Annotated in this window: 58 protein-coding genes, 3 tRNA genes and 1 pseudogene (1 of these 62 only partly in view); 39 read left to right on the top strand and 23 right to left on the bottom strand. The window is 44.0% G+C overall.

From position 1 onward, the window contains the following. The 13 genes and pseudogenes from HMPREF1536_RS17055 to HMPREF1536_RS16995 all read left to right on the top strand — a co-directional run. A pseudogene (locus HMPREF1536_RS17055) lies at nt 1-219 on the top strand (hypothetical protein); the annotation flags it as partial. A 170-nt stretch (nt 220-389) separates the two neighbouring features. Beyond that, a complete protein-coding gene (locus tag HMPREF1536_RS17050; protein ID WP_004308755.1) occupies nt 390-686 on the top strand; it encodes a DUF4134 domain-containing protein in 297 nt (98 codons plus the stop codon). Nucleotides 687-696: 10 nt separating this feature from the next. Beyond that, a complete protein-coding gene (locus HMPREF1536_RS17045) occupies nt 697-1,059 on the top strand; it encodes a DUF4133 domain-containing protein (protein ID WP_007566699.1) in 363 nt (120 codons plus the stop codon). Then, the gene (locus HMPREF1536_RS17040) at nt 1,056-3,569 is read left to right on the top strand and encodes a TraG family conjugative transposon ATPase (RefSeq protein WP_007566701.1); all 2,514 of its coding nucleotides are present in this window, start codon (nt 1,056-1,058) and stop codon (nt 3,567-3,569) included. The genes HMPREF1536_RS17045 and HMPREF1536_RS17040 overlap by 4 nt, the downstream gene beginning before the upstream one ends. A gap of 11 nt (nt 3,570-3,580) precedes the next feature. Further along, complete coding sequence (locus HMPREF1536_RS17035) at nt 3,581-4,207, top strand: DUF4141 domain-containing protein (protein ID WP_007566703.1); 627 nt, start codon at nt 3,581-3,583, stop codon at nt 4,205-4,207. A gap of 19 nt (nt 4,208-4,226) precedes the next feature. Then, on the top strand, nt 4,227-5,222 hold the full coding sequence (gene traJ / locus HMPREF1536_RS17030) for a conjugative transposon protein TraJ (protein ID WP_028728967.1): 996 nt from the start codon (nt 4,227-4,229) through the stop codon (nt 5,220-5,222). Nucleotides 5,223-5,242: 20 nt separating this feature from the next. After that, nucleotides 5,243-5,866 carry a conjugative transposon protein TraK gene (gene traK / locus HMPREF1536_RS17025; RefSeq protein WP_004325451.1) on the top strand — a complete coding sequence of 208 codons (624 nt, stop codon included), beginning with the start codon at nt 5,243-5,245 and terminating at the stop codon, nt 5,864-5,866. 4 nt (nt 5,867-5,870) lie between these two features. Then, on the top strand, nt 5,871-6,167 hold the full coding sequence (locus HMPREF1536_RS17020; protein ID WP_007754134.1) for a TraL conjugative transposon family protein: 297 nt from the start codon (nt 5,871-5,873) through the stop codon (nt 6,165-6,167). Further along, the gene (gene traM / locus HMPREF1536_RS17015; protein WP_007754131.1) at nt 6,145-7,458 is read left to right on the top strand and encodes a conjugative transposon protein TraM; all 1,314 of its coding nucleotides are present in this window, start codon (nt 6,145-6,147) and stop codon (nt 7,456-7,458) included. The genes HMPREF1536_RS17020 and traM overlap by 23 nt, the downstream gene beginning before the upstream one ends. A 33-nt stretch (nt 7,459-7,491) precedes the next feature. Continuing rightward, nucleotides 7,492-8,427 carry a conjugative transposon protein TraN gene (gene traN, locus HMPREF1536_RS17010; RefSeq protein ID WP_007754128.1) on the top strand — a complete coding sequence of 312 codons (936 nt, stop codon included), beginning with the start codon at nt 7,492-7,494 and terminating at the stop codon, nt 8,425-8,427. 3 nt (nt 8,428-8,430) lie between these two features. Then, the gene (locus HMPREF1536_RS17005; RefSeq protein ID WP_007754126.1) at nt 8,431-9,012 is read left to right on the top strand and encodes a conjugal transfer protein TraO; all 582 of its coding nucleotides are present in this window, start codon (nt 8,431-8,433) and stop codon (nt 9,010-9,012) included. Between the two features lie 13 nt (nt 9,013-9,025). Next, the gene (locus HMPREF1536_RS17000) at nt 9,026-9,484 is read left to right on the top strand and encodes a DUF3872 domain-containing protein (protein ID WP_007754124.1); all 459 of its coding nucleotides are present in this window, start codon (nt 9,026-9,028) and stop codon (nt 9,482-9,484) included. A gap of 12 nt (nt 9,485-9,496) precedes the next feature. Then, nucleotides 9,497-9,817, top strand: a complete 321-nt coding sequence (locus HMPREF1536_RS16995) for a hypothetical protein (RefSeq protein ID WP_007754121.1) — start codon at nt 9,497-9,499, stop codon at nt 9,815-9,817. 203 nt (nt 9,818-10,020) lie between these two features. On the opposite strand, the gene HMPREF1536_RS16990 is transcribed toward HMPREF1536_RS16995, so the two are convergent. The 8 genes from HMPREF1536_RS16990 to HMPREF1536_RS16955 form a co-directional block, all read right to left on the bottom strand. Next, nucleotides 10,021-10,503 carry a DUF7258 domain-containing protein gene (locus tag HMPREF1536_RS16990; RefSeq protein WP_028728958.1) on the bottom strand — a complete coding sequence of 161 codons (483 nt, stop codon included), beginning with the start codon at nt 10,501-10,503 and terminating at the stop codon, nt 10,021-10,023. Between the two features lie 11 nt (nt 10,504-10,514). Beyond that, nucleotides 10,515-10,736, bottom strand: a complete 222-nt coding sequence (locus HMPREF1536_RS16985; protein WP_007754116.1) for a DUF3873 domain-containing protein — start codon at nt 10,734-10,736, stop codon at nt 10,515-10,517. 22 nt (nt 10,737-10,758) lie between these two features. Further along, the gene (locus tag HMPREF1536_RS16980) at nt 10,759-10,971 is read right to left on the bottom strand and encodes a hypothetical protein (protein ID WP_007754115.1); all 213 of its coding nucleotides are present in this window, start codon (nt 10,969-10,971) and stop codon (nt 10,759-10,761) included. Nucleotides 10,972-11,023: 52 nt separating this feature from the next. Further along, entirely contained in the window at nt 11,024-11,557 is a 534-nt protein-coding gene (locus HMPREF1536_RS16975; RefSeq protein WP_007754113.1) for an antirestriction protein ArdA, read from the bottom strand. A 634-nt stretch (nt 11,558-12,191) separates the two neighbouring features. Beyond that, nucleotides 12,192-12,722 carry an ORF6N domain-containing protein gene (locus tag HMPREF1536_RS16970; protein WP_007754106.1) on the bottom strand — a complete coding sequence of 177 codons (531 nt, stop codon included), beginning with the start codon at nt 12,720-12,722 and terminating at the stop codon, nt 12,192-12,194. Between the two features lie 84 nt (nt 12,723-12,806). Continuing rightward, nucleotides 12,807-14,036 carry a site-specific integrase gene (locus HMPREF1536_RS16965; RefSeq protein WP_007478215.1) on the bottom strand — a complete coding sequence of 410 codons (1,230 nt, stop codon included), beginning with the start codon at nt 14,034-14,036 and terminating at the stop codon, nt 12,807-12,809. Nucleotides 14,037-14,309: 273 nt separating this feature from the next. Then, nucleotides 14,310-14,396: transfer RNA gene (locus tag HMPREF1536_RS16960), tRNA-Ser, on the bottom strand. A gap of 130 nt (nt 14,397-14,526) precedes the next feature. After that, the gene (locus HMPREF1536_RS16955; RefSeq protein WP_007652517.1) at nt 14,527-15,078 is read right to left on the bottom strand and encodes an NADH peroxidase; all 552 of its coding nucleotides are present in this window, start codon (nt 15,076-15,078) and stop codon (nt 14,527-14,529) included. Between the two features lie 187 nt (nt 15,079-15,265). Here HMPREF1536_RS16955 and HMPREF1536_RS16950 point away from each other — a divergent pair, with 187 nt between their 5' ends. Both HMPREF1536_RS16950 and HMPREF1536_RS16945 read left to right on the top strand, forming a co-directional pair. Then, on the top strand, nt 15,266-16,324 hold the full coding sequence (locus HMPREF1536_RS16950; RefSeq protein ID WP_028727545.1) for a class I fructose-bisphosphate aldolase: 1,059 nt from the start codon (nt 15,266-15,268) through the stop codon (nt 16,322-16,324). Nucleotides 16,325-16,423: 99 nt separating this feature from the next. Further along, a complete protein-coding gene (locus HMPREF1536_RS16945; protein WP_028727546.1) occupies nt 16,424-17,365 on the top strand; it encodes a DMT family transporter in 942 nt (313 codons plus the stop codon). A gap of 19 nt (nt 17,366-17,384) precedes the next feature. Here the strand turns inward: HMPREF1536_RS16945 and HMPREF1536_RS16940 are convergent, their stop codons facing one another. From HMPREF1536_RS16940 to HMPREF1536_RS16920, 5 genes are all read right to left on the bottom strand, one after another. Continuing rightward, on the bottom strand, nt 17,385-18,923 hold the full coding sequence (locus HMPREF1536_RS16940) for a family 43 glycosylhydrolase (protein WP_028727547.1): 1,539 nt from the start codon (nt 18,921-18,923) through the stop codon (nt 17,385-17,387). Nucleotides 18,924-19,041: 118 nt separating this feature from the next. After that, complete coding sequence (locus HMPREF1536_RS16935; RefSeq protein WP_028727548.1) at nt 19,042-19,716, bottom strand: RluA family pseudouridine synthase; 675 nt, start codon at nt 19,714-19,716, stop codon at nt 19,042-19,044. 1 nt (nt 19,717) lies between these two features. Beyond that, nucleotides 19,718-20,464 (bottom strand): 3-oxoacyl-[acyl-carrier-protein] reductase, encoded by a 747-nt coding sequence (gene fabG / locus HMPREF1536_RS16930; protein ID WP_028727549.1) that lies wholly within the window; start codon nt 20,462-20,464, stop codon nt 19,718-19,720. A 23-nt stretch (nt 20,465-20,487) separates the two neighbouring features. Beyond that, on the bottom strand, nt 20,488-21,432 hold the full coding sequence (locus HMPREF1536_RS16925) for a 3-oxoacyl-ACP synthase III family protein (RefSeq protein ID WP_028727550.1): 945 nt from the start codon (nt 21,430-21,432) through the stop codon (nt 20,488-20,490). 7 nt (nt 21,433-21,439) lie between these two features. Continuing rightward, entirely contained in the window at nt 21,440-22,027 is a 588-nt protein-coding gene (locus tag HMPREF1536_RS16920) for a TetR/AcrR family transcriptional regulator (RefSeq protein ID WP_028727551.1), read from the bottom strand. A gap of 157 nt (nt 22,028-22,184) precedes the next feature. On the opposite strand from HMPREF1536_RS16920, the gene HMPREF1536_RS16915 reads away from it, so the two are divergent. The 17 genes from HMPREF1536_RS16915 (at nt 22,185) to HMPREF1536_RS16830 (ending at nt 41,310) form a co-directional block, all read left to right on the top strand. Next, nucleotides 22,185-22,259: transfer RNA gene (locus tag HMPREF1536_RS16915), tRNA-Met, on the top strand. A 157-nt stretch (nt 22,260-22,416) separates the two neighbouring features. Beyond that, nucleotides 22,417-23,328, top strand: coding sequence for a DnaJ C-terminal domain-containing protein (locus HMPREF1536_RS16910; RefSeq protein ID WP_028727552.1), 912 nt, complete (start codon nt 22,417-22,419; stop codon nt 23,326-23,328). 12 nt (nt 23,329-23,340) lie between these two features. Then, entirely contained in the window at nt 23,341-23,655 is a 315-nt protein-coding gene (locus tag HMPREF1536_RS16905) for a chaperone modulator CbpM (protein ID WP_028727553.1), read from the top strand. A gap of 142 nt (nt 23,656-23,797) precedes the next feature. Then, nucleotides 23,798-23,869: transfer RNA gene (locus HMPREF1536_RS16900), tRNA-Met, on the top strand. A 926-nt stretch (nt 23,870-24,795) separates the two neighbouring features. Further along, complete coding sequence (locus tag HMPREF1536_RS16895) at nt 24,796-25,923, top strand: MraY family glycosyltransferase (RefSeq protein WP_028727554.1); 1,128 nt, start codon at nt 24,796-24,798, stop codon at nt 25,921-25,923. A 16-nt stretch (nt 25,924-25,939) separates the two neighbouring features. Continuing rightward, nucleotides 25,940-27,145, top strand: coding sequence for a UDP-N-acetyl-D-mannosamine dehydrogenase (gene wecC / locus HMPREF1536_RS16890; RefSeq protein WP_028727555.1), 1,206 nt, complete (start codon nt 25,940-25,942; stop codon nt 27,143-27,145). Further along, nucleotides 27,146-28,405, top strand: a complete 1,260-nt coding sequence (locus HMPREF1536_RS27140; protein WP_081693310.1) for an oligosaccharide flippase family protein — start codon at nt 27,146-27,148, stop codon at nt 28,403-28,405. Beyond that, nucleotides 28,405-29,493 (top strand): glycosyltransferase family 4 protein, encoded by a 1,089-nt coding sequence (locus tag HMPREF1536_RS16875; RefSeq protein WP_028727558.1) that lies wholly within the window; start codon nt 28,405-28,407, stop codon nt 29,491-29,493. The genes HMPREF1536_RS27140 and HMPREF1536_RS16875 overlap by 1 nt, the downstream gene beginning before the upstream one ends. Nucleotides 29,494-29,499: 6 nt before the next feature. After that, nucleotides 29,500-30,543, top strand: a complete 1,044-nt coding sequence (locus HMPREF1536_RS28445; protein WP_028727559.1) for an EpsG family protein — start codon at nt 29,500-29,502, stop codon at nt 30,541-30,543. Between the two features lie 16 nt (nt 30,544-30,559). Beyond that, a complete protein-coding gene (locus tag HMPREF1536_RS16865; protein WP_028727560.1) occupies nt 30,560-31,426 on the top strand; it encodes a glycosyltransferase family 2 protein in 867 nt (288 codons plus the stop codon). A gap of 4 nt (nt 31,427-31,430) precedes the next feature. Then, nucleotides 31,431-32,480 carry a glycosyltransferase family 4 protein gene (locus HMPREF1536_RS16860; protein WP_044192076.1) on the top strand — a complete coding sequence of 350 codons (1,050 nt, stop codon included), beginning with the start codon at nt 31,431-31,433 and terminating at the stop codon, nt 32,478-32,480. 20 nt (nt 32,481-32,500) lie between these two features. Further along, the gene (locus HMPREF1536_RS16855) at nt 32,501-33,889 is read left to right on the top strand and encodes a phenylacetate--CoA ligase family protein (RefSeq protein ID WP_028727562.1); all 1,389 of its coding nucleotides are present in this window, start codon (nt 32,501-32,503) and stop codon (nt 33,887-33,889) included. Beyond that, nucleotides 33,886-35,478, top strand: a complete 1,593-nt coding sequence (locus HMPREF1536_RS16850) for an alginate lyase family protein (RefSeq protein ID WP_028727563.1) — start codon at nt 33,886-33,888, stop codon at nt 35,476-35,478. Before HMPREF1536_RS16855 ends, HMPREF1536_RS16850 begins: the two co-directional genes overlap by 4 nt. Next, nucleotides 35,475-36,686 carry a glycosyltransferase family 4 protein gene (locus tag HMPREF1536_RS16845; RefSeq protein ID WP_028727564.1) on the top strand — a complete coding sequence of 404 codons (1,212 nt, stop codon included), beginning with the start codon at nt 35,475-35,477 and terminating at the stop codon, nt 36,684-36,686. The genes HMPREF1536_RS16850 and HMPREF1536_RS16845 overlap by 4 nt, the downstream gene beginning before the upstream one ends. Beyond that, a complete protein-coding gene (gene wecB / locus HMPREF1536_RS16840; RefSeq protein WP_028727565.1) occupies nt 36,683-37,843 on the top strand; it encodes a non-hydrolyzing UDP-N-acetylglucosamine 2-epimerase in 1,161 nt (386 codons plus the stop codon). The genes HMPREF1536_RS16845 and wecB overlap by 4 nt, the downstream gene beginning before the upstream one ends. Further along, entirely contained in the window at nt 37,840-40,230 is a 2,391-nt protein-coding gene (locus tag HMPREF1536_RS16835; protein ID WP_028727566.1) for an SLBB domain-containing protein, read from the top strand. The genes wecB and HMPREF1536_RS16835 overlap by 4 nt, the downstream gene beginning before the upstream one ends. A gap of 6 nt (nt 40,231-40,236) precedes the next feature. After that, nucleotides 40,237-41,310, top strand: a complete 1,074-nt coding sequence (locus tag HMPREF1536_RS16830) for a Wzz/FepE/Etk N-terminal domain-containing protein (RefSeq protein WP_028727567.1) — start codon at nt 40,237-40,239, stop codon at nt 41,308-41,310. 12 nt (nt 41,311-41,322) lie between these two features. Here HMPREF1536_RS16830 and HMPREF1536_RS16825 read toward each other — a convergent pair whose 3' ends face one another. Further along, a complete protein-coding gene (locus HMPREF1536_RS16825) occupies nt 41,323-44,166 on the bottom strand; it encodes a bifunctional fucokinase/fucose-1-phosphate guanylyltransferase (RefSeq protein WP_259323133.1) in 2,844 nt (947 codons plus the stop codon). 313 nt (nt 44,167-44,479) lie between these two features. On the opposite strand from HMPREF1536_RS16825, the gene HMPREF1536_RS16820 reads away from it, so the two are divergent. The 7 genes from HMPREF1536_RS16820 to HMPREF1536_RS16785 all read left to right on the top strand — a co-directional run bounded on the left by HMPREF1536_RS16820 (nt 44,480) and on the right by HMPREF1536_RS16785 (nt 51,658). Beyond that, nucleotides 44,480-45,082, top strand: coding sequence for a master DNA invertase Mpi family serine-type recombinase (locus tag HMPREF1536_RS16820; protein WP_028727569.1), 603 nt, complete (start codon nt 44,480-44,482; stop codon nt 45,080-45,082). 618 nt (nt 45,083-45,700) lie between these two features. Beyond that, nucleotides 45,701-46,162 carry a nucleoside-diphosphate kinase gene (ndk, locus tag HMPREF1536_RS16810; RefSeq protein WP_028727571.1) on the top strand — a complete coding sequence of 154 codons (462 nt, stop codon included), beginning with the start codon at nt 45,701-45,703 and terminating at the stop codon, nt 46,160-46,162. A 289-nt stretch (nt 46,163-46,451) separates the two neighbouring features. Next, nucleotides 46,452-46,961: a DUF4494 domain-containing protein gene (locus HMPREF1536_RS16805; protein WP_028727572.1), complete on the top strand. Its 510-nt coding sequence runs from the start codon at nt 46,452-46,454 to the stop codon at nt 46,959-46,961. Beyond that, nucleotides 46,958-47,626 carry a YggS family pyridoxal phosphate-dependent enzyme gene (locus tag HMPREF1536_RS16800; protein WP_028727573.1) on the top strand — a complete coding sequence of 223 codons (669 nt, stop codon included), beginning with the start codon at nt 46,958-46,960 and terminating at the stop codon, nt 47,624-47,626. The genes HMPREF1536_RS16805 and HMPREF1536_RS16800 overlap by 4 nt, the downstream gene beginning before the upstream one ends. A gap of 21 nt (nt 47,627-47,647) precedes the next feature. Beyond that, nucleotides 47,648-48,625, top strand: coding sequence for a dihydroorotate dehydrogenase-like protein (locus HMPREF1536_RS16795; RefSeq protein ID WP_028727574.1), 978 nt, complete (start codon nt 47,648-47,650; stop codon nt 48,623-48,625). Between the two features lie 144 nt (nt 48,626-48,769). After that, nucleotides 48,770-49,135 carry a MarR family winged helix-turn-helix transcriptional regulator gene (locus tag HMPREF1536_RS16790; RefSeq protein WP_028727575.1) on the top strand — a complete coding sequence of 122 codons (366 nt, stop codon included), beginning with the start codon at nt 48,770-48,772 and terminating at the stop codon, nt 49,133-49,135. A 66-nt stretch (nt 49,136-49,201) separates the two neighbouring features. Next, a complete protein-coding gene (locus HMPREF1536_RS16785; protein WP_028727576.1) occupies nt 49,202-51,658 on the top strand; it encodes a CoA-disulfide reductase in 2,457 nt (818 codons plus the stop codon). Nucleotides 51,659-51,735: 77 nt separating this feature from the next. Here the strand turns inward: HMPREF1536_RS16785 and serS are convergent, their stop codons facing one another. The 9 genes from serS to HMPREF1536_RS16745 all read right to left on the bottom strand — a co-directional run. Next, the gene (serS, locus tag HMPREF1536_RS16780) at nt 51,736-53,010 is read right to left on the bottom strand and encodes a serine--tRNA ligase (protein ID WP_028727577.1); all 1,275 of its coding nucleotides are present in this window, start codon (nt 53,008-53,010) and stop codon (nt 51,736-51,738) included. A 78-nt stretch (nt 53,011-53,088) separates the two neighbouring features. Then, on the bottom strand, nt 53,089-53,619 hold the full coding sequence (locus tag HMPREF1536_RS16775) for a C40 family peptidase (RefSeq protein ID WP_028727578.1): 531 nt from the start codon (nt 53,617-53,619) through the stop codon (nt 53,089-53,091). A 213-nt stretch (nt 53,620-53,832) separates the two neighbouring features. Next, nucleotides 53,833-54,849, bottom strand: coding sequence for a DUF1848 domain-containing protein (locus HMPREF1536_RS16770; RefSeq protein WP_028727579.1), 1,017 nt, complete (start codon nt 54,847-54,849; stop codon nt 53,833-53,835). 116 nt (nt 54,850-54,965) lie between these two features. After that, on the bottom strand, nt 54,966-55,376 hold the full coding sequence (locus HMPREF1536_RS16765) for a D-Ala-D-Ala carboxypeptidase family metallohydrolase (RefSeq protein WP_028727580.1): 411 nt from the start codon (nt 55,374-55,376) through the stop codon (nt 54,966-54,968). Beyond that, on the bottom strand, nt 55,357-55,575 hold the full coding sequence (locus tag HMPREF1536_RS16760) for a hypothetical protein (protein ID WP_028727581.1): 219 nt from the start codon (nt 55,573-55,575) through the stop codon (nt 55,357-55,359). The genes HMPREF1536_RS16765 and HMPREF1536_RS16760 overlap by 20 nt, the downstream gene beginning before the upstream one ends. Before the next feature lie 46 nt (nt 55,576-55,621). Further along, nucleotides 55,622-55,966 (bottom strand): HU family DNA-binding protein, encoded by a 345-nt coding sequence (locus HMPREF1536_RS16755; protein ID WP_233426411.1) that lies wholly within the window; start codon nt 55,964-55,966, stop codon nt 55,622-55,624. Nucleotides 55,967-55,989: 23 nt separating this feature from the next. Further along, nucleotides 55,990-56,139 carry a hypothetical protein gene (locus HMPREF1536_RS28195; protein WP_225607913.1) on the bottom strand — a complete coding sequence of 50 codons (150 nt, stop codon included), beginning with the start codon at nt 56,137-56,139 and terminating at the stop codon, nt 55,990-55,992. A gap of 210 nt (nt 56,140-56,349) precedes the next feature. Continuing rightward, nucleotides 56,350-56,835, bottom strand: a complete 486-nt coding sequence (locus HMPREF1536_RS16750) for a hypothetical protein (protein WP_028727582.1) — start codon at nt 56,833-56,835, stop codon at nt 56,350-56,352. A gap of 118 nt (nt 56,836-56,953) precedes the next feature. Beyond that, nucleotides 56,954-57,011, bottom strand: the 3' end of a protein-coding gene (locus HMPREF1536_RS16745; RefSeq protein WP_028727583.1) for an HU family DNA-binding protein. 215 nt of this gene lie beyond the right edge of the window; the window shows 58 of its 273 coding nt (coding positions 216-273); its start codon lies off the right edge, out of view; its stop codon occupies nt 56,954-56,956.

Genomic DNA, 57,011 nt, shown 5'->3' with positions numbered 1-57,011 from the left:
CCCACCGAAACGGAACAGCGGCAAGCCGCCGGGACACTGGCAAGGATTGAGGGGACGAACCTCTACGATGCGGTGGTGGAGAACATCAACGGCGGGCTGGCAAAGGTGGCGGAACTGCTGGGACGCAACGAAGCGGAACTGGCTGCGGCTGCTGTCCCTGCCGAAGCTGGCAATAAAAGCAAGGAACACGAAGCGTTCGACATGAACGATTTCCTATAATATAATAATGTATAAGCCTGACAGCATGAAACAGCGTGATTACGGTTGATTGGCAACCTGAAAACCAAACAGACAAACGGGACTATCCCCGACCACTAAAATTTCAAATTATTCACCAGCCGGGAAAGGCGGACTATCCACCCGCCGCCCGGCATTAAAAACAAATCACAATGAGAAAGAAAATCTTCTTGTCGGCGGCTATACTTGCCGCCGTGGTAAGTGCCTACGCACAAGGAAACGGGCAGGCGGGCATCACCGAAGCCACGAACCTAATCACCGGGTATTTCGACCCCGGAACAAAACTGGTGTACGCAATCGGGGCGGTCTGCGGCTTGATTGGCGGGGTAAAAGTATATAACAAGTTTTCAAGCGGCGACCCCGACACCTCAAAGACCGCCGCCAGTTGGTTCGGGGCGTGCATCTTCCTGATTGTAGCCGCCACTATCCTGCGCTCGTTCTTCCTCTAAACCTGCGGCTATGTCTGACGAGTTGTTGAGGGCTAAGCCCGAAAAATATCAGGTAAACAGGGGTATCGGGAAGCCCGTGGAGTTCAAGGGGCTGAAAAGCCAGTACCTCTTTATCTTTTGCGGCGGCTTGCTCGCCGTCTTCGTGGTGTTCATCGTCCTGTTCATGGCGGGCGTGAACCAGTGGCTATGTATCGGTTTCATCGTGTCGGCTTCGCTGCTGCTCGTGTGGCAGACGTTCCGGCTCAACGCCAAGTACGGCACGCACGGGCTGATGAAAGCCGCCGCACGCAAACGGCATCCACGCTTCATTATCAGCCGAAAGGCGATACCCCGATTATTCACCTACAAAAAAAGAAAGGAAGAAAGACCATGAGAAATATGTTAAAGGCTACCACGCTGGAAAGGAAATTCCCCCTTTTGGCGGTGGAGAACGGCTGCATCATTTCAAAGGATGCGGACATAACGGTGGCTTTCAGGGTGGAACTGCCCGAACTGTTCACCGTCACCAGTGCCGAGTACGAAGCCATACATTCGGCATGGTACAAGGCAATCAAGGTGCTGCCCGACTACTCCATAGTACACAAGCAGGACTTCTTCATCAAGGAGAACTACCAGCCCGACACGGAAAGGGACGAGCTTAGTTTTTTAAGCCGCTCCTTTGAACGGCACTTCAATGAACGCCCGTTCCTGAACCATTACTGCTACCTGTTCCTGACAAAGACGACAAGGGAGAGAAGCCGCCGACAGAGCGACTTCTCCACCCTATGCCGGGGCAGGATTGTACCGCAGGAGATAGCCGACAAGGAAGCGGCGGCAAAGTTCATCGAAGCGGTCGGGCAGTTTGAAAGGATTATGAACGACAGCGGGTTTGTCACCCTTACCCGGCTGGCGGCATCGGAAATCACCGGGCAGGACGGAAAGGCGGGCATCATCGAGAAATACTTCTCGCTATCGCAGACAGATACCACCTGCCTGAAAGACATCGGGCTGTACCCGGAAGAAATGCGTGTCGGGGACGACATACTGTGCCTGCACACGCTTTCGGACGTGGAAGATTTGCCCGGAAAGGTCGGGACGGACACACGGTTTGAGAAGCTGTCCACTGACCGGAGCGACTGCCGACTGTCATTCGCCGCCCCGGTGGGCGTGCTGTTGTCGTGCAACCACGTCTATAACCAGTTCATCTTCATAGACGACCACGCCGAAAACCTGAAGAACTTCGAGCAGACCGCCCGGAACATGCAATCGCTCTCCCGTTATTCCCGTGCCAACCAAGTGAACAAGGAATGGATAGACGAGTACCTGAACGAAGCGCACAGCAAGGGGCTTGTATCGGTGCGCTGCCACTGCAACGTCATGGCATGGAGTGACGACCGGGAAGAACTCAAACGCATACGCAACGATGTGGGAAGCCAGCTTGCGCTAATGGAGTGCAAGCCACGCCACAACACGGTCGATACGCCCACGCTCTTTTGGGCGGGCATACCCGGAAACGAAGCGGACTTCCCCGCAGAGGAAAGTTTCTACACGTTCTTGGGGCAGGCTCTCTGCCTGTTCGTGGAAGAAACGAACTACAAGAGTTCGCTTTCGCCGTTCGGCATCAAAATGGTGGACAGGGTGAGCGGTCGCCCGCTGCATATCGACATATCGGATTTGCCCATGAAGAAAGGCATCACGACCAACCGCAACAAGTTCATACTTGGGCCGAGCGGGTCGGGTAAGTCTTTCTTTACCAACCACATGGTGCGTCAGTATTACGAGCAGGGGGCGCACGTGCTGCTGGTAGATACGGGTAACAGTTACTTGGGGCTGTCCCAGCTTATCCACAACCGCACGCACGGCGAGGACGGGATTTATTTCACCTACACCAACGAGAACCCGATAGCGTTCAACCCGTTCTATGTCGAGGACGGGGTATTCGACATAGAGAAGAAAGAGAGCATCAAGACCCTTATACTCACCCTGTGGAAGCGGGATGATGAAGCCCCGAAGCGGTCGGAAGAAGTGGCGTTGTCAAACGCCGTGAGTGCCTATATCGAACTGACAGGCAAAGACCGTTCGGTAACGCCCTGCTTCAACACGTTCTACGAGTTTGTCCGGGATGATTACCGCCGACAGCTTGAACAGAAGAACGTCAGGGAAAAGGATTTTGACATAAACAATTTCCTGAACGTGCTTGAACCGTACTATCGTGGCGGTGAGTACGACTACCTGCTGAACTCCGACAAGGAACTGGATTTGTTGCACAAACGCTTCATTGTCTTTGAGTTGGACAACATCAAAGACCACAAGATTTTATTCCCGGTAACGACTATCATCATCATGGAAGCCTTTATAAACAAGATGCGCAAGTTAAAGGGAATAAGGAAGTTAATACTAATCGAGGAAGCGTGGAAAGCGATTGCATCGGCGAACATGGCGGACTATATCCGCTACCTCTACAAAACCGTCCGAAAATATTTCGGGGAAGCGATTGTAGTCACGCAAGAGATTGAGGATATTATTTCTTCCCCTATCGTGAAAGAGAGTATCATCAATAACTCGGACTGCAAAATCCTGTTAGACCAAAGAAAATATCTCAACAAGTTTGACAGCATACAGAACCTCTTGGGACTGACCGACAAGGAGCGTTCGCAGATATTGTCTATCAACATGGCGAACCACCCCGGACGGAAGTACAAGGAAGTTTTCTTCTCGCTGGGCGGCACGCAGTCGGCGGTGTACGCCACAGAAGTTTCATTGGAAGAATATTACACCTTCACGACAGAGGAAAGCGAGAAAATGGAACTGTTCGCACTTGCCGACAAGCTGGGCGGCAACCTTGAACTGGCTATCAAGAGGCTTGCAGAAAGCAAACGTAATCCCCAATCATCAACAACTTAAAAATCAGGAACATGAAAAGAACAATTCTCCTTATGGCGGTATGCCTTTGCTTCATCGGCAACGCATCCGCACAGTGGGTGGTGTCAGACCCCGGCAATTTGGCACAGGGCATCATCAACACCACCAAGCAGATAGTGCAGACTTCCACCACAGCCAAAAACACGCTGGACGGCTTCATGGAAGCGCAGAAGATTTTCCAGCAGGGAAAAGTCTATTACGATGCGCTCAAAGCGGTACACGACGTTGTCAAGGGCGGCATCAAGGTGAAGAAGTCCATTGAACTGGTGGCGGAAATATCCGAAATCTACGTGCGAAACTACCAGAACATGCTGGCTGACCCGAACTACACGCCGGATGAACTCACCGCCATTTCAGCCGGGTATGCCAAGCTGCTCTCCGAAAGTGCGGACGTGTTGCAGGACTTGAAGAATGTAGTGAACGTGACGGGTATGTCGCTGACGGATGCCGAAAGGCTGGCGGTAATCAACAACGCCTACAAAAGCCTGCTCAACTACCGCAACCTCGTGAACTACTACACCCGAAAGAACATATCCGTGTCCTACCTGCGGGCAAAGAAGAAGAACGACACAGACCGGGTGCTGGCTCTTTACGGCTCGGCGGATGAACGCTACTGGTAACATATAAATCGGTATGCCTATGTTATTAGCAGCGGTGGATTTTGACAACCTGCACCAAGTGTTGCGGGTGCTGTACGATGAAATGATGCCCTTGTGCAGCAACATGACGGGGGTAGCCAAAGGAATAGCCGGGCTGGGTGCGCTGTTCTATGTAGCCGCCAAAGTGTGGCAGTCGCTCGCACGTGCCGAACCCATAGACGTGTACCCGCTCCTGCGTCCCTTTGCGCTGGGGCTGTGCATCATGTTCTTTCCCACGTTCGTGCTGGGGACTATCAACACGGTATTGTCGCCAGTGGTGAAAGGGTGCAACCAACTTATGGAAACGCAGACTTTCGACATGAACGAATACCGGGCACAGAAAGACCGACTGGAATATGAAGCCCTGATGCGTAGCCCCGAAACGGCTTACCTCGCTTCGGACGAGGAATTTGACAGGCAACTGGAAGAACTGGGCTGGTCGCCCTCCGATATGGTAACTATGACGGGTATGTATATGGACAGGGCGGCGTACAATATAAAGAAGTCCGTCCGGGACTGGTTCAGGGAACTGCTGGAAATGCTCTTTCAGGCGGCGGGGCTGATTATAGACACGCTGCGCACGTTCTTCCTAATCGTGTTAAGCATACTGGGTCCGCTGGCGTTTGCGATTTCCGTCTATGACGGTTTCCAAAGCACGCTGACCCAGTGGATTTCACGCTATATATCCATTTACCTGTGGCTACCCGTGTCGGACTTGTTCAGCAGCGTGCTGGCACGCATACAAACCCTGATGCTACAAAAAGACATCGAGCAGCTTTCAGACCCGAATTTCATTCCTGACGGGAGCAGCACCGTGTATGTAATCTTTATGATTATCGGCATCGTGGGCTACTTCACCATTCCAACGGTGGCAAGCTGGATAGTGTCGGCTGGCGGTACGTCTGCCTATAACCGCAACGTGGCACGGGCTGGGTCAATCGCCGGGGCGGCGGTCGGTGCGGCAAGCGGGAAAGTAACCGGGAAACTACTCAAATAACCAACATCAATATTTAGTATATGGAATTTAAGTCATTAACGAACATCGAAACGAGTTTCCGGCAAATCAGGCTCTTTGCGCTGGTATTCATCTGCCTGTGCGCACTGGTGACGGGCTTTGCCGTGTGGAACTCGTACAGCTTCGCCGAAAAGCAGCGGCAGAAGATATACGTCCTCGACAACGGCAAAAGCCTGATGCTGGCACTCTCGCAGGACATGGCGCAGAACAGACCCGTGGAAGCCAAGTCGCACGTGCGGCGTTTCCACGAACTTTTCTTCACGCTCTCACCCGACAAGGGGGCTATCGAAAGCAACATCAAACGCTCGCTGTTCCTCGCCGACAAGACCGCTTTCAACTATTACAAGGACTTGGCGGAAAAGGGCTACTACAACCGGGTGATTTCCGGAAACGTCACGCAGACGGTGGAGATTGACAGCGTGAAGTGCGACTTCGACCAGTACCCCTACAAGGTGAACACGTATGCCCGCCAGTTGATTGTCCGGGAAAGCAGCCTGACGGTGCGAAGCCTTGTGACCTCGTGCCGCCTGCTCAACGCCACACGGAGCGACAACAACCCGCACGGCTTCATCATCGAAGCGTTCACCATTACCGAGAACAAGGATTTGCAGACCATTAAGAGATAGCCTTATGGAAAGAAAACGAAACTACATCGGAAAGGTGCGGGACTGGGCGGACGACCGCCTGCGCCGAATGTGCGGACGGATTACGCCGGGCAAAAGGCTGGCGGTTATCCTCGTGATGTTCTTCTTCCTTGGCGGCTTGTCTATCTACATTACCGTTTCATCAATCTACAACATCGGGAAGCGGGACGGCAGGCGGCTGCAAATAGAACACATCAGGCAACTGCCGTTGCACGGCAACGACACAACCAAAAGTATCAACCCCTTAAACAGACCGCAATATGGAAGAAGTACAGAAGAATGAGAACGGCACGACCGTACCGCAGGCGGACGGGAAGCCGAAAAAGGAAGATAAACCCAAACGGGAACTTACCCCGCAGCAGGTGCAGCAGCGCAGGAAAATGATAGTCTTCCCGCTGATGTTCCTTGCCTTTGCCGGGTGCATGTACCTGATATTCGCACCCTCCGGCAAAGAGGACGTGAACGTGGAAAGCGTGGGCGGCTTCAACGCCGACATACCCCTGCCCGCAGAGGACGGGATTATAGCCGACAAGCAAAAGGCTTACGAACAGGCGATGATAAGCCGCAGGCAGCAGGAGAAGATACAGTCCTTGCAGGACTTCGGTTTCACCGGGAACGATGAAGCGGAAGAACCGCAAGCGGAAATCGACCTGATGCCGGAAGAGGATGCGAAGCCCCAAAGGGGCGGCGGTGCTTCTTCGGCATACGCTTACCGGGACATCAACCGCCAGTTAAGCACGTTCTATGAAACTCCGGCGGTGGACGAGGAAAAAGAGGACTTGAAGCGGCAGGTAGCGGAACTGACCGATAGGCTGCAACAACAGAACGCCACACCCACCGCTGACGACCAAATGGCACTCTTGGAAAAGTCCTACGAGCTGGCGGCAAAGTACATGAACGGCGGGCAGGGACAAGTCGCACAAGTCCCGGTAACGGGCGACATTGACCGCAAGCCGGATGCGGTGGCGGTGCAGGCTGTCAGGGAAACGACCGTTTCGGGATTGCGGCAGCCCATGAGCGATGCCGACTTCATCCGGGCTTACAGCCAGCCACGAAACTACGGCTTCAACACGGCAGTAGGCACGGGGTACGCTATGGGAAAGAACACGGTAGCCGCCTGCATCCACCAAGACCAAACCCTGACGGACGGGCAGGCGGTGAAACTACGGCTGCTCGAACCCATGCAGGCGGGGAACATAGTCGTGCCGAAGAATACCCTCGTGGCGGGGACGGCAAAGGTGCAGGGCGAGCGGCTTGACATACTGGTGTCCTCGATTGAGTACGCTGGCAACATCATCCCGGTGGAACTCGCCGTGTTCGACACGGACGGGCAAAAGGGGCTGTCCGTCCCGTCCTCTATGGAGCAGGAAGCGTTCAACGAAGCTATGGCGAATATCGGAAGCGGGCTGGGTACAAGCATTTCCTTTGCCCAAAGTGCCGGGCAGCAGGTGGCTATGGACGTGACAAGGGGATTGCTGCAAGGAACGTCCGGCTACCTCGCCAAGAAGTTCCGAACCGTGAAAGTGAAGCTGAAAGCCGGGTACAGGGTGATGCTTTACGCCAAACAACAATAACCATTTTATCAACCGTTAAAATTTCAATTAGCAATGAAACAGATTTTTGTAATGTTCGCCCTCTTGCTGGGCGTGTGTGCGGCAAACGCACAAACCACTGACACCGTGAAGTATGCGGCTGGCAACGACTTGTACCGGGGGATTACCCGGAAACTCCCGTACCGCCAAATGGTTACGCCCTACGGCGTGGAAGTGACCTTTGCCAAGACGGTGCATATCATCTTCCCCGCCGCCGTCCGCTATGTCGATTTGGGAAGCAACCATATCATAGCGGGTAAGGCGGACGGTGCGGAGAACGTAATCAGGGTGAAAGCCACGACAGAGGGCTTTCCGGGAGAAACGAACTTCTCCGTTATCTGCGAGGACGGCAGTTTCTTTTCGTTCAACGCCAAGTACGCCCGTGAACCGGAAATGCTCAACATCGAAATGAAAGACTTCTTGGAGAATGAAGATACGTCCGACTTCTCACATACCCGGATGAACATCTATTTCCGGGAACTGGGGAATGAAAGCCCGCTATTGGTGAAACTGATAATGCAGAGCATCTACAAGAACAATGACCGGAAAGTGCGCCACTTGGGTAGCAAGCGTTTCGGCATACAGTTCTTAATCAAGGGGATTTACACCTATAACGGGATGCTCTATGTACACACGCAGACAAAGAACAGTTCCAACGTGCCTTTCGATACCGACTTCATCAAGTTTAAGATAACCGATAAGAAAGTACCCAAGCGCACGGCTATTCAGGAAACGGTGCTGGATGCGGTACGTAGCTACAACGAGGTGATAGAGATTGCAGGAAAAAGTACCGTGCGCACGGTGTACGCCCTGCCGAAGTTCACCATTCCTGACGACAAGCTGCTGGTCGTGGAACTCTACGAGAAGAACGGCGGGCGGCATCAGACCATACGGGTGGAGAACGCCGACATCGTGAACGCAGAAGTGATTGACGAACTAAAAATCAAATAGGGAATGAAAAGACACATCTTTATAATGATGCTCTTTGCGCTGTGCCTGACCTCGTTTCAGGCACATGCGCAAAGATACCTGCCGGGCATGAAAGGCTTGCAAGTCACGGCGGGCATGGCGGACGGGGTGCATTGGAACTCCGACACGGATTTTGCCTACCACATCGGGGCGGCGTACAGCGTTTACACCAAGAACGCCAACCGCTGGGTGATTGGCGGCGAATACCTGCACAAGAAGTATGACTACAAGGATATGCAGATACCCGTAGAACAGTTCACCGCAGAGGGCGGCTATTACCTGAAATTCCTATCGGACAGGCGAAAGACTTTTTTCCTTTCATTGGGATTGTCGGCTCTCGCCGGGTACGAAACAAGCAACCGAAGCGAAAAGCTGCTGCCGGACGGCTCTACCTTGCTGGATAAGGATTGCTTCATCTACGGCGGTGCGCTGACGCTGGAACTGGAAGCCTACCTGACCGACCGGATAGCCTTGCTTGTCAGTGCAAGGGAACGGGCGTTGTTCGGCTCGGACATAGGCAAGTTCCACACGCAGGTATCTTTGGGACTGAAATTCATTATCAACTGACCGCTATATAATAATGTATATGAAGAATGTAATGTATAAAATCATCATGGGCTGCTACATCGTGGCCGCCCTCGTGCTTGTCACCGCCTGTAATGACAACTTGGATATTCAGCAGGCGTACCCGTTCAGCATCGAAACACTGCCAGTACCCAAAAGGCTGAAAGTCGGGGAAACCGCCGAAATACGCTGCCGACTGGTGCGTGGCGGCTATTACCAGCCGACTACCTATCAGATAAGGTATTTCCAGCCGGACGGCAAAGGGAAGCTGGAAATGGATAACGGCACGGTGTTCCTGCCCAATGACCTCTACCCGCTGGAGAAAGAAACGTTCTGGCTCTACTACACCTCGGCATCGACCGACCAGCAGACGATTGACATTTATATCATCGACAGCTTCGGGCAGATGCAGCAACTTACACTATCATTCAATAATGACAACAGCGAAGAAGAAACGGAAACAATAACCCCCTAATAATAAAACGACATGGTAAAAATAGAATTGGATATAGAAGGCATCTCGTGGTACATAGAAACCACGTTGGAAACAGATACAGTTCCGGCAGTAGGTGACATCATCATTATGGACAAGGACTGTATTTCCGAACGTGACAGTGCTGAATTATGGAAAACGCCGTCCAATCAGGTTTTCAAATGGGCGGACGAAGAAGATGATGCGCCTGTAATGGAATGGTTCGATTGCGACACGGAAATGCTTGTCAATAAACGGACATGGAAATATGACATCGAGGAAGAAGAAACCGTGTGCATACTTGGTGTAAAATTTATTCACTATGAGGATTTATAGTTGCGACATTCGTTTTTATCATCCTCTTGGGAAACCGGGTATGGAATGATACGCAAAGCGTAAATATCGGGCAGACATCCCGCCGGGAAGCATCGGCGGGATGTTTCCATGATAGGGAAAACGAAAGGCTTCTTTGTTACTTTCTTCACCCGCTGGCAGGCTCACGGAAGAAAGTAACGGCGGCAAGCAGCCGCCGTTTTCTATCAACTGGTTTTAAGGCTCTTTATGGACGTGTATTTCTCTAACCACACCTTTACCTGCTCCATGTTATATTCGCCCGTGATGATTGCCGTATGGTCGTCTATAGCTACAAACCGGACACTTTCATAGCTGTTTACCCAGCCTTGCAGGGAACAGACACCCCACGTTGCAACATCTTCAAAAACACTGCGGTCTATCCGGCTGATTGGTTCGCCGAAAACTACCGTCATTATCTGAAAGTCCGGTTTATCCTCCAACAGTTGCAAATGGTGCAGCGTGCCGAACTCGTCTATTTTGCGCCCCCACGCCCACACATCATTATACAAATCATCGCCCCACTGGTGCGGGTGGTCGAAACGGACTTTTACCTCTATGGTGTGTTCGTTTTCTTCTGTGTCCTCGATAACGCCCGTTACCATTAAGCCCGTAAAAATGCACTCGCAACGCCTGCCGATAAGCTCCTTGTTTACTTCTGTTGTTTTCATGTCCCTAAAATTTACTTGTTTATTACTCCGTTCTTCTTCGCTATCCATTCGTCACGCCTGCGGCGGCACTCGTCCAGCGTTTTGGCTACCGTGCTGAAAAGTTCGCCGTCCGTGTGGCGGTAGTCATATTGATAATAAATTTGTCCCCTGAAAGCCCCTAAACAGCATTTCACGAACTTTTCTTCTCCCGGTGTTTGGGTAATGCTTACCCCGTTTTTGTTAAGTGACTGCATGATGTTCTATTTTTTTTAATGGTTATAATATCAGTAAAGAAAGCAACAGCAGGAAAAGCAGAGCCACGCCCAGCGCATAAAGGGCTGAAAGGCAGACCCGGAGCAGGAAACGGGCGGCACAAAACACGATATACGCCGTTATCGCCGTGCCTGCTCCGGCTACGCTGGTAAACCGCCATGCAAGGCAGAGCAGCAACACCCGCCAAAGGATTTTATAAATGCTTTTCCGTTTCATCGCTTGGTCGTTTTTAACGGGCAGGGCTTTGACACCCCGCCCGGATTGGTTGTTATGCCGCACGGAACACAAAACCGTCATCAAACCAGTAATCGCACATAAAAAGGTCACGGGCGAACTTTTCATAATCGAAATAGGTCTTTGCGAACTCCGGCAGGTCGTAGCATTCCTCGATAATTTCATAGGCGAAATCTTCTTCATCGTCATATTGACCCAGATACTCGTCCCGGAAATCACGTACAAGGTCGTCCGCATCTTCCTCGCCCAAATCATGGCTTTTATAGTTGCACCACACGAAAAAGGCTTCCTGCTCGGTGTCGCTCAAATCCTCCACCGCATCACGCAGGGCGAAGAAGTTTTCAGAAATCCAGCTTTCGCCGATTAAGCCCTCCGGCACGTTCTCCCAGTCCTGAAACATGTATTCCGCATCTTCCTCGTCCTTGTGAAGTTCCCGGCAGGCTTCATAAAATTCTTCCTTGTCCGAATAGTCCGAAAGGTCGAGCCATGCGCCGGACAATGAACCGTTGTTGTACTTGGCATAAGTGCCTACATAAACTTTTGCTTCCGATAATACCTTTGCTTCCATATTGCTGTAATTTTTTAAGTTTTTAATTTTATGCGGATTTGAGAGGTGAGGGAGTTGAAGTTTCACTGAATTTTTTTCCTGTTTCCCGTAAATCCGACTTTTTTTTTATGCGTCTTCCGGTCGGGTCGGTCGTTTTCGTTTCACATAGGCGTAAAAGGGTAGTGTTTAGAGTTTGCAAGGTTTTGGGCAAAAAATACCTCGCAAGGCAGGGAAGATTTTTTCGCCAAACCGGAACGGCTCGACCTTGCAAAATCGTGAAGAACACGTAACTACCTTTGCCTATTGAAATGATTAAAACGACTGTCCCGGCTGGGGGACTGCGTAAGAGGAAGATTTACAAATAGGGAAACTGGGGAAAAGTGCCTGTTCTCTTTCATCTTTTAGGGAACACTCCATGCGGGCGGGAAAGGCAAGGGTGTTGTGAGCTTGCTTGCAATACGCTTGTGCGGGTTTCCAACGGCTCTTTTCACGAAATACAGTCAGCCATGCCACGCACGGCTGGCGTTTCGGGAAATGTGCCAGTTGGAAAAGGATATAAAAAATGCGGGTAGTCGGTAGACTGCCCGCAAGGTGGAAGAATGTACAATGCTGGGATATAGGTTATTAAGTGGAATTTCGTTACCGAAATCGTTACCTATTCGTTCTTGCCACGGTTATAGGTAACGAAACCTACCGGACGGCGTTCTTTCTGTTGTTTCGACTGGCTCAAAAGCTGGGTAAGGACTTGGTACAGTTCGTTGAACTGCGCATCGGTGCTTACCTCCAGTTCCTCGATGCGCCTTGACAGTTCCTCGTAACCGATTGCCATTTGGCGCATGAGGACAAAAGCCCGCATGATTGAAATGTTTACTTCTATGGCTACTTTGGAGCGGAGAACCGAAGAAAGCATGGCTACGCCCTGCTCGGTGAAAGCCATAGGCATAGCAACGCCGAAGTTGTAAGCAGGGGGTATCACATTTTGTGATACCCCTATGGATAACAGCAAGTTAGCTTCCTCTTGGGTGAGTACAAACATAAAATCACCCGGAAAACGCTCGATATTGCGCTTGACCGCCTGCTTCAAGGCTCGTGTTTCCACTTGGTAGAGTTCTGCCAAATGATAATCGAGCATCACCCGGCAACTTCTGACCTCAAAAATCTTGTTTTGGATAATCTGCAAATCCATAATCGTATATTTTAGGAGATTTAGCAATGTTGGAATAATAGTAAGGACTGGTCACAAATTGTGACCAGTTCCATATAATCAAGATTACATGGCAACTTCCTTGTAAATCTTCTCAATGCCGACAAACTTCTTGTCAAGCCCCTGCATATCGCTGCCTATCTTGCTGTTGGTGATGCGGGCGTAGATTTGCGTAGTTTCTATGTTTGTGTGTCCCAGCATCTTGGACACCGTTTCAATGGGTACGCCCTTTGACAGCGTGGTGGTCGTGGCGAACGTGTGCCGGGCAAGGTGGAATGTCAGGTTCTTTTTAATACCGCATATATCGGCAATCTCTTTCAAGTAGGCGTTTAGCTTCTGATTGCTGATTACGGGAAGTATCTTGCCGTCCGGCAACTTGCCCTTGTACTTCTTCAAAATCATCTTGGGAATATCCAGCAGGGGGACATTCACGTCCGTGTTGGTCTTTACCCGCTTGGTGATTATCCAAAGGTTGCCGTCAAAAGACTTTTGGATATTCTCCTGCCGCAAATTGGCGACATCGCTGTATGCCAGACCGCAGAAACAGGAAAAGACGAACAAGTCCCTGACGTGTTCCAGCCGTTCGGAAACCATTTTCTTTTTAAGGATAATTTTAATCTCGTCCTCTGTCAGATAACCCCTGTCCACTTTTTCCAGCCGGATTTTGTAGCTGGCGAAAGGGTCGCCCACCAGTATGCCGTTGTTACGGGCGATGATGATGATACGCTTGAAGAACTGCATGAACTTGGCGGTGGTGTTGTAGCCGCACTTGCAGGCGGTACGCAAATACAACTCAAAATCGGTAATGAACATCGGGCTTATCTCCTTTATGGATATGTCCGATACGTTGTACTTGCTTTGGATAAATTCAGCGAGGTGGCGGCGGGTCACTTCATACTTGCGGTAGGTCGCTATCGTCTTGGATATGCCTACAAGCTGCTTCACATCGTCATTGTGCTTTTGGAACAATGAAAGGATTGTTTCGTGGCTCTCGCTGTGTCCCAAGAACTCGTTTTTCACTTTCTCGGCGGTCACGTAATTGTCACGCCGCTGCATTTCGTGGTAAATGGTATTCAGGGAAGAACGTATGTCGTCCAAAAGGGCGTTTATCCTCCCGGCATCCCTGCCTTTGGCTTTGCCCGCAGTAATGCTCCAGTTGTCGGGCTGGATGCTCTGTTTCGTACTGAACTGGCAAAGTTTGCCGTCTATGGTGATGCGTGCCATAATCATAACCTCGCCGTTTTTCTTTTCAGAACCTTTCTTCAAATAAAAAAGAACCTTGAATGTCGATTTCATAACTCACTTTTTTTAGTTGCAAAATTAATTTTTACCTCTCGTTTTCGAGTTATGCAGACTATGGACTAATCAAGTCATTATCAGGTCATTTATGGACAAATCGTTACCGTTTTTGTCCGGCGGGGAATAGGTAACGATTTAGTAACGAAACTTTGTCTTTTACCGTACTTTTGAAGTCTTGGAAGCAGGACTTTCGGGCAATAAAAAAAGCCACAAATCATTGATTTGTAGCTTTTTGTCCGTTTGCTGACCATTTCTGTCCAGCACGTTCAGCGGAGAGCGAGGGATTCGAACCCCCGGAGCAGTTACCCGCTCACCGCATTTCGAGTGCGGCCCATTCGACCACTCTGGCAGCTTTCCTTTTCTGTGGTTGACGCAGCAAATGTATAGATAATTTCGTGTCGTTATTCTCCAAACAGTCTTTTTTACATAAAAAAAGGAGATACAAAATGTATCCCCTTCCCCATATTAACAAAACGAATTATCGTTATTACTTGAAATAACGGTTATATAATCCTTCGAAGCCTTTACCATGACGAGCTTCGTCTTTACACATTTCGTGTACAGTATCGTGGATAGCATCCAGATTCTGTTGTTTTGCCAAAGTAGCGATACGTTTTTTATCTTCGCATGCACCGGCTTCCGCTTCCATACGTTTTTTCAGGTTTGTTTTTGTATCCCAAACCACATCACCCAGCAATTCGGCAAACTTAGCAGCATGTTCAGCTTCTTCCCATGCATAACGTTTGAATGCTTCTGCCACTTCAGGATAACCTTCGCGGTCAGCCTGACGGCTCATTGCCAGATACATACCTACTTCAGTACATTCTCCCATGAAGTGAGCGTTAAGACCTTCAAGAATAACAGGGTCGACACCTTTAGCTACGCCTAATACGTGTTCGTCTACAAACTGCAAAGCACCGGTTGTTTCCACCAGTTCCTTGAACTTGCTTTTCGGTTGTTTACATTGCGGACAGAATTCGGGAGCTTCGTCACCTTCATGAACATAACCACATACTGTGCAGATCCATTTCTTTTTCATCTTCGTAAAATTTTATTGGTTGTAAAACTATTAGTATATATAATCTTTGTTATTCGCTGCGACAAAATTAACCAAACAAATCTAAAGGGCAAGAAATAGGCAATAGATATATTCTATCTGTTAATTGACAAAAACTATGAAACCTATTCCAGCCGGGAAGTGTTTCATTCTAAAACTTGCATATATTATGGATACATTAAAGATTACAAGCTTATTAGGCGACAAGGCGGAGTATTATCTCGGCCATACATGTAAAACGATCGACAAATCGCTGATCCATATTCCATCACCTTCTACGATAGATGATATATGGATCAATACGGACAGAAACATCCAAACATTAAATAACCTGCAAAGGATGCTGGGACACGGACGTCTGGCAAATACAGGATACCTGTCTATCCTTCCGGTAGACCAGGACATTGAACATACAGCCGGTGCTTCATTTGCTCCGAACCCTATTTATTTCGATCCGGAAAATATCGTGAAACTGGCCATCGAGGGCGGTTGCAACGCGGTGGCTTCCACCTTCGGTAACTTAGGAGTAGTAGCGCGCAAATATGCACACAAAATACCGTTCCTCGTAAAGCTCAACCATAACGAACTGCTTACCTACCCGAACAGTTACAACCAAGTGATGTTCGGAACCGTAAAAGAAGCATGGAACATGGGAGCGGCCGCCGTAGGAGCAACGATCTATTTCGGTTCTGCCGAAAGTCGCGATCAACTGGTAGAGATAGCCGATGCATTCGAATATGCCCACGAGCTGGGTATGGCCACCGTTCTCTGGTGTTACTTAAGAAACAACGATTTCAAGAAAGACGGCGTCGATTACCATTCTGCCGCCGACCTTACCGGACAGGCCAACCACCTGGGGGTAACGATCAAAGCGGATATCGTAAAACAGAAGTTACCTTCCAATAACGGTGGGTTTACAGCTATCAACTTCGGCAAAGTAGACCAGAAGATGTACACCGAACTGGCAACCGAACACCCGATCGACCTCTGCCGTTACCAGGTAGCGAACGGTTATATGGGACGCATCGGCCTGATCAACTCCGGCGGTGAATCACACGGAGCTTCCGACCTGAAAGAAGCCGTTATTACCGCAGTCGTGAACAAACGTGCCGGTGGCATGGGACTGATCAGCGGACGTAAGGCTTTCCAACGTTCGATGAAAGACGGTGTCGAGCTATTGCATACGATCCAGAATGTTTATCTCGATCCGGAGATTACGATCGCATAAACGACCGATAAATATATAGGAAGTGCATGGAAGGATCTATCTTTTCATGCACTTTTTTATGGAAAAGCCATTACCTTTGTACCCATTAAATAAGGCAAAATGAAATCTCAGGCTTATAAAGGGCATCTGGCAATGCTGGGGGCCAATATCTTATGGGGATTGATGTCTCCTGTATCGAAAGCAGTGTTAATAGCAGGCCCAATCAGCGCGTTATCACTTACTACGTTCCGCATGGTAGGAGCAGCCGTTATATTCTGGCTGGCTTCGCTCTTCACGAAAAAAGAGCATGTCAACCATCAGGATCTTATGAAGCTGTTCTTCGCCGCATTGCTGGGGATCGTTCTGAACCAGGGATCATTTATTTTCGGAGTTTCTTTGACATCGCCGATCAACGCCTCTATCGTTACCACCACAACCCCCATCATCACGATGATCATTGCGGCCTTCTACCTGAAAGAGCCTGTCACCGGAAAGAAAGTGATAGGGATCTTTGTCGGGGCTGCCGGAGCTTTATTACTTATCCTAAGCAGCCAGAGCGCAGCTGCCGGAGGAGGGAAAAGCAGCAATATATGGGGTGACCTGCTTTGCCTGTTGGCACAGTTTAGCTTCTCTTTCTATTTCGTACTGTTCAAGGGGCTGATAGGCAAATACTCTCCTATTACGCTGATGAAGTGGATGTTTACCTACGCTTCCATCTGTACGATACCGTTCACCTTCAATCATATTTCAGCGATCGACTTTGCAAACCTGCCAGCGGAGTTATACCTGGGTATCGCCTACGTTGTTATTGGTGGAACCTTCCTGCCCTATTTGTTTATCCCTATCGGACAGACTTTGCTGCGTCCGACAGTTGCCTGTATGTACAATTACGTACAGCCGATAGTCGCTTCACTGATCGCCGTACTTTGGGGAATGGACACTTTCGGAGTCATGAAAGGCATAGCGGTAGCACTGGTCTTTTCGGGTGTATATATTGTTACCCAAAGTAAATCGAGGGCACAACTGGAAGGTTATCAGGCTGCACAGGGCAAGCCTGAATAACCTTTGTTATTTTCTGCTCTTATTCATTCCGTAACCAGCAATACCCATACACTGCCGGTTTATCCAAAGCACCCTGCTGATACAGTCCGGGACGGGAAATGCGATCCCAACGGACTAGGGATTTCAAGGCAGAGGGGGAAAGATCGTATTCTATCTCCTTCCACTTCCTGCCATCTTCACTATAAGTAAACGAGCAACGGATACCGTCTGTCACCTTCATCCGGAGATACAAGGAAGAAGCCGGCAGTTTCATATCGGCCAGGATCAACTCTTTGCCGTCGTTCACGGCTTTTAGCTTCAGGCGGTCTGCTTCGCAACCGAGTGTCAGCAGGTTATTGTCATCGCCATACATAACGACGCCTTTCCAGCTTTCGTTCTGGTTTACGACAGCAGTCTCCAGCGTATAGTCGGCAGTCGAAGGGCGCAGGCAAAGTGCATTACCCGTCTTGATACCCGGTTTCGGAGAACCGCATAAAGACAGGTTACCGCCTTTCAATTCCGTTTTTACATCGGCATACGGATAATTCCAACTCCATTCGGGGCGAAGGGCCGTTGCCGTGAAGTCGTCGGTAAAATCAAAGATAGGCTCCTGCACACAGTCGGTGAACGGCATGGGCTGTGCCAGGCTGGCATATTCCCCGGTAACGAAATAAGGCCAGTTATCCCCGCCCATTCTCATCTCCTGCAAGTGCGGTTGCCGCCCCTGATAAAAGTCTTTGTCCCTGCTATAAGCATGGCAAAGGTAAAACATACGTCCGTCGGGCGTAGTGGTCAGCGTACCATGTCCGATAGACTGGATATCTTTTCCACCGTGAAGGATCGGGTTACCTTCGTACTTCTCATACGGGCCGGCCAGTTTCTTCGAACGGGCTACCTCTACCGCATAATCGCTCTCCGGGCCACAACAACCGTTTACCGCATAGATAATATAGTAATAGCCGTTTTGCTTAAACCAATGTTGTCCTTCCATCCCCCGTCTTTCATCATCACGCAGCAAGCTGAAAGGCTCACCTTCCAGGCGCAAGCCGTCGGAACTCAGCTTGCAGGCCAGCAATTCGATAGGACGCTGATCCAACCCGTAAGCTTTCCAGGTCATATAAAGCTGTCCGTTGTCTTCAAGGATAAAGGCATCGATCGCCTCTTTTCCAAACTCGACGATGGGGCCGTAATCTTTAAACTTCCCTGTTGGCGAATCGGCTACAGCCACTCCGATGCATGAAATATTATCCGACTCCTTACGGGCGGTATAATACATATATACTTTACCATTATGATAATACCACTCGGGAGCCCAGAAAGACGATTTCGTCCAAGCCGGCTTCTCTTTAAAGATATGGCCGGTCTGCTTCCAGTTCACCAGATCGGAAGAAGTAAATACCGGATAATAAGGGGCCCATTCCGAGGAAGTCCCTGTAACATAATAAGTCTCGCCAATCCGCATGATGGAGGGATCGGCTACATCGCCGTGGATAACAGGGTTGGTAAAATAAGTTTGTTGCTGTGCCAGTCCCAGAGTAACGGATGCTGAACACAATAAGATTGTCAATAGCTTTTTCATGGTCTGCCTATTAATTAATAACACAATTACAGCAGGCAAAGATAAATAAAAAGAAACTGCATCAAAGTGCCTGATGACATTTCAATGCAGTTTCCTGTTATTTTATTTCTTTTGACTCTTATAGTCCCGCCGAAATACTCTTCCAAAGATTATCATCGGGTACAGGAGCCACGATCTTTATCGCTTCTTTCGATACCGGATGAATGAATTCGGCACTACGGGAGTGAAGGCTAATACCGCCGTCTTTGTTCGAGCGGTCGGCTCCATATTTCAGGTCGCCTTTGATCGGGCATCCCATCTTTGCCAGCTGGCAACGTATCTGGTGATGACGTCCGGTCTTCAGATCGATCTCAAGTAAATAATAATTATCCGAACGCGCAATCACTTTATAGTGCAGGATTGCTTTCTTAGAGTCAGGCCGTTCGGTATCGTAGGCATAACTCTTATTTTGTTTTTCGTTGCGTACCAACCAGTTGACCAGCTCGCCTTCATCGGCAGGCGGACAGTTCTTTACGATCGCCCAATACGTCTTCTTCACCTCTCCTACCCGGAACATTTCGTTCAGGCGGGGAAGGGCTTTGCTTGTTTTGGCAAACAGGACAACGCCGCTGACAGGACGATCCAACCGGTGGGCCACACCTATATAGACATTTCCCGGTTTACAATACTTCTCCTTCAGCCATGCTTTGAGCATCTCCGAAAGAGGAGTATCACCGGTTTTATCTCCTTGTACAATCTCGCGGCAGGTTTTATTTACCGCGATGATATGATTGTCTTCGTAGATAACTTCCATATTACATATTCATGCCGCCGTCAACCTGGATCACCTGTCCGGATACATAAGCAGACAGATCAGAAGCCAGGAATGTAGCTACATTAGCCACATCTTCGGTAGAACCGCCACGGCGCAAAGGAATTTTCTTGTTCCACTCTTCTCTTACCTCTTCCGGCAACTTAGCAGTCATATCAGTGATGATAAAGCCCGGAGCGATTGCGTTGGCACGGATACCGCGTGAACCCAGTTCCTGAGCCACCGACTTGGCCAAACCGATCATACCGGCTTTCGATGCTGAATAGTTGCTCTGTCCGGCATTACCATGAACACCAACGACAGAAGACATATTGATAATGTTTCCGGCACGCTGTTTCATCATGATCGGAGTACAAGCATGGATGAAGTTGAATGCAGATTTCAGGTTTACGTTGAGCACAGCATCCCACTGTCCTTCGCTCATACGCATCATCAGACCGTCTTTCGTGATACCGGCATTGTTTACCAGGATGTCGATACGGCCGAAGTCTTTCTGTATCTCTGCCACTACATTATGTGTATCTTCAAAGTTAGCTGCGTTAGAAGCATAACCTTTTGCTTTAACACCTAAAGCTTCAATTTCTTTCTGTGTTGCTTCACCGTTTTCGTCGATAACCAAATCTGTAAATGCAATATTCGCACCTTCAGCGGCAAACTTCAAAGCAATGGCTTTACCAATACCACGTGCGGCACCGGTAACGATAGCTACTTTTCCTTCCAATAATTTCATAATACTCTTATTTTACGTCTTAATTAGCACTTAATTAAACAGGCACCCGCCGAATATCCGCCGCCAAACACGGTCAGACAAACCAGGTCGCCCCTTTTAAACGTCCCATCGTTCTGGGCATATACCAACGCTGAACTTACCGAGCCGGTATTACCCAGTTCTTCGATATTGTGCAGGAACTTTTCTTCCGGCAGATTCAGTTGCTTGGCAATGTTGGACATGATACGCATATTAGCCTGATGACCGATAAAATAAGTCAGGTCATCCAGTGAATAGCCGTTCTTCTCCAGCAAGTACACTGCATTCTTAGGCATATAAGTACAAGCCTGGATAAATACGTCGCGGCCTTCCGGCATCAGGATACCCCCGTCGCGCGGACGCAGCTGTACCCCTTCCGGGCCTTTTCCCAAATGTCCCAGACCTTGCGTAAATACCTCAAGGATCTGCGGATCATTCTCAGTCATACGTTCTTTTGAGATAAAGAATGCGGCAGCCGCGTCTCCCCACAGGTGACCGGCTTTCGGATCTGTTTCATTATAATAGGCTGAGTTCTTATCTGCAGAAAGGATCAGGGCTTTCGTAGCCTTTCCCATAGCAAAATAACCTTCCACCACCTCCAGTGCATTCAAAAAGGAGGAACAGGCTGAAGATAAATACAACGCTTTCGCGTTTGTAATATTAAATTCACGCTGAGTATAGTGAGCCGCAGTTGCAACTGTATCGTACGGAGAATAGGAGGCTGAGATAATTAAATCAACATCCGTAATATCATAAGGTAATTTAGGCAGCGCGTTATGTACGGCTTCAATTCCCATTGTACAAATAGTCTCTTCCGGTTTAGCTTTGGACCGGGTTTTAATACCGGTTCTTTGTTCAATCCACTCGCTAGTCAACCCGTTTAATTCCAAAAAATGTTGGTTGTGCACCCGCTCTTCAGGCACATAAAACCCTGTTGCATTGATAAACATCTCTGGTTTACTTAATCTTTATTCCGTTGAATATTAAATTCATCACATTATCTCTTCTCTTGATTCGTTGGCTGATATTATCTCCCATAATACCCCTTATATAAGGAACTTCCAATCCCTTTAAGGCATGATGAAGCACAACCGCAGTAATTTCAGTATCAGGCATTTCAAAAATACCTTCCTTTACACCAGCATCCAGGATTCCTTTCAATAATTCGGTTTCCCGGATGTCAAAGCTCTTACGAACTTTTTCCACGCGCCATATATCCCGGAAGAAGTTGGCTTTCAGCGTCCCGTTACGGAACACGAGCGCCTTGATAGCATCCAGTCTTGCATAAATGAATGTCATCAACTTCTCGTCAGCAGGCAAATCCTTTCCGGCAACATCGAGCAACATCTTATATAACTTATCCAGTTCCGATTCTACCACGGCCAGATAAATCTCATTTTTGCTCTTGAAATACGTATATAACGTACGTCTGCCTTTCCGGGAAGCCTGTGCAATATCGTTCATTGTCGTATTATCAACCCCCATGCGGGCAAACAATTGCCTGGCCACATCCACCAACATTTCGCGTGTTTTAGAAACTGTCATCGGCATCGTATTGCACATTTTGATTAAAACTGTGCGCAAAGTACCTAAAAAAGATTGGTTCTAGCAAGTATATTAAAAAAAACTTGCAATAAATTTGTTTTGTAAATGAAAAACCTTACCTTTGCACTCGCAATCACACAATGATTGTAAACTATATCGCGGAGTGGAGCAGTGGTAGCTCGTTGGGCTCATAACCCAAAGGTCGTAAGTTCGAGTCTTGCCTCCGCAACCAGCTAAAAGGCTTTCAGTTTTACTGAAGGCCTTTTCTTTTTTCATCTTCTCTAAGGTTTATTAGCCAAAATTAAACGATCAAATTCCCCTATGGTATGTTTATTGTAGTGTATATGTATGGTTATCTACTGACATAAAGACTTAACAATATAAATAATATGGCTTATATAGACTATTACAACATTCTTGGAGTGAATAAAGGGGCTTCGCAGGACGACATAAAAAAAGCGTACAAGAAGCTGGCCCGTAAATATCACCCTGACCTGAATCCGAACGATCCGGATGCTCACCGGAAATTCCAGGAGATCAACGAAGCCAATGAGGTATTAAGCGATCCTGAAAAACGGAAGAAATACGATCAATATGGCGAAAACTGGAAACATGCCGACCAATTCGAAGCGCAGCAGCAACAATACGGACAGTATCAGAACGGCGGCTTTGGCGGTGGCGGCGGATCTTACTGGAGCGCATCCAACGACGGCAGCGGATTCTCCGACTTCTTCGAATCCATGTTCGGAGGAAGAAGCGGCCGCAGCAGTGGCGGAGGCAGCCACATGTTCCGCGGACAGGATTATAATGCTTCACTCAGTCTTTCTTTGGCTGACGCTGCAAAGACACACAAGCAGGTGATCACCGTCAACGGAAAGAATCTGCGTATCACCGTACCGGCCGGTATTGCTGACGGACAAACCATCAAACTGAAAGGCCAGGGAGGCCCGGGCGTTAACGGCGGTCCTGCCGGAGACTTATACATCACCTTTGCCATTACCGACGACGGCAGGTTCAAACGTGTGGGCGACGATCTGTATGTGACCGTTCCCCTTAACATGTACACTGCCATCCTGGGAGGCGAACAGATTGTGGAAACGATGGACAGCAAGGTGAAGCTGAAAGTCAGCCCCGGCACCCAGAACAACACCAAGGTGCGCCTAAAAGGCAAAGGTTTCCCTATCTATAAGAAAGAAGGGCAGTTCGGTGACCTGATAGTTACCTATACTATCGAGATACCGACTAATCTGACGGATAAACAGAAAGAGTTGTTCCGCGAAATACAGAGTCTTAATCAATAAAACATGAGTACTATGCAAGCAGATTTAATTATAGTCAATGAATATTGCCGGATATGCCATATCGAACCGGCCTTCATTTTCCGCCTGGAAGAAGGAGGACTGATAGAAATCCGTATCGTTGAAGGTGAGAAGTTCCTGAAAGCTTCCCAACTGCACGATATTGAAAGGTATACACGTATGTATTACGACCTGTCCATCAACTTCGAAGGAATAGACGCCATTCACCATCTGCTGAACCGTGTCAAATCCATGCAACAGGAGATCGGCCGGCTGCAAAAGAAGCTGAAGGTATATGAAGCAGATTATTTTGAAGAAAATGAATTATAAAACAGATTGACACATTTGCCTTACTATCAGCAGGGTAAATGTGTCAAGCAAAGAAATACACAAACTATTTGTAAAATAATTTGTTTTGTAAGAAATAATTCATACCTTTGCACTCGCAATCAGGCAATGATAGCAACTATATCGCGGAGTGGAGCAGTGGTAGCTCGTTGGGCTCATAACCCAAAGGTCATAGGTTCGAGTCCTGTCTCCGCAACTACCGAAAGAGAATCAACAAGGTTGGTTCTCTTTTTTTATGTTTTATGCCTTCAGCCTTCATTATTTGCCATATCAAATTAGCTATCAACATATTACAAACAAAACACGGGTTCATTTCGGGTTCATATGGCCGTCATACCTGCTTTCATAGACCTTCATGCTCTATTCTTTTTTTATCATCATTCCTACTCTTTTCAATCAGTAAAATCATATCATTTGCCGATACAGGTAACCAGTTGACAACTTATCATAAATCGTGACACTTCGTCCTGTCTCAGTTTCCTGCTTAGGAAACCGGAGTTTCCACAGGAGGAAACGCGAGTTTCCCGCATAGGAAATTGTAGTTTCCTGCGGAGGGAACTGGAGTTTCCTTATTAAAAAAATTCAGGAAACTGCAATAAATTAAATACCAATACCTTACGCATTTCACCCCGGTTCTATTATTCTAAGTTAAAAGCCGCAGTTACTACCAGTCAAAAAATCAGATACAACCCGGGATGAAGCCGGGATGAAAGCAAAATGAACCCGAAGGGCCTGCAATACATTCTTTAAAGCTTTAATTATCAAAAGGTAGACACAATGATGAAGCCAATGAATGCAAAAAAGAGAAAAAGTAGTCTTTAACAACAAAATATAATCTTTTGTATACATGGAATATCAGGCGATGCCTATTACCGACACCTTTCTATACACCGTCAAATGTGTTGAAATTCAGCGTTAAAATAGAGTAAATGCAACTTCTCCCATGAACGTTTTTGCGCATTTTCTGTTTATATACACAGCTAGACAAAAAACACATACCTCTCCAGGGACACGCCCCCTATCAGCCAAAAATCAGGTATGTTTTTTATGAGCAAAATCGCTTCCGACAGTTACCCCCATGTGACTGACGAACATTGTCGTATAACTTAACTTACAACGCAAATGATATATCTCTTGATTTTACTAGCTTTTATAATATCAATCATCTTCTCGATGTTAATAATTCCACGCATCCTGATCGTGGCATTAACGAAAAGACTCTTTGATATGCCTAATGAGCGAAAAATACATACAGAAGCTATTCCCCGCTTGGGTGGGATATCATTCGCCCCGACTATTTTATTCTCATTAGCTTTTGTCTCCGCTATCTCCTATCTGGGTTATCTGTATGGTTTGAAAATACCGAAGGATATCACTCCCCACATCACTCCCGATTTTTATCTGCTTATCTGCGGACTGATCATTCTTTACCTGGCAGGTATTAAAGATGATTTAATCGGCCTGCGGTATCATACCAAATTCATCGTACAGATCATCGCAGCCACGATGCTTCCCCTATCGGGTTTATGGATCAATAACTTTTACGGTTTATTCGGGATCAATGAACTGGCTCCCTGGATCGGGATGCCGTTGACGATATTTGCTATCGTATTCATAACCAACGCGATCAACCTGATCGATGGTATCGACGGATTGGCTTCCGGATTGAGTGGAGCGGCATTGCTCATTTTAGGATCCCTGTTTCTGCACTATCAGATGTGGACGTATGCCATGCTGTCTTTCTCGACATTGGGTGTGCTCATCCCCTTTTTCTACTACAACGTATTCGGACAGGCCGAACATGGCCGCAAGATATTTATGGGGGATACCGGTAGCCTGACTTTAGGATATATCCTGGCATTTCTATGTATCCGTTATGCCGTATACGATCCGTATGAAGCTCCCCACTCGCCCAGTGCGATACTGATTTCTTTCTCTACACTGATCGTTCCGATGTTCGATGTGATCCGGGTTATGCTGATCCGATTCCGTAGAAAGAAAAGTCTGTTTTCACCCGACAGGAACCATATACATCATAAATTTCTGGCGATGGGCTTTTCACCACGAAAGGCGTTGCTTTATATCCTCGGGATCTCATGGATATTCAGCAGCGTGAATATTCTGCTTGCTCCCTTCGTCAACATCAATATCCTGTTTCTGGGAGATATAGTGGTCTGGACGTTACTGAATGTTTGTCTGGACAAGATATATCATAAGAAGAAAATTATCAATGAAAAAAATATTATTTAAAAGACTGAACTAAAAGATGAAAGCATGTTTTATGGGGCTTGGCTACATAGGCCTGCCCACAGCAATAATAGCAGCCGAACACGGCATTGACGTCGTAGGCGTAGATATCAACCCACAGGTGGTAGAAATGACCAATAAAGGTTTGATCCATATTGTAGAACCGGGATTGCAGGAGTTGTGCCAGCAGGTAGTGGCTTCCGGACATCTGAAAGCTTCCGTCAAACCGGAGGTCAGCGATGTATACCTGATTGTGGTACCGACCCCATTCAAAGGAAACCATGAACCGGATATCTCTTATGTGGAAACGGCAACCCGTTCGACTATCCCCCTGTTGAAAGAGGGCGACCTGTTCGTGATAGAATCTACCTCACCGGTGGGAACAACGAATAAAATGACGGAGCTGATCTTCTCGCTTCGCCCGGAACTGAAGGGGAAAATATACATTGCCTACTGTCCGGAACGTGTGTTGCCGGGTAATGTCATTTATGAACTGGTGCATAACGACCGGGTGATCGGTGGCATCGATCCGGAGTCGACCGGGAAAGCAATCGAGTTCTATAGCCGTTTCGTAAAAGGTACATTGCATAAGACCAATGCCAAAACAGCGGAGATGTGCAAGTTAACCGAAAACTCGTCCCGCGACGTACAAATCGCCTTTGCCAACGAACTGTCGTTGATATGTGACAAGGCCGGGATCAATATCTGGGAGCTTATCGAGCTGGCCAACAAACATCCCCGGGTAAATATCCTTCAACCGGGTTCCGGTGTCGGTGGACATTGCATAGCTGTGGATCCGTATTTCATCACCGCCGAATTCCCCTACGAGTCGCAGCTGATCGCCAAAGCGCGTGAGATCAACAACTACAAAGCGTTCTGGTGTGCAGAAAAGATAGAAAACGCCATGCTCAAATTCGAGCTGAAGCATCACCGCCAGCCAATCGTCGCCATGATGGGCCTGGCCTTCAAGCCCAACATCGACGACCTCAGGGAATCACCAGCCAAATACATCACAACCAAAGTGATGCAAAGCCATAACAATGCCGACATCCTGGTCGTCGAACCGAATGTGCAGGAGCATAAGGTGTTTAAGCTGACTGATTACAGGGAGGCATACGAAAAGGCGGATATTGTGGCGTTTTTGGTGGCACATAAGGAGTTTAAAGAATTGCCTTACAGGGGGGATAAGGTGGTGTTGGATTTTTGTGGGATATTTAAAAAGTAAATGATCACACCAACCAGAGCTAAGAATATAATAAACAATCATAAAACAGTAATCATCAACTACTGTTTTATGACCATTATAAAGTTCGTAAACTCTTTTTTCTACTTACTTGTTTATCCTTTTCTTATCCGAAAGCTTGGAGCAGATAGTTATGGATTATTCGTTTTCGCATCATCCATCACTACTTATTTCCAAACTTTCATATCCTTCGGCTTCGATTTCCCTGCGGTAAAGATCATATCTATCCAGCCGGATAACAGGGAGATGAAATCATCCATTGTATCGTCGGTTCTGACAGCAAAAATATATCTGGCTGTAGTTTCAGTAATCGTATTCATTCTACTGATAACGCACTTTGATTTTTTCAGAAAAGACTGGATTATTTATCTTCTTTGCTATTCAAACATTATAACAACGATTCTACTACCAGTTTGGTATTTCCAGGGAATGCAAAAGATGAAGTCTGTTACATTTGCCCAGGTCGTAACCAAAATAATATCCTTACCATTCATCTTTTTATTTGTAACCGCCCCATCCGACACCTGGATCGTAGCACTCATCATATCGGCCAGTGGTTGTATCAGTGGCTTATATACCTTATACCTTCTAATAAAAAAAGAAAAACTGATTATCAGATGGCAACCCTTTTCTGTTATCAGAAAGTTATTTAAGGATTCAATTCCATTTTTCTTTTCTTCGTCAGCAAGCATTATAAAACAGCAGTTTACGATATTTATTATAGGTATTTCATTTTCCATGTCGGATGTTGCCATTTACGACCTTGCAAATAAATTAGTAGCCGTACCGATGAACTTTATAGCACAAATAAATAATGCTTTATTTCCGAAGGTGATAAAAGAATACAGCAAGACATATATTAAGAAAATCATCAATATGGAAGGACTTCTTTCCCTGCTGATAATAATCGGATTAGCCATTTTCGGAAAATTAGTCATCAGAATATTTGCAGGAGCTGACATGCTGGAAGCCTATCCATTGATGCTAATCTTAAGCATCATACTTCCCTGCTGGTTACTGGTAGGTTGCTTTATAAACTTTGTTTATGTGCCACTGGGATTGTATAGTTATGTTACAAAAAGCCAAGTTAGCGCATTGGTCATTTTTATGACAGTCTGTTTAGCCGGAGTTTATTTTATTAAGGATATTGGTATTATAGCATTCGCCGTCAGTCTGTCAGGGACATTCGAACTTATCTACAATTACTATATTATAAAGAAAAATAAATTATTAACAAAATAATGGGAAAACATATATGCTTTTTAATGCCGGCTGTAGGGTATGCTCCGTCGGGAGGATTCAAAGTGGTCTTCGAATATGCTAATAGACTGGCCAATGATGGATTCCAAATATCTATTGTATTTCCAGCCGTACATTTCTACAATACTCTCAGCCCCCAAAAGAAAGTGAAAGCAATTATCCGCTATTTATTGAATTATAGCCCTAAGCGATACACACCCTATAACTGGTTTGACCTGGATAGACGCATCAGACTATTTCCTGTGTGGGACCTTCGTGAATCAAACGTACCGGCTGCTGATATATACATAGCAACAGCTGTTCAGACTGCTGTATATTTAAATGAATATAAAAACATCACAGCCAAGCATAAATTTTATTTTATACAAGGATTTGAAACATGGGCTTTACCGGAAGAAAAAGTATTGGAAACATATACTTATCCAATGCATAAAGTAACAATAGCTCCCTGGCTGAAGGGAAAAATAGAATCAGTAGGAGGGAAAGTAGATCTAATCTATAATGGATTTGATTTCAATTACTTCCGAAAAGAAATCAATTATGCTGACAAAAATAAATATTGCATCACAATGCTTTATCATCCTATGCCGGAAAAAGGCTGTAAAGATGCATTTGAGGCTCTTCAAATCGTAAAAAATAAATTCCCGAAATTACTAGTTAATCTTTTCGGATTTCCCAAACAACCCAAAGATCTTCCAGATTGGATAAACTACTATCAGCAACCAGATAAAAAGACACATAACCGCCTGTATAATGAAGCCGCAATATTCATTAATGCCAGTCATGGAGAAGGATTTTGCCTGACTCCACCGGAAGCAATGCAATGTGGTTGCGCTGTAGCTTGCACTGATATCGAAGGATTCAAAGTCGTATGCCAGCAAGGAGTAACCGCCTTATTATCTCCGGTAAAAGATCCTTTGGCATTAGCAAATAATATAGAAAGATTAATAACTAACAATTCGCTAAGATACAAATTAGCAGATAATGGGAACAAGTATATTCAACAGTTCACCTGGGAAAAGGCTTATTCAAAATTAAAAAATTTGATCGAATCGTCGGTTAAAGAATAAAGCAGTATGTATATCGCAACTTTAGCTCTAACCATTTATCTTTACGTATTAGATTATTTTCTACAATTCAATAAAAGAACTAAGTTCCTCCTATATACAATTCTTTATACATGGATCATAGCTCTCTTATCCTTATTACGTAGTGATAATATACCCGACACTCTGGAATATAAAGAAATTTACCTATTCCAGAGTATGGAAGATATTGTGGAAACAGGGTTTATGTTCATCAATAAATCATGTCTCTCTTTCGGAGTAAGTTTTCATCTTTTTCTTTTAATTTATCTCTGTTTCCTGTTTTGCTGTTACTTTTTATGCACAAGAAAACTCGTTGAAAACGTAAATTTAGCCTTTCTTCTATTCTTACCTTATTTCGGATTTTACTATTTCGGTATCATTATACGGGTGGCATTAGCCATATCTATTTGTTACATAGGAATTACCTATTTGCTAAATCATAAGACACCGTATGGGCTCTTTTTTTACTATGCTATTGTCACGATTGCTTTTTTTATCCATCAGACAACCATACTGTTTTACATTTTACCTTTAGTCGGATTTATCAATATTAAAAAGAAATATCTTTATGTAATACTGAGCATCGGAATTCTCCTTCCATTTATATCTCTGCAGAATCAGATATTAACGCAGTTGGAAACAATGTCACAGCTTTTATCATTCTCTCCAAGATTTCAAAAATATATAGACCATGCCGATACTAGTTCACAAATGTATGGTCTGTCAAAAATAAAATTCGGTCTGTGTGGTATCCTGTTTGTCTATTTAAAAGACTATATATATCCAAACAAAGTAAAAACGTATAATTTCTTTTTAAATACATACTGTATTGGAACAATTCTTACCCTCATGTTCTATTTTGTTCCGGCCGGTGGCCGATTAGGAGAAATATTCATATTCTTCGAATTCATATTACTCACTTTCTTATATGAATATTCTTCTTTGAACAAAAGGGCTGTACTCATAGCATTATTTCTAAATATTCTGATAGAATACACAATGTTTGCACGATTAGTACCTGAAATGATTTAAATAAAAATAGTTTCTAATGAATACATTCTCAATCATTATACCAACATATCATTTGCTGAATGACAGGTATAAAATATACTTCGATAAACTTATACAATCAATATCCAAAAATCTTCAGTCGCCATATACCTATAAAAGATTTAGAGAAATTGTGGTTGTGAATGATTATCCGGAGGAGGATATAGAAGAGTTCGTTCATTCCATATTTGCAAAATATGCTATCCCGCGGTCGATAATACATAATAATCAGACTAATAAAGGACAAGGATGTTCTCGCAACATCGGAGCGGATATAGCTTCCGGAAATTATCTACATTTTATAGATCAGGACGATTATATCTCATCTTTTTTTTATTCTACTCTACTAAGAGCCATTGAGATAGATAATGCACAAATTGCTTTTTCCGGACTAAATCTGCATAATACGAATAATGACAAACACTTTAGTCCTTTTCGGGGTAAAACAATCGGGCTGTACGCGAATGCAAAATATTTAGCCGATTTAAAAATATTTCTTTTATCAAATATAGCTGTCTCGCCGGGACAATATATTATCAGTAAAAATATATTTAATAAAATAGGAGGTTATGCTGATTTACAAAATAAAGGAACCGACGACTGGGGTATATTCTATTCATTGTACTTACAATATCCCCAGACAATTATAACTTTTAGACATGAAGCTGTTTTTACATATCGGATTCATAACGCACAAAACCGGAAAAGTCTTGATATGAAAGCTTCATTATCAGAAATGTTCTGTAAAATAAATCATAAAAAGACAAGATGGCATAACCTACTCTATTTCTTTAAGACTAATCCTGCCGGACGAGTATTAAATAAGATCATTTACAGATTTTATTGGAGAGTTCCTAATTTTTAAACAGATGGAAAATCATAACAAAAAAATACTTATTATAGGAGCTATTCCCTATAAAAGCAGAACAAATAGTTATGGGGGTATTACCATCCTATTACAAGACTTTATCGATTATCTGACTAATAAGCAATATTCATATAAAGTAATACCGACAAATCGATTTAGCGGAAGATTTTCAAAAGGAATAAACATCTTATATGTTATAGGGAAATATATGATGAATCTCAGAAATGTAGATATTATAACTTTTCATGTGACAAGTAAAGGGGCTTTTATACTTTTTCCTCTTTTAAGTCCATTAGCATTACTTTGTAACAAGAAAATTGTTTTTCGGAAATTTGCAGGAAGTTTTAAAACTGTTTATGAGAAACAATCATCTATCATAAAAGCTTACTTCCGCTTTTTTTTAAAAAGGACAGACCTCATACTTGTTGAAACGAAAGAGCTAGTGTCCTTTTTTGCTGAATTAAGTGGTAATCCTGACAAGGTGATATGGTTTCCAAATGCACGCAGAAAAAACAAGATAATAAAAACATCTCCTTTTCAAAAACGATTCGTCTTTATATCACACGTCAAACAAAGCAAAGGGATCAATGAAATATTAGAAGTTTCCAAACGATTACCCCCTAATTACATATTGGATATTTACGGCCCAATTAGAGACAATAGCTACACTTCCGACTATTTCAACCAATATAATATAACCTATCATGGAAGCCTGGAGCCTGATCAGGTGTCCAACACACTTATAAACTATGATGTACTGCTACTCCCTACATTTCATGCAGGAGAAGGATATCCCGGTATTATCATTGAAGCATTTTCCCTTGGAATACCTGTTATAACAACAAACTTTGGAGGAATCCCGGAAATTGTGACAGATCAATACAATGGGAAGTTGATCTCACCCAAAAACATAGAAGAACTGGAAAAAGCTATTTTATCGTTTAATTCAACTAATTATGCCGGCTATTCCCGGAATGCTTTACATTCTTTTGCGGAAAACTTTGACTCTGAAACAGTTAATAAGCGTATAGTAGATAAGATCATTTCATAAACATTCAATTAATATTTTATATGAAACTTGAAAATATATATGCAAGACTAACACCGTCTCTGCAAAATTTGGCTTGTTCCATTTATGGATATAAGCTTAAAGAACTACGATTTAATAAAGATTTTTATGCCATTCATCGTTTTTTAGACAGTACTTCCGAGTGGAATGCTGAGCAGATCAGATCCTATAAAGAAGAGAATATTTACAAAATCATACATCATGCTTATAACCATTGTCCTTATTATAAACAAAAATATTCTTCTGCAGGATTATCACCGAGTGATTTCAAATCAATAGACGACCTTCCTTTATTCCCGGAATTGACAAAAGAAGAAGTTCGCATGCATTGGAAAGAAATGCTTGCCGATAATATTCCCGCCAAAAAGCTTATTCAATATCATACCAGCGGTAGTACCGGAACTGCATTAAATTTTTTCTGGACTCAGTATAGTGTACAATTCTATTGGGCTGTTGTTTACAGGTATATGGCCAGATTTGGTATAACACTTGGAGATAAATATCTCACTCTAACAGGAAAAACCGTTGTCCCCATCTCAACCGACAAGCCTCCATACTGGAGACAAAACAAAGCAATGAATCAATACTTTATCAGTATGCAGCATATCACTCATAATAAAATCAATCATCTTGCGAATTTTATTAATCAGGCAGGTTTTAAGTATTTTACAGGATATCCTTCTATTATTTATCAACTTTCATTGCAGATTGAAGAAGCAGGACTAACCATATCCAATCCTCCTGAACATATATTCACCGGAGCAGAAAAGTTATTTGAATATCAAAGAAAGCAAATCGTCCAAATATTCAAAGGAAGCAAAATACATGAACACTACAGTTTCTCTGAAGAGGCAGCTTCAGCTTCCCAGTGTATAGCGAATAATTATCATGAAGATTTTGAGCTTGGCCACTTTGAATTAACATCACCTACATATAATGAAGACGGAGCATCAGGAGAATTGTTGGCAACCGGTTTCGCTAATTATGGAATGCCTTTTATACGGTATAGAAACGGGGATACTGCCATATTTGATGACCATCCGTGCCAATGCCATCTGAAAAGCCAAATAATAAAAGAAATCACGGGAAGAACAGAAGATTATATATTGACACCGGAGGGTGCAAAAATCATGCGTTTTGACTATCTATTTAAAGAGACTCATGATGTGAAAGAATGTCAGATCCTACAAATAAAACCTGAGGAAATAATATTACGAATCGTCCGCCGAAATAATTATTCCACTCAAACAGAAAACTTTATCCGTGAACAGGTTAAACATTATATAAGCAGTAATATACAGGTTCTTTTTGAATATGTATCTGAAATACCACGTACCCAAGCCGGAAAATTTAAAGCAGTCGTGTCCCAATTAAAACATCTCCAACAATGAAAGCGTCTTTATATTATCATACTTTACGATATTTACGCCCTAAACAAATTATTTATCAAATGAAATATCATCTCCGGCAGAAACGAGGAATACATTTTCTGATAAATAAAGAGCGTAAAGGATATCCGTTATCTCTTGTGAGATGTATAGATAAAGCTTTTAGTCTACAACCTGATAGTTCTTTTACATTTCTGAACATTAATAAAAAGTTTAAAAGTTGGAATCATACGGAAGGATCTATGTTATGGACTTATAATCTGAACTATATGGATTTCCTTTTACAAAAGAAAATCACTTTCGAAGATGTTTCTCACTGGATAAATCTGTTCATTGACACACTTCCTCAAAATCGATCAGGAATGGAACCCTATCCTATTTCACTTAGAGGTATAAATTGGATTAAATGTGTCTTCCAGTACCAAGAACTTATCCCAATAAAAGAACAACAAAAATGGGATAGTTCATTATACTCTCAATATCTCAGTTTATATAGAAACCTCGAATTCCATCTCCTAGGCAATCACCTCCTTGAAAATGCTTACTCTCTTTTATGGGGAGGACTTTATTTCCGGGATGATAGATTTTATGAGAAAGCAATCTGGCTGTTGACAAAAGAACTCAATGAACAAATTCTTCCGGATGGGGCTCATTATGAACTGAGTCCGATGTATCACGAAATACTTCTAGACCGGTTATTAGATTGTATTAATGCTTTAAAATACAATTACCGCTTTGAAGGACAAGAGAGCGTCGTCGCTTTTCTGGAGGAAAAAGCCCGGCTTATGCTTAGCTGGTTAAATGCTATTATCTATAAAGACGGAACAATTCCTTTATTGAATGATTCCGCTTACGAAATCGCCCCCTCCTCCAGGGATTTGTTCGCCTATGCTAAACGGTTAGGTATCCAGTGGTCTACTCATATATTAAAAGAAAGTGGATACCGGAAATTTACTTCCAATCTTTTTGAAATGGTAATAGATGTTGGCAATATAGGCCCGGATTATATTCCGGGGCATGCTCATGCCGATACTTTCAATTATGAGTTACGAATTGCAGGAAAACCTTTTATTATCGATTCCGGCATATCAACTTATGAAAAGAATGTTCGCAGGCAATATGAACGTGAAACACAAGCCCATAATACAGTGCAGGTTGAAGGATTAAGTTCCAGCAAAGTATGGGGAGGCTTCCGAGTGGCTCAACGAGCCAAAATCATCAGCCTGAAAGAAGATCGTAACTGTATTACTGCCAGGCATGATGGATTCAAGCAATCAGGGATCGAACATCAACGAATATTTGATTTGAACGATACTACTATTATGGTCTGTGACTCCCTTCAACCCATTACAGAAAAGAAAGGGGTTAATACGATTATTCTTCATCCGGATGTAAAGATCCGTTCTATCAATCAGGACACAATAGAAACAAACCTGGCCATATTATCCTTCTATGGAACAGATGAAATATGGATAGAAGACTGTGAAATTGCTTTTGAATACAACAAATTGATCCCTTCAAAAAAGATATGCATCTCCTTTACTAATCAGATGCAATATACCATACAGACTGATAAAATACAGCAATTATGAAAATATTATTTCTAACTGATAATTTTCCTCCGGAAGTAAATGCTCCGGCTACACGTACTTATGAACATTGCAGAGAATGGATACGGCAAGGAGCTGAAGTTACCGTTATTACTTGTACTCCAAACTTCCCCCAAGGAAAAGTCTATAAAGGATACACAAATAAACCATACCAACAGGAAATGATGGATGGCATCCATGTCATTCGTGTATGGAGTTATATCACGGCAAATGAAGGATTTATAAAAAGAACACTGGACTATATCAGCTTTTCTGTAACATCATTTCTGGCAGGTCTCTTCCAACAGGCTGATATTATCATAGCTACCTCTCCTCAGTTCTTTACAGCTCTGTCAGGACGCACTTTGTCTTTTTGGAAAAGGAAACCCTGGATTATGGAAGTGCGCGACCTATGGCCGGAATCGATAAAGACAGTCGGAGCAATGAAGGATAATCCTATCATCCGTTATTTCGAGTGGGAAGAAAAAAAATGTTATCGTTTAGCAGATAAAATTGTTGTTGTTACCGATTCTTTTAAAAAGAGACTGGAAGAAAAGAATGTTATTCCCAATAAAATTGAAGTTATAAAAAACGGAGTCGATCTAACCCGATTTAGCCCTACCGCCAAAGACGAGAAATTACTCGAAGAATTAAACCTTAAAGGGAAAAAGATAATAGGGTATATCGGTACACATGGTATGGCTCATAAACTGGACTTCATCCTACAATGTGCAGCTAATATGGAAGGCAAAAATAATTACCATTTTCTTTTTATCGGAGCCGGAGCGGAAAAGAAGAATCTGCTAAAGCTTAAAGAGCAATTAAAAATAATGAATGTAACCATGCTCGATCCGGTTTCCAAACAAGAGGTAAAACGATATATATCTATTCTTGACATTGCATTGATAAACCTTCGTAAATCAGAATTATTTACAACTGTGATCCCCTCTAAAATATTTGAAAATGCAGGTATGGAAATTCCAATCCTTATGGGAGTAAATGGTGAGGCTCGCCAAATAGTGGAATCTTATCAGGCCGGACTATGCTTTGAACCGGAATCGGAAGAAGATTTTAGCCGGAAACTCCATTTACTCCTCTCCGATCCCGTTTTATATGAACAATGTAAAGCCGGATGCCGGAAACTGGCTCATGATTTTGATCGTAAACAACTCGCTAAACGTATGCTGAATATAATAAAAGAAGTAATATGAAAAAGATTATGTTAGTCTTCGGTACCCGCCCCGAAGCAATAAAAATGGCTCCGCTGATCAAGGAGCTTCAAAAATATCCCGACCAGTTCCAAACAATCGTTTGTGTTACCGGACAACACCGGGAAATGCTGGATCAGGTACTTCATATTTTTGATATTCATCCTGACTATGATCTGAATATCATGAAACAAGGGCAAGATCTCTACGATGTGACTGCCCGTGTCCTGACAGGAATGAGAGAAGTCTTACAGGATGCCCGCCCCGACCTGGTACTGGTACATGGTGATACCACCACTTCTACTGCCGCCGCCTTGGCTGCTTTTTATCAGCAAATACCGGTCGGACATATAGAAGCCGGATTACGTACACATAATATATACAGTCCCTGGCCGGAAGAAATGAATCGGCAAATCACTGGAAGAATTGCCACCTGGCACTTCTCTCCAACGTCATTAAGTAAAAAAAATTTACTGTCTGAAGGCATTGAAGAAAACCGGATCATAGTAACAGGAAATACGGTAATAGACGCCTTGTATCACGTAGTCAGCCAAATAAAAAACAAGGATGATTTACGACAACAGCTTACTAATGAACTGGAAAGAGCAGGTTATAAAATTACCCGTCTATCAGAACAAAGTAACCGGAAATTGGTTTTAATAACAGGTCATCGCAGGGAAAACTTCGGTGAAGGTTTTATAGCCATGTGTAAGGCTATTAAAACATTGGCACTGAAATATCCCGAAACAGACTTTGTCTACCCGATGCACCTGAATCCGAACGTTCGGAAACCAATACAGGAAGTATTCGGAGATACACATCTTCCAAATATGTTCTTTATAGAGCCGCTGGAATATCTTCCGTTTGTTTACTTGATGGAACTATCGACAATTGTTCTGACCGATAGTGGAGGTATTCAGGAAGAAGCTCCCGGATTAGGGAAACCTGTGTTGGTGATGCGTGATACGACCGAACGTCCGGAAGCACTAGACGCCGGAACAGTTAAACTGGTAGGAACAGATTTCACTAGGATATTGGAAGAGACTTCCCGGTTACTGGAAAGTCAGGTTTATTATGACCAAATGAGTAAAGCCGTTAATCCTTATGGGGATGGACTGGCCTGCCAAAGAATTATAACACAAATAAGAAAGATTTTATGAGAACTTTGAGCCGATACCTCTTTTGTATTTTTTGCCTTTTTATCCCTGTCATTACTTTTGCCCAAATACCGCAGGAGCTATTGGAGAAGGCTAAAGCTGCCGGAATGACAGAAGAGCAGATTCAACAGGAAATGAGAAAACGCCTGGAACAACAGGACACAAAACAAGTAACCATTCCTGCAGCTGAAAACCCGATAACAGATCGGATCACAATCGACACAGAAATTCCTCCGCTGGATTTACAACGTGAATATAACACTCCGGAGGACAGTAGCAAAAACCAAGTCTTCGGACGTGAAATATTTTCAAATAAGAATCTCTCTTTCGAGCCGAATCTGAATATGCCTACCCCCAGGAATTATCCGTTATCAGCCGGGGACGAATTGCAGATCAACGTATGGGGGGATTCTGAGTTAAACCTGAAATTAACCGTATCTCCCGACGGTACGATCATTATTCCTAATCTGGGTCCTGTCTCCATAAGTGGCCTCACGGTTGAGCAAGCAGAAAATCGTATCAGGCAGGAGCTGGGAAAGATTATGACGAATCTCGTTGATGGCAGCGAGCCAAATACCTTCGTTTCTGTTGGTTTGGGGAAGATACGTAGTATAAAGGTGAATATAGTCGGTGAAGCTGTTACCCCTGGAACTTACACGCTTCCTTCACTGGCCAGTCTATTCAATGCTTTATATGCAGCAGGAGGTGTTAATGACATAGGTTCTCTACGTAATATACGTGTGTATCGAAATAATAAAGAGATTGCCAACCTCGATGTATATGATTACCTTCTGAATGGGAAATATGATACGAATATTCGCTTGGAAGATAATGACATGATTATTATCGAACCATACGACCAACTGGTCAACACCAAAGGGAAAGTAAAACGCAACCGTACTTTTGAACTCCGTAAAGGTGAAACTTTAAGCGACCTGCTGAAAATGGCAGGAGGTTTTACCGGAGATGCCTTTACAGAAGATGTTACGATCAAACGCAAATCCGGGTCACGTTATCAGATAGCAACTATAACGGAAGATGATTTTCCAACCTTCGTACTCCATGACGGAGACTCTTTGTTGGTTGATTCCGTTATTCCTTTTTATGATAACCGGATCACAATAACCGGAGCTGTTTGGCGACCCGGCGAATACGAACTGAGTCCCAGAGTTCATACAGTAAAACAACTTATCGATCAGGCAGCCGGATTAAAAGGAGATGAATTTATAGGAAGAGCACATATTACCCGTCTGAATCCGGACTTTACCAGTACGGTCATCGCTATCGATGTGCAGGAAATTTTGAATGGGAAAGCCCCTGATATTGAATTACAAAAAGAAGACAAATTACATATTCCTTCTCTTTTTGAACTTCGGGAACCATATACTATTAAGGTAGGAGGAGCTGTTAATAATCCGGATACAGTAATTCCTTTCAGTAAGAATATGACCGTGGAAGATGCGATTATATTAGCCGGTGGCTTACAGGAATCAGCCTCTACAATCAATGTGGAAGTTGCACGACGTATAAAAAATCCTACTGCCGATAAAAGTTCCAACCGGATATCTCATGTATATACGGTTTCAGTAGCAAATGATCTGAAACTTTCTTCAAAACCATCCGATTCTCATGTAGATACACTATTCATACTTGAACCTTTCGATGATGTATTTGTTCGCTTCTCGCCCGGTTACGAGAAACAGCAGGTTGTCAAGGTAAACGGCGAAGTGACATTCACTGGCGATTATGCCTTACCTTATAAAAACACCCGGCTAAGTGATATTATAGCCCAGTCCGGAGGTGTCACCAAAGATGCTTACGTGAATGGTGCCAGCCTGAAACGTCAGTTAACACGAGATGAAATGCGCCAGGTAGAAACATTGCTTCAGTTGAGCAATAATAATAAACAAAGTAAAGATTCTGTCGCCTTATCGCTGGCTAACATAAAAGATTATTCTGTCGGTATTGACCTGAAGCAGGCACTCGCCCATCCCGGAAGCACACACGATCTGGTTCTCCGCAACGGGGATGTTATTTATATACCTCAACTACAAAGCACAGTAAAAGTAAGTGGTTCGGTAACCTATCCGAACAGTATGACTTACACGAAAGGATTATCCGTACGCGATTGCCTTTCACAAGCAGGAGGTTATAACGATATTGCCCGCAAATATCCGATCGTTATCTATATGAATGGAAAAGTGGCTACAACACGCAAAGTCGGTATCTTTTTCAAACGTTACCCTAAAGTCGAACCGGGATGTGAAATTGTTGTTCCCGCCAAGACACAACATGACAGAAGAGGTAGCCTGGCCGAGATACTAAGTATTGCCAGCTCGACTACATCTATGGCAGCCATGATTACTTCAATAATAAATAATTTAAAATAAGTAAGGATGGATACGACCAAAGACAAGCTGCCCGAAACGGAAAAAGATATAGATATCATTGCCATCGCACGATATTTGTGGTCTAAAAGAAAGCTGCTTCTGAAAAGTAGTGCCATAGCCGTATTGGTTGCCCTTATTGTTGCATTCAGTATTCCTAAAGAATATACAACCACCGTAAAACTGATGCCTGAAACAAACAATCCCGTCAATAAAATGGGTAACTTGGGAGGATTGGCAGCTATAGCAGGAGTAGACCTGGGGAATAGTACCAGCCAGGATGCCATATCTCCGGAACTATATCCGGATGTAGTTCATAGCACACCTTTTCTACTAGAACTCTTCCCTGGACAGGTAACCAATAAGAAAAAAACAATATCTGTTTCTTTATTCAATTATCTAAATGAATACCAGCGGGATGCTTGGTGGAGCTATATTATTAAAGCGCCGTTAAAAGGATTATCTTACCTGATTGGACTTTTGGGAGAACAGGATGAGAAATCAGATAAGGTCGATCCTTTCTTCCTGACCAAAGAACAAAAGGCAATCATTAAGGAATTACAAAACAGAATATCAGTCTTTGTCGATAAAAAGACACAGGTAGTTACTGTGTCTGTCGATATGCAAGATCCGGTCATTTCTGCACAGGTAACCGATAATGTGGTTGGTAAATTGCAGACATATATCACCAACTACCGGACACAAAAAGCCAAACAGGATCTTGAATTTACCGACAAAGTGTTGAAAGAGGCACAGACCGCTTATTATAAAGCACAAAAAGCCTATGCAGCTTTCGAAGACGGTAACAAGAATATCATTTCAGCCAGTTACCGAACCGAACAGGAACGGTTACGGAATGAAATGACACTTACATTCAATGTATATAATACGCTGGCTCAAAAGTTAGAGCAGGATAAACTACGGGTTCAGGAACAAACACCGGTTTATACGATCATAGAACCTGCTACTGTTCCGTTAAAAGCATCAGCACCTAAAAAGATGCTGATACTTGTTGGTTTCATTTTTATCACATTAGCAGGAATGACAGGATACCTGTTAATCCGTGATAAGCAGTTGTTCTGATTATTCTGTTTTTTATGACCGACTAATCTGTAACCCCTTGTCCGAAAGTCCCATTTCCACAAAGCGGGCATTCGGATTACGTGGGGAAGCAGTCAACTGCTTACGTATCTGTAAGGCTGCTTCGGGATCTTTCGCCACAATATAAAGATAACCTCCTCCACCGGCTCCCGGTAATTTATATCCTAATGCATAATCTTTGATCTGTGTAATCAACTCTTCCACCGCCGGAGGATTGGTACCGGAGTCGAGTGCTTTCTTCTGTTCCCATGTCTTCGCTATCAACCGACCATACGTATCGAAGTTTCCACTCTGGATCGCATCAAACATATCCAGTGCATGCACCTTCATTTCCGAAAGCAGACGAAGGTGGGTCGCACTGTTCAGAAACATTCCCTGTACGATTTCAGCCAGGATACTCTTTGCTGTACGGGTAATCCCGGTATAATAGAGCAAATGACAGGCCTGACATTGCGGATCGGTAAACAGATGTTCCGGCAACCAACGAACGGAAGGATTCTGGTTGAATCCCTCACCCGTCTGTAAAAGCTTCAATCCATGCAATACACCACCGTATTGATCCTGCCATCCACCACCGGTTGTCAGCAACTGCTCAAGGATCAAGGTACGATAGCCTATTCTGTTTTTATCCCAAGACAATCCGCAAAAATCGGAAACGGCCCCTAGCACCGTTGCAGCAAGGATAGAACTGGTTCCCAATCCGGAACCTGCCGGAATAGCAGCCAGTAAAGTTACTTCCAAGCCACAGCCAAAATCTTTCAACTGATCTTCCAGAGAAGAATAATGTTCTGCTGCAAATTCAGGGACAAAACCAGCCAAAGCCAATGCCGCTTTAGGTATGGAGAAAGGAGAACCTATCTTCTTGAAATCTTTCAGTTCCTCCCAGGTTGAAACAACTTCCATTGCACCCAAGTCGATAGACCGTAAAATCACCTTATACTCTTTCGAAGGTTTAACATATACCTGCAACGGAGGTTGCCCGTTCAACTCGATAGCCACATTCACCACATTTCCTCCGGCATACATGCAATAAGGAGGTGTATCTGTCCATCCCCCAGCCAGATCGATACGAACCGGACTACGCCCCCATACGATCTGATCACGATATACATTTAAAAAAGGAGATTGCTTTTCACGGGAAACAGAGCCAATCAATCCTTCCCTAAGCAGAGAAAAAGCCTCCTGCTGCTCTTCCTCATACGATTTCCTTTCCAGTTGCATAACACGTGCCCGAAACATTCGGTTATGTATCTGCTTCATTAAAGGGGCATCAGAAGAAAGCGGCGCCGGTAACTCAATTTTACCTGCAGCGAATTCGCTAGCGGCATCGGCCAAATCCAACTGGTAAAAGACACTTTTCTCATGATTAGCGGCCAACATCGGCCAGTTTGCCTGACGAAGTTTTTCACGCTGGGAAAATAACCTGCCCAGGTTTGCACGGTCAGATAATTCGTTCGCAGACATCTTTGGAGACAATTCCCATATTTTCCGTCCACTTTCCAGTTTCGGTTCAGATACCATCCAACGAATCACCAGTCCCAATTCTTCAATATTCTTGCAGACAGGGAACAACAAAGCATTTTGCAAATCGTCAAAGGCATCTGTTTGTATCTCTCTTTCCTTCATCCAATCAAGAACAGATCTCCCTAAAAAAAGCGTATTACCATCCGTGAATCCACCTTTAAACGGATCATTAAAACCGTATGGACGAGCTACCCATTCCTTTTCTCCAATCGGAACGACATCAATACAAACACCGGAGGGAATGTTCAGTTCCCAGTCATTTTCCGGTACCCCCGTAATAATATGACGATTATCCAGTATCCAATGCTTTCCGATATAACTGTTCTCAATCCATAGTTCGGAATTAGCGGCAGTCAGAGCCAGATTTATTTCTGCATTTTGTACGAACATCGCAGGATGAGGTTTCACCTTCCGATGCATGATAGCACGCTGGTCACGCACCAGATTCTGAACAGCCAGAGTAGAAGAGATTAGTTCACGACTTGTCCCGTAATGGTAAAACTCGCCACCCTCTAAAGGCAGAATAGCAACGCTAAGCTGATTTAACCCGGAATCGGAAATCCGGGGATGCTCTCCCAACGACAATCCGAAATCGGAATAGAGGTCATACGACTTCATTGTCTTTCCATCAGCCGTATACGAACGTTTCATCAACAGTTCCATTGCCCGGTCACTCAACAACCAGACACCTATATCCATCAGAAAAAGATGAGTCTGCGCCAACTGTCCCAAAACAGCCAGCGACGGTTTTTGCAACATAAAGTCCAACTTATCGGGAGTCTGTCGGTTCGATACAAACACGCCATGATTGGTTGCCAGAGCCGGGTCGACCCATAAGCCATAACAAACGACATCCACCTCGGGAATATCCTGCAACGGCATACTGTTGCGTATATATACATCACCACTCGCTATTAATGTATGAAGCGATTCCGGGGCTTTATGCATTATTTCCTCATAAAGAGGAAGCTGTAAAGACAGCAAGTTCTGAGATAACTTTTGTCCTCTGGCCCACCGGAATACCGGGATCGGTGTCAGGATTTTTCCCGACGGAGCATAACCAGGCAAACGACGACTCTGCCCTCCGGCATGCAACAGGATTCGTTTCTCTCTGGCTAACCACTCTCCAGTTGAGGCTTGTGGTGCTTCATGTTGCCGGCACGCTTCAACCAACCAGGTCGTTCCCCCACCCGAACCCAATCTGGCACCTACCGGATCAGAAGTGCAAAACCATTCATCCACATCAACTTTCGTAATTTTGTGGAAACTGTTCACCAAATTGGGAGGCAATGATAATAATTTCTTCATATTTATATTTACATAGAAGCAATGAAAATCGCTTCTGTTTACTAATCTAATCTTCGTGACAAAAGTAATTTATCCTACCCAATAGCACAAAAAAACGATACACATATTGTTTCTGTATCTCATTTTGCCCTCGATATATTAAATATTAATTTAATTTTACAATTCAGCATACCATTGATTTAAATTATTATATTCATATTTGTAGGGAAAAACCACCCACATATCCAGTTGACGATAAAAAACGTTGGTTTTTACTAATCACCCCCTACTTTTTAGTTTTCTGACGTATCTTTAGTTATTCATTTAATTTTCAGATTGTATGATATACGGTTATGTAAGAGTCAGTACAGATAAGCAAAGTACTGAAAATCAACGATTCGAGATTGAAAAATTCGCAAAAGTCAAGAACATGCGTATTGATCGTTGGGTAGAAGAAACAATTAGTGGGACAACTGATGTTGCAGAACGGCAACTTGGTAGATTAATCAAGCAAATCCGCAAAGGTGATATTTTGGTGACAACCGAATTATCCCGGCTGGGTCGTAATCTAATGCAGGTAATGAGCTTTCTTCATCAATGTATGGAAAAAGACATTTTCGTGATTACGGTAAAGGAGCGCTATGAGTTAGGGAATAACATCAACAGTAAGATTTTGGCTTTTGCTTTTAGCTTAAGTGCCGAAATTGAACGTAACTTGATTTCCCAGCGAACCAAGGAAGCGTTAGCCAGAAAAAAGAAGGAAGGGACTAAGCTTGGCCGTCCTAAAGGTGGTAAATCCGATCAGTACAAACTATCAGGTAAAGAAGGACTGATACGCAAGCTTTTACAGGAAAAGAAAACCAAGTTGTATATTAGTAAGAAATTGGGAGTAAACCGACAAACACTGAGAGATTTTATGAGAATGAATCCGGAGTTGGATTAATTATAGAAATATTAAGTTATTGTCAACCGAAGAGTTACTGTCTAAATTGTTAAACAATGCAATCCCAGCAAATGAAACCTAAGCTAAATTGGTTATTAAAACTTGTTTGTTCTAAATATATGAAAGACACTTGTATTGGAAAATCTGAAATTAAGAATGTTGGTGTTCAAAAGGAATATTTTACACCCAGTTTCACTCTAATTATAAGCATCTTAGCATATAAATCTGATCAAGAAATATTTCAGATTGAATGATTCAGGTATCAAATGTAAACATACAGGCAATCTTCGGGTAAAAACAGATATTTTTGGGTATAAAACAGTGATTGTAACAAATACACCCAAGAATGTAAAATCAAAGAATATAAAAAAATGAACACGTATTTATTATAGTAAAATAGAGAACAATTCGATAGTAAAACGATCAACCGGGAATGGATAAACAGCCCTTCCCCTACTTTAGTATTAAATTGCCCGCTGATAGTAAAAACTTGTTATTTTAATCTCGTTTTTACACATTATTATACTATAAATTAATTAATAGTGAATAAATACACTATCTTTGGGAATATTAGCGCTATCAGGAATATTCGTTGAACCTTATAAAACAGACAACAGTATGGAAAAGACACTTGTAATATTAAAACCATGCACCATCCAACGAGGTTTGATCGGTGAGATCATTTCTCGTTTTGAAAAGAAAGGATTAATCCTTTGCGGTATGAAAATGATCTGGCTGACCGATGATATTTTGAGCGAACATTACGCCCATCTCAGGGAACGGTCATTCTTTCAAAGAGTAAAAGATGCTATGGCCGTATGCCCGGTAATCGTTTGTTGCTGGGAAGGCGTCGATGCAGTACAGGTAGTTCGAACATTGGCCGGAGCTACAAATGGCAGAAATGCTGCACCCGGAACTATTCGTGGAGACTATAGCATGAGCGTACAGGAAAATATCGTACATGCATCCGACTCACCGGAAACAGCAGAGATCGAACTGAAGAGATTCTTTAAAGAAGATGAACTATTCGACTATGAGATGAAAAACTTCCTCAGTCTCTACGCTAACGACGAATTTTAAAGATTCAAAGAAAAATAAAAAAGCCGGAAAGGAGTTGATAGATCATCTCTTTTCCGGCTTTTTTATTTCAGATATTTCATTCTATCCTCTCGGACTGAATGAACAACCTCATTACTAATCTAAAAATCTAATACCATGAAAAACACACTACATCTTATAAACAAGTCCCTGATTAAAAATGTTCCGAAAAAATAAAGAATTTCATTGCAGTTGTATTATTCCCGAATTGAAACTATATTTGTACTGTATTTTAAACACGAGTACAGACAAAAAATAAAAAGAAAATAATATGCATAGTTGGTTTGAATGTAAAGTCTCCTTCGAAAAAGTGTTGGAGAACGGAATGCAAAAGAAAGTAACAGAACCTTATCTGGTTGATGCCTTGTCGTTCACTGAAGCAGAAGCTCGTATCATTGAAGAGATACGTCCGTTCATCTCCGGAGAATTTACAGTGACAGACATCAAACGTGCGCGTCTTTCAGAGTTGTTCTTCAACGAAAACGGCGACCGTTTCTATAAGATTAAAGTGTACTTTATCACGCTTGATGAAAAAAGCGGTGCTGAAAAGAAGACAGCAGCACAAATGCTGGCACAGGCATGTACGCTGAAAGAAGCTATTGCCGTTCTGGAAGAAGGAATGAAGGGTACTATGGCCGACTACACAATCGCATCGGTTACTGAAACCATGCTAATGGATGTATTCCCATTCTCTGCCAGCGACGACAAAACACCTAAATCCGGTGAAGAACTGATTGCCGAACAAAAGAAACAAGCAGAAGCCAAAGTAGAGGAAGCATGAGTATCTCCCAGAATATAGTACAGTTAAGGGCATCGCTACCGGCAAACGTAACGTTGGTGGCCGTGTCTAAGTTTCATCCGGCAGAAGCATTGAAGGAAGCCTACGATGCAGGCCAGCGTGTTTTCGGCGAAAGCAGGGCACAGGAGCTGACGGCTAAACAAAAAGTACTACCGGGTGATATCGAATGGCACTTCATCGGGCCGCTGCAAAGTAATAAAGTAAAAGACATCGCACCCTTTATCCATACAATCCACAGTATCGATTCGTTCAGATTACTGCAGGAAGTAAACAAACAGGCTGCCAAAAACAACCGTGTGATCCGTGTCCTGCTGGAAATACATGTTGCCCAGGAAGACACCAAGCATGGGCTGACACCCGATGAATGCCGCGAGCTCCTGCAAAACGAACAATTGGACGAACTCGGAAACATTCAAATAGTCGGATTGATGGGAATGGCGACTTATACTGACGATACCGCTCTTATCGAACAAGAATTTCACCTTTTACACGAACTTTTCAGCGAATTAAAAGCTATATATTTCAAAGGAAATGATAATTTTGCAGTACTATCTATGGGAATGAGCCACGATTATCCCGTTGCCATTCGCCAGGGTAGCACTATGATACGGGTTGGAACCAGTATTTTCGGTGAACGCGAGTACTAATACATTAAAATTGAATCTGACATGATAGACATTAAAACCCAATACGCAGGACTAACACTTCGTAATCCTATAATCGTAGGAAGCTCGGGGCTGACTAACAACGCGGAACGAAACAAAGAATTTGAAAAGGCAGGTGCCGGAGCCATCGTTCTCAAATCCCTTTTCGAAGAACAAATCGAAATGCAGAGCGATTCGCTTATGCAGGATGCAGATTATCCGGAAGCAGCCGACTATATCCGTGGCTATGTAAAAGCCAATCAGGTGAACAACTATCTGGAACTGATAAAAAAGACCAAAGAATTGTGCACGATCCCCATCATTGCCAGCATTAACTGCTATAAATCGGACGTATGGATTGACTTTGCCCGTCAAATAGAACTGGCCGGTGCGGACGCTTTGGAACTGAATGTATTCTTTCTGGAAACAAGCCTGGAATACAATCCGGATGAAATACGCGATCTTTACGTCAATATCATCCGAAAAGTAAAAGAAACCGTTTCAATACCCATTATCATAAAGATTGGAAAAAATGTCGGAAATATCCCGGCATTGGTCAATACATTGAAAGTAAACGGAGCAGACGGCGTAGTGATGTTCAACCGATTCTATCAGCCGGACATCGACATCAACAGTATGCAGATCGTATCGGGCAACGTATTCAGCAACCACTCCGACTTAAGTGATACAATCCGTTGGACAGCGATCATTTCAGGAAAAGTACCCGGAATAAGCATCGCTTCTTCAACCGGAATACACGACTGGGAAGATGTTATCAAATGCCTGCTGGCAGGAGCTTCAGCCGTACAAATGTGTAGTGCCGTATACACACACGGAGGTGAAATTATTTCACAAGTACTTACATGTATAGAAGAATGGATGCATCAGGCACATTATCAAAATCTGTCACAGTTCCAGGGTAAACTGAACTATGCAAACATCCCGAACCCCGCGATGTATGAACGTTCACAGTTTATGAAATACTTCTCAAACAGAGACTAAAAACTATCGTTCAGATAAAATAGAAGAGACAGGGTAAACACCTTGTCTCTTTTTGTTTCATCACTTTTTACAATTTATTTTCCACTAAACACTATTTATATCAGAAATATTATTTACCTTTGTACCATTAATAAAGAAAACAAGATGGAAGCTATTTGTGTTATAAAGGACATATATAAAACATTATACCAGTTTGAAAAAGCATTTTCAGAGGTACATGAGATCACAATCAACGAAGCCATGTTGCTATGTTGCCTGAAAGACAACGAAGCAAAGTCGGCCGGGACGATCTGCGATTATATAGGTTTATCCAATTCACGCGTATCCAAGGTGATCACGTCGGTAGAAAACAAGGGGTTTATCCGTCGCAGTATCAGCAAAGAAGATAAACGTCAGATGTTCTTTTCGCTTACACCGAAAGGGAAAGAGAAAGTACAGCAAATGATGAACGCAGAACTGCGTTTCGACGGCCTGTTCGGTAAACTGCAGCAATGCATGGAAAAGGGTTGACCCCCTTTTTTTACCTATTTATTTTCCATTAGCAAATATGTATAATAACAATAAAACAATAATAAGATGAAATACTTAGTAATCGGAGGAGTTGCCGGTGGAGCAACAGCAGCAGCACGCCTGAGAAGAATGGATGAGAATGCAGATATTATCCTGTTTGAACGCGGGAAATACGTATCATACGCCAACTGTGGACTACCTTATTATATAGGCGGAGTAATTGCAGAACGAGATAAGCTATTCGTGCAGACAGTCGAAGGTTTCACAGCCCGTTTCAACATCGACATTCGTCCCGAACAGGAGGTGACCGCCATCCACCCGAAGGATAAAACCGTTGAAGTGAAAAACCTCGGAACAGGACAGACATATACCGAAAGTTACGACAAACTGGTACTATCTCCCGGAGCCGAACCGCTTCGCCCCGGCATCGAAGGCATCAACAGTAAAAAGATATTCACCTTACGCAACGTTCCTGATACAGATACAATCAAGAATTATGTGGATCAGAACAAACCTCGCCACGCAGTGGTTGTAGGCGGTGGATTTATCGGACTGGAGATGGCCGAAAATCTGCACGACCTCGGTATCAACATCGCTGTCGTTGAAATGGCAAACCAGGTAATGGCTCCGCTCGATTACTCGATGGCAGCCATCGTACACCAGCAACTGATCGATAAAAAGGTCGATCTGCGTCTCGAAGACGGTGTTTCACGTTTTGAAGAGACATCTAAAGGTATCCTTGTACACCTTCGTAGCGGTAAACAAATCGCTACCGACCTGGTGATCCTCAGTATCGGCGTACGTCCCGAAACACGGTTGGCAAAAGAAGCCGGATTGACTATCGGTTCACTTGGAGGAATTGCTGTGAATGACTATATGCAAACTTCCGATCCGGATATATATGCCCTGGGGGATGCCGTTGAAGTAATCAATCCGGTAACAGGCAAACCGGCCCTGATCCCGCTTGCCGGGCCGGCCAACAAACAAGGACGCATTGTGGCCGACAATATCGTGTTCGGCAATCGCGAAACATATAAAGGCACCATCGGCACATCCATCGCTAAAGTATTCGACCTGACAGTTGCAGCTGCCGGAGCCAACGCCAAGTTACTGAAACGCGAAGGTATCGCCTACCGATCATCGTACACACACTCTGCATCACATGCGGGTTACTATCCGGGTGCCGTTCCGATGTCTATCAAAATACTGTTCTCTCCCGAAGATGGAAAGTTACTGGGAGCACAGATCGTTGGATTCGACGGAGTTGACAAACGGATCGAAATGCTTGCCCAGGTAATACAGCGCAAAGGAACGGTTTACGACCTTACGGAGCTCGAACAGGCTTATGCTCCCCCCTACTCATCTGCTAAAGATCCGGTAAATATGGCTGGATATGTAGCTGAAAACATCCTTACCAAAAAGGTCGAGATCATAGGCTGGAGAGATATAGCCCGACTAAGCAGTGAAACGATACTGGTAGATGTACGCACAGCCGATGAATACAGTTTGGGATCTATTCCCGGAGCAATAAACATTCCGGTAGATGAACTTCGGAGCCGTTTGTCGGAGTTACCTAAAAACAGGCCGATCGTGGTAACCTGTGCTGTCGGACTACGCGGATACCTGGCTTACCGCATACTGGTTCAGCATGGTTATAAAGATGTCAGGAATCTATCAGGTGGTTATAAAACGTGGAGCATAGCTACGGCTAAACCGACTTTGGATCAAGTAGAAAGCAACCCCAAAACGACAGAAACGGAAAAACCGGTTGCTACCGTTGCGCCCCACTCTTCCACCCGGCAAACCATCCGGATCGATGCCTGCGGACTGCAATGTCCGGGCCCGGTCATGCAACTGAAAAAGCATTATGCCGAAATAAATACAGGCGACCGCCTGCTGATAACCGCAACCGATCAGGGATTCGGTAAAGATGTTGCCGCTTGGTGCAACATGACCGGGGCACAACTGGTAGGAGTTGAAAACAAATTAGGAGTCATCCACGCCACAATCGAAAAAGGTGAACCCAAAAGTGCCTGCAAAATGGTGAATGGTGGCGACAACAAAACACTGATCGTATTCAGCGACGACCTGGATAAAGCCCTAGCTTCCTTCGTCATTGCCAACGGAGCCGCCTCAACCGGCAAGAAAGTGACTATGTTCTTTACCTTCTGGGGACTGAACGTAATCAAGAAACGGCAGAAACCGGCTGTTTCCAAAGATATCTTCGGAAAAATGTTCGGTTGGATGCTCCCCGCACATAGCGGCAAACTGAAGCTGTCGAAAATGAATATGGGTGGTGCCGGAAGCTGGATGATGCGCCTGATCATGAAGAAGAAACATATCGACAGCCTGGAAAGCCTTATCGCCCAGGCAGCCGAGAACGGTGTCGAAATGATTGCCTGCACCATGAGTATGGATGTGATGGGCGTAAAACAAGAGGAGCTGATGGAAAACGTCACGCTGGGAGGCGTCGCCACCTATCTTGAACGCGCAGAAGATGCCAATGTCAATCTGTTCATCTAAAGGATAAGGGCTATACAAAAAAAGGATGCATCCTTCTCGGCAAGAGGATGCATCCTTTTTTATATAAGGTAATATGCTTATTTAATCATATCGAAACCAGTATAAGGGATCAACGCTTTCGGAATGCGGATACCTTCGGGAGTCTGGTTATTTTCGAGCAATGCAGCGACAATACGAGGTAACGCCAGCGCACTACCGTTCAGCGTATGACACAGCTGAGGCTTCTTGTTCTCATCGCGGTAGCGACATTTCAAACGGTTTGCCTGATAAGTATCGAAGTTAGAAACAGAGCTAACCTCTAACCAACGCTGCTGTGCTTCAGAATACACTTCGAAGTCAAAGCAAAGAGCAGCAGTAAAGCTCATATCGCCACCACACAGGCGAAGGATACGATACGGAAGTTCAAGCTTCTGAAGCAAACCTTCCACGTGATCCAACATCTCCTGGTGAGACTGTTTTGAATGTTCCGGTTTATCGATACGCACCAGTTCCACCTTTGAGAACTCATGCAGACGGTTCAAACCGCGTACGTCCTTACCGTAAGAACCGGCTTCACGACGGAAACATTGTGTATAAGCACAATTCTTTATCGGCAATTGTTTATCATCCAGGATCACATCGCGGTAAATATTGGTTACCGGCACTTCTGCTGTCGGTATCAGGTAAAGATCATCCACTTCGCAATGATACATCTGTCCTTCCTTATCGGGAAGCTGACCTGTACCAAAACCGGAAGCAGCGTTTACCACTGTCGGCGGCATAATCTCCATATATCCGGATTTACGTGCTTCATCCAGGAAGAAGTTGATCAGGGCACGTTGCAACCGGGCACCTTGTCCTTTATAAACCGGGAAGCCTGCTCCTGTGATCTTCACACCCAGGTCAAAGTCTATCAGGTCATATTTCTTTGTCAATTCCCAATGGGGCAACGCATCTTTCGGCAGTTCTGTTTCCATACCGCCCATTTTCTCCACCACATTATCTTCTGCACCCACACCTTCCGGCACTTCATCGTAAGGGATATTCGGAATCGTATAAAGCAGATTCTGCATTTCTTCCGAAGCCTGATCCATTTCAGCCTGGATCCCCTTGCTGATTTCCTTGATATCGGCAACACGCTTTTTAGCAGCCTCAGCTTCTTCTTTCTTGCCCTCTTTCATCAGGCCACCGATAGCTTTCGACAGCGAGTTCACCTCTGCCAGGTTATTATCTAATTGATTCTGTGTACTACGTCTTTTATCGTTCAGTTCAATCACTTTAGCGATGGTTTCCTTCGCATCTTTAAAGTGTTTCTTCTCCAGACCACGAATTACGCGATCTGTTTCTTCCGTAATCATTTTAAGCGTCAACATACTTGATCTATGTTTATTTATTTGAAGTGCAAAGATACATAAAAAAGCAACTTTCGGCCTGATGTTCACAAAAATATCTTACTTCACCCTTCCGCCTGTTATCCAGCTGCGTGTGAAGTAAGGTTCACTCAGGCTACTGACCATAACCCCCTTTGAAGTACTGGTATGGATAAACTTCCCGTTTTTCAGGTAGATACCTACATGATTAGGTACTTTTTTCTTTCCACTGCCAGTCCTGAAAAACACCAGATCGCCCTCCTGCAACTTAGAACGGCTCACTTTCTTACAGTTATATTTCAACATATCAGCCGACGAGCGTGCCAACTGTTTTCTATAAACTTCACGGAACATGATGGCTACGAAACCGGAGCAATCCACTCCCCTTTTAGTGCTTCCGCCCATCCGGTGAGGAGCCCCGAGCCATTTCGCTCCCTCATTATAAAGAAAAATATTATCTTCCGCCGTAATACGCACACCATATAAACGTGATAATTCTTTAGGCCCTTTAAAGTCGGCAGGCAACGCGACACGTTTCTTACTGCCGCAGGATGTTAGAGCCAGTATAAACAGAAACAGCCAAAGGCTGAATATGGGATTTTTATATATCATGATTTATTTATTCTCTTTCTGTAGTTGGAGCAATAGGATGAACCGTTTCTTTTATTTGCTTTACAATATCTACCCCATCTCATACTTATTAGGATTAATTCTTAATAACGCAAATATACTCATTTTTCAACACCATTCGAAAAGTCTTTAGGGTTATACCCCTAAAAACTCCACTATATTATCTACTTATTGGGGGTATAACCACAAATCCCGTCACATTCCGATTATCGACTCAAAATAAGGATTCTGTTTATGTCGGGCATAATTAGCTTCTGCTATTTTTATCGATGTATTTGCGTAACAATACTCACATTGATGCGGGCAGGTATCATACATTCCGATATCCTTACTGGCTATGCATCCGCAAAACAATCTTTGTCCTTTATCTTTTCCCGGAGATTTCCTCCCATTTCCGAAAAGCTCCAACTGGGTCTCTGCCGGATTATACCCTATAAAGTCCATCAATTGCTTATCATCGGAAAAACATTTGATCATCAACCCATCGTCTATACATTTATTATGGGCAATCCCATACCGATCCAAATTGATTTTCTCTCCACAAGTAGCCAGCGTATAACCCCAGGATGCATTTAAGTTCATTAAACCTCTTGCCAGATACTCCATATCATCCTTTTCAAAAGATCGATAATTTATATGATTCTTTTCCAGATTCGCTTTCACTTTTCTGTATTCCGGAATATCAGCAAAACTGAAAACTAATTTCTTCGTATATCCTTTCAACTGATTACCTATATATTCAACCTTTCCCAGTAAATCATCTTTAGAAATCCGGTCAGTCAACATCATTGGATCGAAACGCCAGATCACCCGGTCACTATCCAACCGATCGACCAATCGTTTAAACGTATCTATCCGTTCCTGCAAAGGCGGTACATTCCTCTCTAATCCATCTTTTTCATAATCATTCAATGTATATTGAATATATGTATGCACATTCATTTCCTCCAACTGATCTAAATGCATAAGAAGAGGTTTAGGATTTTTAGACCAGAAAACGATCAGCCTTGTATCAGCATAAGACACATAACTCCGCACCTTATTAAAAGGATTAACCCAAACCGAATACCCTTTCTCCAAGCGATAAAAGAACCAATCAGCATAGAAAGCCGGTATATCAGTAGAACGACTGGCAGATACGATAACAGGAGATTTCGCTTTCACGACTTCCCCGCTATCATTTAATATATCTATATGTTCGCTCTTTCTCATACGACAAATATACATGAAATAAAAGTATGGCCCTAAAAAGAGTTCCTTTGATTCATTTTTCGTATCTGGACACACATTAGAAACTTATCTGATAGACTCATACAACTCCTCCCCTTTCATTTATTAATAATGATCTGATAACGGTTCTCCCCTTTCGCCCTGAGTGAAAGATGCAGGAACTTCTTACGTTTATACAGGATAGCCTGGTCGAAAGGCAACTTGCAAAAACGCAACACATTCAACAACACCTCCGGATCAGGCACATAACAGTCGGCCGCCTCCCCTTTCACATGCTGGCTCGAAGGCACGCCACCCACCAGCTTATTCACTTCCGGACTACGATAACCGCTCGTTATCGCAATGGGCTGTGCGTAAGCTATCCGCAACGGTTGCAGCAAACGCTTCACCAACTGTTTCATAGCTAACTGAGCCTCAAAAGGCGGATCGTTCCGCAACCCGTTCTCCACAGCCACCCGGCTATACGTCATTTCTTCCCAGGTAAAATTCCTACTTATTTTCTCGTTCATCCTGAATTGATTTTACTTTATACGAATAATCCACCCCAAACAAAGCCCCGGCAAAGGTGCAGGTCTCCCCGAAAGCCACCAGCACACTACTATGGATCTCCCCCTTCGGAGCAATCCAGAAACCGGAGAAAAGAAGGACAATCCCGCTCAATACGAGCAGGATTGCCATTACCAATTGAACAGTCAGTTTCCTTTTCATACGTTCCTCTGCTTTTTTTTTAAACTGTCAATTTTTCAAAATCGAATTACTCGATAACAGGACGATCGTCTTCACCCTCGCCGTCGTTCTTCTTTTCAACGACTTTCACGTCGTCTTCTTCAAACTTCGCGAGTTCGCTAGTCCAACGCAAGCTGGCACCCGGCGTAAAGATGATACGTGCCTTTTTAATCATAGAAGCATTAAATGCCTCCTCCGTATCCGCCCCCTTCGAACGGACAGAGAAACGAAAACTTCCGAATTCGCCCACCTGTACGATACTTCCCGAGCGAAGCTCCAAACCCATCGCCCAATTCAGCGAGTCGAGTATCGCCTTTACATCGGCACTCGACATAGCCGAACGGCTGGAGATCAATTCACACAATTTTTCCATGTCACAATAACTCGACGATTTGGCTACTGCATAGCCGAACGGCTGGAGATCAATTCACACAATTTTTCCATGTCACAATAACTCGACGATTTGGCTACTGCATAGGTCTTCACCTTGTCTTTATCGTCGCCACTAAGCACCCGACGTTGCACTTTTCTGAATTTCAATGCCATAACTTTTAAGTTTAAATGGTTGATATATTTGTTTCAGAGGAACGATACAAAAGTAAGGAGATACAGATATGTTAAAAGCGCAACCGACCTATTCAATAAAGTACTATTTACCAAATCATTATAGATATAATAAATCTTAACTACTCTTTTTTCACGATACTTCGTTGCGGCGTTTTTGGTGATCATTTAACTATTATCAACTAAACGGTATCAACCATTATAGTCGTCCTTAATTTCTGTTTTGCCGGATAGGATCAAGAGTTCTTTGGAAGTGGGTTTTTCTTTGCTGATATTTTCAGCCAATGTTTTGACTTTTTCGGAAAAGTTGAAACAGATGGTTATCGACATAGCCAGGCGGCTTAATGAAGTTTTGGCAGTACGTTCTATCGCTTCTATCAGATGAAGCGTTCGGATAAACAAGGCAGGATGGCGAAGGGTGTAGCGGATATGTACCATCACGGTTTTCTGTTGAACAAAGTCGGCGTAAGCTTGCCGGTCATGTGCGATCACGGCTTCTATAAAAGTCTGTTGAGATGGGGGTAATGCAGTCCAGACACTAAAAGAAACCTTATAAATTTTTTCAAGGAACTTTTTCCGTCCTTCTTCCGACATAGCATCCAGGCTACGGTTAAACTCGTTTACATCAGGAACTTTTCCATTAGGGAATAAAAGCTCAAACTTATTCTTCTTTTTCATATATATAACAGACAGGTTTCACTTATTAATTAAAAAGGAACTGTAACCATTACAGTTCCTTTTATCAGACAATTACCCGGAGTGATATTTCACACCGGCGGCATATACCCCGCTTATTTTAAGAATTCAGAGCCTTGAGTAAGAACTTTCCGGGTTTAAACTTCACACTCGTACGA

Source organism: Parabacteroides gordonii MS-1 = DSM 23371, assembly GCF_000969825.1.
Taxonomy (GTDB): domain Bacteria; phylum Bacteroidota; class Bacteroidia; order Bacteroidales; family Tannerellaceae; genus Parabacteroides; species Parabacteroides gordonii.
This window is presented reverse-complemented; position numbering and strand designations above follow the sequence as displayed.

Bases quoted from the DNA above. Each gene is read 5' to 3' on its own strand.
- HMPREF1536_RS17050 (WP_004308755.1), top strand. From the start codon at position 390: ATGAGAAAGAAAATCTTCTTGTCGGCGGCTATACTTGCCGCCGTGGTA.
- HMPREF1536_RS17045 (WP_007566699.1), top strand. From the start codon at position 697: ATGTCTGACGAGTTGTTGAGGGCTAAGCCCGAAAAATATCAGGTAAAC.
- HMPREF1536_RS17040 (WP_007566701.1), top strand. From the start codon at position 1,056: ATGAGAAATATGTTAAAGGCTACCACGCTGGAAAGGAAATTCCCCCTT.
- HMPREF1536_RS17035 (WP_007566703.1), top strand. From the start codon at position 3,581: ATGAAAAGAACAATTCTCCTTATGGCGGTATGCCTTTGCTTCATCGGC.
- traJ (WP_028728967.1), top strand. From the start codon at position 4,227: ATGTTATTAGCAGCGGTGGATTTTGACAACCTGCACCAAGTGTTGCGG.
- traK (WP_004325451.1), top strand. From the start codon at position 5,243: ATGGAATTTAAGTCATTAACGAACATCGAAACGAGTTTCCGGCAAATC.
- HMPREF1536_RS17020 (WP_007754134.1), top strand. From the start codon at position 5,871: ATGGAAAGAAAACGAAACTACATCGGAAAGGTGCGGGACTGGGCGGAC.
- traM (WP_007754131.1), top strand. From the start codon at position 6,145: ATGGAAGAAGTACAGAAGAATGAGAACGGCACGACCGTACCGCAGGCG.
- traN (WP_007754128.1), top strand. From the start codon at position 7,492: ATGAAACAGATTTTTGTAATGTTCGCCCTCTTGCTGGGCGTGTGTGCG.
- HMPREF1536_RS17005 (WP_007754126.1), top strand. From the start codon at position 8,431: ATGAAAAGACACATCTTTATAATGATGCTCTTTGCGCTGTGCCTGACC.
- HMPREF1536_RS17000 (WP_007754124.1), top strand. From the start codon at position 9,026: ATGTATATGAAGAATGTAATGTATAAAATCATCATGGGCTGCTACATC.
- HMPREF1536_RS16995 (WP_007754121.1), top strand. From the start codon at position 9,497: ATGGTAAAAATAGAATTGGATATAGAAGGCATCTCGTGGTACATAGAA.
- HMPREF1536_RS16990 (WP_028728958.1), bottom strand. From the start codon at position 10,503: ATGAAAACAACAGAAGTAAACAAGGAGCTTATCGGCAGGCGTTGCGAG.
- HMPREF1536_RS16985 (WP_007754116.1), bottom strand. From the start codon at position 10,736: ATGCAGTCACTTAACAAAAACGGGGTAAGCATTACCCAAACACCGGGA.
- HMPREF1536_RS16980 (WP_007754115.1), bottom strand. From the start codon at position 10,971: ATGAAACGGAAAAGCATTTATAAAATCCTTTGGCGGGTGTTGCTGCTC.
- HMPREF1536_RS16975 (WP_007754113.1), bottom strand. From the start codon at position 11,557: ATGGAAGCAAAGGTATTATCGGAAGCAAAAGTTTATGTAGGCACTTAT.
- HMPREF1536_RS16970 (WP_007754106.1), bottom strand. From the start codon at position 12,722: ATGGATTTGCAGATTATCCAAAACAAGATTTTTGAGGTCAGAAGTTGC.
- HMPREF1536_RS16965 (WP_007478215.1), bottom strand. From the start codon at position 14,036: ATGAAATCGACATTCAAGGTTCTTTTTTATTTGAAGAAAGGTTCTGAA.
- HMPREF1536_RS16955 (WP_007652517.1), bottom strand. From the start codon at position 15,078: ATGAAAAAGAAATGGATCTGCACAGTATGTGGTTATGTTCATGAAGGT.
- HMPREF1536_RS16950 (WP_028727545.1), top strand. From the start codon at position 15,266: ATGGATACATTAAAGATTACAAGCTTATTAGGCGACAAGGCGGAGTAT.
- HMPREF1536_RS16945 (WP_028727546.1), top strand. From the start codon at position 16,424: ATGAAATCTCAGGCTTATAAAGGGCATCTGGCAATGCTGGGGGCCAAT.
- HMPREF1536_RS16940 (WP_028727547.1), bottom strand. From the start codon at position 18,923: ATGAAAAAGCTATTGACAATCTTATTGTGTTCAGCATCCGTTACTCTG.
- HMPREF1536_RS16935 (WP_028727548.1), bottom strand. From the start codon at position 19,716: ATGGAAGTTATCTACGAAGACAATCATATCATCGCGGTAAATAAAACC.
- fabG (WP_028727549.1), bottom strand. From the start codon at position 20,464: ATGAAATTATTGGAAGGAAAAGTAGCTATCGTTACCGGTGCCGCACGT.
- HMPREF1536_RS16925 (WP_028727550.1), bottom strand. From the start codon at position 21,432: ATGTTTATCAATGCAACAGGGTTTTATGTGCCTGAAGAGCGGGTGCAC.
- HMPREF1536_RS16920 (WP_028727551.1), bottom strand. From the start codon at position 22,027: ATGACAGTTTCTAAAACACGCGAAATGTTGGTGGATGTGGCCAGGCAA.
- HMPREF1536_RS16910 (WP_028727552.1), top strand. From the start codon at position 22,417: ATGGCTTATATAGACTATTACAACATTCTTGGAGTGAATAAAGGGGCT.
- HMPREF1536_RS16905 (WP_028727553.1), top strand. From the start codon at position 23,341: ATGCAAGCAGATTTAATTATAGTCAATGAATATTGCCGGATATGCCAT.
- HMPREF1536_RS16895 (WP_028727554.1), top strand. From the start codon at position 24,796: ATGATATATCTCTTGATTTTACTAGCTTTTATAATATCAATCATCTTC.
- wecC (WP_028727555.1), top strand. From the start codon at position 25,940: ATGAAAGCATGTTTTATGGGGCTTGGCTACATAGGCCTGCCCACAGCA.
- HMPREF1536_RS27140 (WP_081693310.1), top strand. From the start codon at position 27,146: ATGATCACACCAACCAGAGCTAAGAATATAATAAACAATCATAAAACA.
- HMPREF1536_RS16875 (WP_028727558.1), top strand. From the start codon at position 28,405: ATGGGAAAACATATATGCTTTTTAATGCCGGCTGTAGGGTATGCTCCG.
- HMPREF1536_RS28445 (WP_028727559.1), top strand. From the start codon at position 29,500: ATGTATATCGCAACTTTAGCTCTAACCATTTATCTTTACGTATTAGAT.
- HMPREF1536_RS16865 (WP_028727560.1), top strand. From the start codon at position 30,560: ATGAATACATTCTCAATCATTATACCAACATATCATTTGCTGAATGAC.
- HMPREF1536_RS16860 (WP_044192076.1), top strand. From the start codon at position 31,431: ATGGAAAATCATAACAAAAAAATACTTATTATAGGAGCTATTCCCTAT.
- HMPREF1536_RS16855 (WP_028727562.1), top strand. From the start codon at position 32,501: ATGAAACTTGAAAATATATATGCAAGACTAACACCGTCTCTGCAAAAT.
- HMPREF1536_RS16850 (WP_028727563.1), top strand. From the start codon at position 33,886: ATGAAAGCGTCTTTATATTATCATACTTTACGATATTTACGCCCTAAA.
- HMPREF1536_RS16845 (WP_028727564.1), top strand. From the start codon at position 35,475: ATGAAAATATTATTTCTAACTGATAATTTTCCTCCGGAAGTAAATGCT.
- wecB (WP_028727565.1), top strand. From the start codon at position 36,683: ATGAAAAAGATTATGTTAGTCTTCGGTACCCGCCCCGAAGCAATAAAA.
- HMPREF1536_RS16835 (WP_028727566.1), top strand. From the start codon at position 37,840: ATGAGAACTTTGAGCCGATACCTCTTTTGTATTTTTTGCCTTTTTATC.
- HMPREF1536_RS16830 (WP_028727567.1), top strand. From the start codon at position 40,237: ATGGATACGACCAAAGACAAGCTGCCCGAAACGGAAAAAGATATAGAT.
- HMPREF1536_RS16820 (WP_028727569.1), top strand. From the start codon at position 44,480: ATGATATACGGTTATGTAAGAGTCAGTACAGATAAGCAAAGTACTGAA.
- ndk (WP_028727571.1), top strand. From the start codon at position 45,701: ATGGAAAAGACACTTGTAATATTAAAACCATGCACCATCCAACGAGGT.
- HMPREF1536_RS16805 (WP_028727572.1), top strand. From the start codon at position 46,452: ATGCATAGTTGGTTTGAATGTAAAGTCTCCTTCGAAAAAGTGTTGGAG.
- HMPREF1536_RS16800 (WP_028727573.1), top strand. From the start codon at position 46,958: ATGAGTATCTCCCAGAATATAGTACAGTTAAGGGCATCGCTACCGGCA.
- HMPREF1536_RS16795 (WP_028727574.1), top strand. From the start codon at position 47,648: ATGATAGACATTAAAACCCAATACGCAGGACTAACACTTCGTAATCCT.
- HMPREF1536_RS16790 (WP_028727575.1), top strand. From the start codon at position 48,770: ATGGAAGCTATTTGTGTTATAAAGGACATATATAAAACATTATACCAG.
- HMPREF1536_RS16785 (WP_028727576.1), top strand. From the start codon at position 49,202: ATGAAATACTTAGTAATCGGAGGAGTTGCCGGTGGAGCAACAGCAGCA.
- serS (WP_028727577.1), bottom strand. From the start codon at position 53,010: ATGTTGACGCTTAAAATGATTACGGAAGAAACAGATCGCGTAATTCGT.
- HMPREF1536_RS16775 (WP_028727578.1), bottom strand. From the start codon at position 53,619: ATGATATATAAAAATCCCATATTCAGCCTTTGGCTGTTTCTGTTTATA.
- HMPREF1536_RS16770 (WP_028727579.1), bottom strand. From the start codon at position 54,849: ATGAGAAAGAGCGAACATATAGATATATTAAATGATAGCGGGGAAGTC.
- HMPREF1536_RS16765 (WP_028727580.1), bottom strand. From the start codon at position 55,376: ATGAACGAGAAAATAAGTAGGAATTTTACCTGGGAAGAAATGACGTAT.
- HMPREF1536_RS16760 (WP_028727581.1), bottom strand. From the start codon at position 55,575: ATGAAAAGGAAACTGACTGTTCAATTGGTAATGGCAATCCTGCTCGTA.
- HMPREF1536_RS16755 (WP_233426411.1), bottom strand. From the start codon at position 55,966: ATGGAAAAATTGTGTGAATTGATCTCCAGCCGTTCGGCTATGTCGAGT.
- HMPREF1536_RS28195 (WP_225607913.1), bottom strand. From the start codon at position 56,139: ATGGCATTGAAATTCAGAAAAGTGCAACGTCGGGTGCTTAGTGGCGAC.
- HMPREF1536_RS16750 (WP_028727582.1), bottom strand. From the start codon at position 56,835: ATGAAAAAGAAGAATAAGTTTGAGCTTTTATTCCCTAATGGAAAAGTT.